General features: G+C 61.6%; 65 protein-coding genes (1 of these 65 cut by a window edge). 21 read left to right on the top strand and 44 right to left on the bottom strand.

What is annotated here, in order from left to right; all coding sequences use genetic code 11:
* Positions 1 to 204 precede the first annotated feature (204 nt).
* The 11 genes from lpdA to sucC all read right to left on the bottom strand — a co-directional run bounded on the left by lpdA (position 205) and on the right by sucC (position 11,013).
* Positions 205 to 1,593 carry a dihydrolipoyl dehydrogenase gene (lpdA, locus tag V8359_RS16430; protein WP_336430166.1) on the bottom strand — a complete coding sequence of 463 codons (1,389 nt, stop codon included), beginning with the start codon at positions 1,591 to 1,593 and terminating at the stop codon, positions 205 to 207.
* Between the two features lie 172 nt (positions 1,594 to 1,765).
* Positions 1,766 to 2,161, bottom strand: a complete 396-nt coding sequence (locus V8359_RS16435) for an MAPEG family protein (protein WP_336430168.1) — start codon at positions 2,159 to 2,161, stop codon at positions 1,766 to 1,768.
* Between the two features lies 1 nt (position 2,162).
* Positions 2,163 to 2,564 carry a hypothetical protein gene (locus tag V8359_RS16440; RefSeq protein WP_336430169.1) on the bottom strand — a complete coding sequence of 134 codons (402 nt, stop codon included), beginning with the start codon at positions 2,562 to 2,564 and terminating at the stop codon, positions 2,163 to 2,165.
* Positions 2,561 to 2,767, bottom strand: coding sequence for a hypothetical protein (locus V8359_RS16445; RefSeq protein ID WP_336430170.1), 207 nt, complete (start codon positions 2,765 to 2,767; stop codon positions 2,561 to 2,563). Before V8359_RS16445 ends, V8359_RS16440 begins: the two co-directional genes overlap by 4 nt.
* Positions 2,764 to 3,024, bottom strand: a complete 261-nt coding sequence (locus V8359_RS16450) for a BrnT family toxin (RefSeq protein WP_336430171.1) — start codon at positions 3,022 to 3,024, stop codon at positions 2,764 to 2,766. The genes V8359_RS16445 and V8359_RS16450 overlap by 4 nt, the downstream gene beginning before the upstream one ends.
* Positions 3,021 to 4,625: a 2-oxoglutarate dehydrogenase complex dihydrolipoyllysine-residue succinyltransferase gene (gene odhB, locus V8359_RS16455; protein ID WP_336430172.1), complete on the bottom strand. Its 1,605-nt coding sequence runs from the start codon at positions 4,623 to 4,625 to the stop codon at positions 3,021 to 3,023. The genes V8359_RS16450 and odhB overlap by 4 nt, the downstream gene beginning before the upstream one ends.
* A 3-nt stretch (positions 4,626 to 4,628) precedes the next feature.
* Positions 4,629 to 7,589 (bottom strand): 2-oxoglutarate dehydrogenase E1 component, encoded by a 2,961-nt coding sequence (locus tag V8359_RS16460; RefSeq protein WP_336430173.1) that lies wholly within the window; start codon positions 7,587 to 7,589, stop codon positions 4,629 to 4,631.
* A gap of 22 nt (positions 7,590 to 7,611) precedes the next feature.
* A complete protein-coding gene (locus tag V8359_RS16465; RefSeq protein ID WP_336430174.1) occupies positions 7,612 to 8,256 on the bottom strand; it encodes a hypothetical protein in 645 nt (214 codons plus the stop codon).
* Positions 8,257 to 8,264: 8 nt separating this feature from the next.
* Complete coding sequence (gene sucD, locus V8359_RS16470) at positions 8,265 to 9,152, bottom strand: succinate--CoA ligase subunit alpha (protein ID WP_336430175.1); 888 nt, start codon at positions 9,150 to 9,152, stop codon at positions 8,265 to 8,267.
* A 73-nt stretch (positions 9,153 to 9,225) separates the two neighbouring features.
* Complete coding sequence (locus V8359_RS16475; RefSeq protein ID WP_336430177.1) at positions 9,226 to 9,738, bottom strand: hypothetical protein; 513 nt, start codon at positions 9,736 to 9,738, stop codon at positions 9,226 to 9,228.
* 81 nt (positions 9,739 to 9,819) lie between these two features.
* Complete coding sequence (gene sucC / locus V8359_RS16480) at positions 9,820 to 11,013, bottom strand: ADP-forming succinate--CoA ligase subunit beta (RefSeq protein ID WP_336430178.1); 1,194 nt, start codon at positions 11,011 to 11,013, stop codon at positions 9,820 to 9,822.
* Between the two features lie 200 nt (positions 11,014 to 11,213).
* Between sucC and V8359_RS16485 the strand changes: the two genes are divergently transcribed.
* Positions 11,214 to 12,236, top strand: coding sequence for a glycosyltransferase family 2 protein (locus V8359_RS16485; protein ID WP_336430180.1), 1,023 nt, complete (start codon positions 11,214 to 11,216; stop codon positions 12,234 to 12,236).
* Positions 12,237 to 12,289: 53 nt separating this feature from the next.
* On the opposite strand, the gene mdh is transcribed toward V8359_RS16485, so the two are convergent.
* Complete coding sequence (gene mdh, locus V8359_RS16490) at positions 12,290 to 13,252, bottom strand: malate dehydrogenase (protein WP_336430181.1); 963 nt, start codon at positions 13,250 to 13,252, stop codon at positions 12,290 to 12,292.
* A gap of 162 nt (positions 13,253 to 13,414) precedes the next feature.
* On the opposite strand from mdh, the gene V8359_RS16495 reads away from it, so the two are divergent.
* Positions 13,415 to 14,164 carry a sulfite exporter TauE/SafE family protein gene (locus V8359_RS16495; protein ID WP_336430182.1) on the top strand — a complete coding sequence of 250 codons (750 nt, stop codon included), beginning with the start codon at positions 13,415 to 13,417 and terminating at the stop codon, positions 14,162 to 14,164.
* A 17-nt stretch (positions 14,165 to 14,181) separates the two neighbouring features.
* Here V8359_RS16495 and V8359_RS16500 read toward each other — a convergent pair whose 3' ends face one another.
* Positions 14,182 to 14,475, bottom strand: a complete 294-nt coding sequence (locus tag V8359_RS16500; RefSeq protein WP_442970397.1) for a hypothetical protein — start codon at positions 14,473 to 14,475, stop codon at positions 14,182 to 14,184.
* 217 nt (positions 14,476 to 14,692) lie between these two features.
* Between V8359_RS16500 and V8359_RS16505 the strand changes: the two genes are divergently transcribed.
* The 11 genes from V8359_RS16505 (at position 14,693) to V8359_RS16555 (ending at position 22,381) form a co-directional block, all read left to right on the top strand.
* Positions 14,693 to 15,553, top strand: a complete 861-nt coding sequence (locus V8359_RS16505) for an HpcH/HpaI aldolase/citrate lyase family protein (RefSeq protein WP_336430184.1) — start codon at positions 14,693 to 14,695, stop codon at positions 15,551 to 15,553.
* A 3-nt stretch (positions 15,554 to 15,556) separates the two neighbouring features.
* A complete protein-coding gene (locus V8359_RS16510; RefSeq protein WP_336430185.1) occupies positions 15,557 to 16,108 on the top strand; it encodes an NnrU family protein in 552 nt (183 codons plus the stop codon).
* A gap of 10 nt (positions 16,109 to 16,118) precedes the next feature.
* On the top strand, positions 16,119 to 16,322 hold the full coding sequence (locus V8359_RS16515) for a DUF1737 domain-containing protein (RefSeq protein ID WP_336430186.1): 204 nt from the start codon (positions 16,119 to 16,121) through the stop codon (positions 16,320 to 16,322).
* 2 nt (positions 16,323 to 16,324) lie between these two features.
* The gene (locus V8359_RS16520) at positions 16,325 to 17,356 is read left to right on the top strand and encodes a MaoC family dehydratase (protein WP_336430187.1); all 1,032 of its coding nucleotides are present in this window, start codon (positions 16,325 to 16,327) and stop codon (positions 17,354 to 17,356) included.
* 261 nt (positions 17,357 to 17,617) lie between these two features.
* Positions 17,618 to 18,001, top strand: a complete 384-nt coding sequence (gene sdhC, locus V8359_RS16525) for a succinate dehydrogenase, cytochrome b556 subunit (RefSeq protein ID WP_336430188.1) — start codon at positions 17,618 to 17,620, stop codon at positions 17,999 to 18,001.
* A 12-nt stretch (positions 18,002 to 18,013) separates the two neighbouring features.
* The gene (sdhD, locus tag V8359_RS16530) at positions 18,014 to 18,385 is read left to right on the top strand and encodes a succinate dehydrogenase, hydrophobic membrane anchor protein (RefSeq protein WP_336430189.1); all 372 of its coding nucleotides are present in this window, start codon (positions 18,014 to 18,016) and stop codon (positions 18,383 to 18,385) included.
* Between the two features lie 18 nt (positions 18,386 to 18,403).
* A complete protein-coding gene (sdhA, locus tag V8359_RS16535) occupies positions 18,404 to 20,206 on the top strand; it encodes a succinate dehydrogenase flavoprotein subunit (protein WP_336430190.1) in 1,803 nt (600 codons plus the stop codon).
* Positions 20,206 to 20,493, top strand: coding sequence for a hypothetical protein (locus V8359_RS16540; RefSeq protein ID WP_336430191.1), 288 nt, complete (start codon positions 20,206 to 20,208; stop codon positions 20,491 to 20,493). The genes sdhA and V8359_RS16540 overlap by 1 nt, the downstream gene beginning before the upstream one ends.
* Entirely contained in the window at positions 20,490 to 20,813 is a 324-nt protein-coding gene (locus V8359_RS16545) for a succinate dehydrogenase (protein WP_336430192.1), read from the top strand. The genes V8359_RS16540 and V8359_RS16545 overlap by 4 nt, the downstream gene beginning before the upstream one ends.
* 15 nt (positions 20,814 to 20,828) lie before the next feature.
* Positions 20,829 to 21,608: a succinate dehydrogenase iron-sulfur subunit gene (locus V8359_RS16550; RefSeq protein ID WP_336430193.1), complete on the top strand. Its 780-nt coding sequence runs from the start codon at positions 20,829 to 20,831 to the stop codon at positions 21,606 to 21,608.
* Between the two features lie 56 nt (positions 21,609 to 21,664).
* Entirely contained in the window at positions 21,665 to 22,381 is a 717-nt protein-coding gene (locus tag V8359_RS16555) for a ZIP family metal transporter (protein ID WP_336430194.1), read from the top strand.
* Positions 22,382 to 22,385: 4 nt separating this feature from the next.
* On the opposite strand, the gene V8359_RS16560 is transcribed toward V8359_RS16555, so the two are convergent.
* On the bottom strand, positions 22,386 to 23,270 hold the full coding sequence (locus V8359_RS16560; protein WP_336430195.1) for a DMT family transporter: 885 nt from the start codon (positions 23,268 to 23,270) through the stop codon (positions 22,386 to 22,388).
* A gap of 236 nt (positions 23,271 to 23,506) precedes the next feature.
* On the opposite strand from V8359_RS16560, the gene V8359_RS16565 reads away from it, so the two are divergent.
* The 3 genes from V8359_RS16565 (at position 23,507) to V8359_RS16575 (ending at position 26,083) form a co-directional block, all read left to right on the top strand.
* Entirely contained in the window at positions 23,507 to 23,701 is a 195-nt protein-coding gene (locus V8359_RS16565; protein WP_336430196.1) for a hypothetical protein, read from the top strand.
* A gap of 227 nt (positions 23,702 to 23,928) precedes the next feature.
* Positions 23,929 to 25,164 (top strand): DEAD/DEAH box helicase, encoded by a 1,236-nt coding sequence (locus tag V8359_RS16570; protein WP_336430197.1) that lies wholly within the window; start codon positions 23,929 to 23,931, stop codon positions 25,162 to 25,164.
* 64 nt (positions 25,165 to 25,228) lie between these two features.
* Positions 25,229 to 26,083, top strand: coding sequence for an urea carboxylase-associated family protein (locus V8359_RS16575; protein WP_336430198.1), 855 nt, complete (start codon positions 25,229 to 25,231; stop codon positions 26,081 to 26,083).
* A 189-nt stretch (positions 26,084 to 26,272) separates the two neighbouring features.
* On the opposite strand, the gene ctaD is transcribed toward V8359_RS16575, so the two are convergent.
* On the bottom strand, positions 26,273 to 27,946 hold the full coding sequence (ctaD, locus tag V8359_RS16580) for a cytochrome c oxidase subunit I (protein ID WP_336430199.1): 1,674 nt from the start codon (positions 27,944 to 27,946) through the stop codon (positions 26,273 to 26,275).
* A 345-nt stretch (positions 27,947 to 28,291) separates the two neighbouring features.
* On the opposite strand from ctaD, the gene V8359_RS16585 reads away from it, so the two are divergent.
* Positions 28,292 to 28,645: a hypothetical protein gene (locus V8359_RS16585; RefSeq protein ID WP_336430200.1), complete on the top strand. Its 354-nt coding sequence runs from the start codon at positions 28,292 to 28,294 to the stop codon at positions 28,643 to 28,645.
* Positions 28,646 to 28,738: 93 nt separating this feature from the next.
* Here the strand turns inward: V8359_RS16585 and V8359_RS16590 are convergent, their stop codons facing one another.
* The 11 genes from V8359_RS16590 to V8359_RS16640 all read right to left on the bottom strand — a co-directional run bounded on the left by V8359_RS16590 (position 28,739) and on the right by V8359_RS16640 (position 38,383).
* Positions 28,739 to 29,203: a c-type cytochrome gene (locus V8359_RS16590; RefSeq protein WP_336430201.1), complete on the bottom strand. Its 465-nt coding sequence runs from the start codon at positions 29,201 to 29,203 to the stop codon at positions 28,739 to 28,741.
* Positions 29,204 to 29,325: 122 nt separating this feature from the next.
* Positions 29,326 to 30,228: a fatty acid desaturase gene (locus tag V8359_RS16595; protein WP_336430202.1), complete on the bottom strand. Its 903-nt coding sequence runs from the start codon at positions 30,226 to 30,228 to the stop codon at positions 29,326 to 29,328.
* Entirely contained in the window at positions 30,225 to 30,854 is a 630-nt protein-coding gene (locus tag V8359_RS16600) for a TetR/AcrR family transcriptional regulator (protein ID WP_336430203.1), read from the bottom strand. The genes V8359_RS16595 and V8359_RS16600 overlap by 4 nt, the downstream gene beginning before the upstream one ends.
* A gap of 120 nt (positions 30,855 to 30,974) precedes the next feature.
* Entirely contained in the window at positions 30,975 to 31,901 is a 927-nt protein-coding gene (locus V8359_RS16605) for an alpha/beta fold hydrolase (protein ID WP_336430204.1), read from the bottom strand.
* Positions 31,898 to 32,818 carry an ornithine cyclodeaminase family protein gene (locus V8359_RS16610; RefSeq protein ID WP_336430205.1) on the bottom strand — a complete coding sequence of 307 codons (921 nt, stop codon included), beginning with the start codon at positions 32,816 to 32,818 and terminating at the stop codon, positions 31,898 to 31,900. The genes V8359_RS16605 and V8359_RS16610 overlap by 4 nt, the downstream gene beginning before the upstream one ends.
* Positions 32,815 to 33,435, bottom strand: coding sequence for an HAD family hydrolase (locus V8359_RS16615; protein ID WP_336430206.1), 621 nt, complete (start codon positions 33,433 to 33,435; stop codon positions 32,815 to 32,817). Before V8359_RS16615 ends, V8359_RS16610 begins: the two co-directional genes overlap by 4 nt.
* Positions 33,432 to 34,397, bottom strand: coding sequence for a DMT family transporter (locus V8359_RS16620; RefSeq protein WP_336430207.1), 966 nt, complete (start codon positions 34,395 to 34,397; stop codon positions 33,432 to 33,434). The genes V8359_RS16615 and V8359_RS16620 overlap by 4 nt, the downstream gene beginning before the upstream one ends.
* Before the next feature lie 180 nt (positions 34,398 to 34,577).
* The gene (locus V8359_RS16625) at positions 34,578 to 35,027 is read right to left on the bottom strand and encodes a YaiI/YqxD family protein (protein WP_336430208.1); all 450 of its coding nucleotides are present in this window, start codon (positions 35,025 to 35,027) and stop codon (positions 34,578 to 34,580) included.
* A gap of 42 nt (positions 35,028 to 35,069) precedes the next feature.
* Positions 35,070 to 36,488 (bottom strand): Si-specific NAD(P)(+) transhydrogenase, encoded by a 1,419-nt coding sequence (gene sthA, locus V8359_RS16630; RefSeq protein WP_336430210.1) that lies wholly within the window; start codon positions 36,486 to 36,488, stop codon positions 35,070 to 35,072.
* Between the two features lie 22 nt (positions 36,489 to 36,510).
* The gene (fghA, locus tag V8359_RS16635; RefSeq protein WP_336430211.1) at positions 36,511 to 37,341 is read right to left on the bottom strand and encodes an S-formylglutathione hydrolase; all 831 of its coding nucleotides are present in this window, start codon (positions 37,339 to 37,341) and stop codon (positions 36,511 to 36,513) included.
* A 109-nt stretch (positions 37,342 to 37,450) separates the two neighbouring features.
* Positions 37,451 to 38,383 carry an AEC family transporter gene (locus tag V8359_RS16640; RefSeq protein WP_336430212.1) on the bottom strand — a complete coding sequence of 311 codons (933 nt, stop codon included), beginning with the start codon at positions 38,381 to 38,383 and terminating at the stop codon, positions 37,451 to 37,453.
* A gap of 259 nt (positions 38,384 to 38,642) precedes the next feature.
* On the opposite strand from V8359_RS16640, the gene V8359_RS16645 reads away from it, so the two are divergent.
* Both V8359_RS16645 and V8359_RS16650 read left to right on the top strand, forming a co-directional pair.
* Positions 38,643 to 39,692: a phage minor head protein gene (locus V8359_RS16645; protein ID WP_336430213.1), complete on the top strand. Its 1,050-nt coding sequence runs from the start codon at positions 38,643 to 38,645 to the stop codon at positions 39,690 to 39,692.
* Positions 39,693 to 39,995 carry a hypothetical protein gene (locus tag V8359_RS16650; protein WP_336430214.1) on the top strand — a complete coding sequence of 101 codons (303 nt, stop codon included), beginning with the start codon at positions 39,693 to 39,695 and terminating at the stop codon, positions 39,993 to 39,995.
* 497 nt (positions 39,996 to 40,492) lie between these two features.
* On the opposite strand, the gene mbfA is transcribed toward V8359_RS16650, so the two are convergent.
* Entirely contained in the window at positions 40,493 to 41,470 is a 978-nt protein-coding gene (mbfA, locus tag V8359_RS16655) for an iron exporter MbfA (protein WP_336430215.1), read from the bottom strand.
* 180 nt (positions 41,471 to 41,650) lie between these two features.
* Here mbfA and V8359_RS16660 point away from each other — a divergent pair, with 180 nt between their 5' ends.
* Positions 41,651 to 41,845: a hypothetical protein gene (locus V8359_RS16660; RefSeq protein ID WP_336430216.1), complete on the top strand. Its 195-nt coding sequence runs from the start codon at positions 41,651 to 41,653 to the stop codon at positions 41,843 to 41,845.
* A 127-nt stretch (positions 41,846 to 41,972) separates the two neighbouring features.
* The gene (locus V8359_RS16665; RefSeq protein WP_336430217.1) at positions 41,973 to 42,596 is read left to right on the top strand and encodes a TetR/AcrR family transcriptional regulator; all 624 of its coding nucleotides are present in this window, start codon (positions 41,973 to 41,975) and stop codon (positions 42,594 to 42,596) included.
* Positions 42,597 to 42,606: 10 nt separating this feature from the next.
* Here the strand turns inward: V8359_RS16665 and V8359_RS16670 are convergent, their stop codons facing one another.
* From V8359_RS16670 to ffh, 17 genes are all read right to left on the bottom strand, one after another.
* Positions 42,607 to 43,791: an amino acid aminotransferase gene (locus V8359_RS16670; RefSeq protein WP_336430218.1), complete on the bottom strand. Its 1,185-nt coding sequence runs from the start codon at positions 43,789 to 43,791 to the stop codon at positions 42,607 to 42,609.
* Positions 43,791 to 44,648, bottom strand: coding sequence for a 3-mercaptopyruvate sulfurtransferase (gene sseA / locus V8359_RS16675; RefSeq protein ID WP_336430219.1), 858 nt, complete (start codon positions 44,646 to 44,648; stop codon positions 43,791 to 43,793). Before sseA ends, V8359_RS16670 begins: the two co-directional genes overlap by 1 nt.
* A gap of 85 nt (positions 44,649 to 44,733) precedes the next feature.
* Positions 44,734 to 45,003 carry a hypothetical protein gene (locus V8359_RS16680; RefSeq protein WP_336430220.1) on the bottom strand — a complete coding sequence of 90 codons (270 nt, stop codon included), beginning with the start codon at positions 45,001 to 45,003 and terminating at the stop codon, positions 44,734 to 44,736.
* 29 nt (positions 45,004 to 45,032) lie between these two features.
* The gene (gene smpB / locus V8359_RS16685) at positions 45,033 to 45,509 is read right to left on the bottom strand and encodes an SsrA-binding protein SmpB (protein WP_336430221.1); all 477 of its coding nucleotides are present in this window, start codon (positions 45,507 to 45,509) and stop codon (positions 45,033 to 45,035) included.
* 128 nt (positions 45,510 to 45,637) lie between these two features.
* Positions 45,638 to 47,032 (bottom strand): hypothetical protein, encoded by a 1,395-nt coding sequence (locus V8359_RS16690; RefSeq protein WP_336430222.1) that lies wholly within the window; start codon positions 47,030 to 47,032, stop codon positions 45,638 to 45,640.
* Positions 47,033 to 47,121: 89 nt separating this feature from the next.
* A complete protein-coding gene (locus V8359_RS16695) occupies positions 47,122 to 47,397 on the bottom strand; it encodes a hypothetical protein (protein ID WP_336430223.1) in 276 nt (91 codons plus the stop codon).
* A 20-nt stretch (positions 47,398 to 47,417) separates the two neighbouring features.
* Positions 47,418 to 47,639, bottom strand: a complete 222-nt coding sequence (gene rpmE / locus V8359_RS16700) for a 50S ribosomal protein L31 (RefSeq protein ID WP_336430224.1) — start codon at positions 47,637 to 47,639, stop codon at positions 47,418 to 47,420.
* On the bottom strand, positions 47,636 to 48,040 hold the full coding sequence (rplS, locus tag V8359_RS16705) for a 50S ribosomal protein L19 (RefSeq protein WP_336430225.1): 405 nt from the start codon (positions 48,038 to 48,040) through the stop codon (positions 47,636 to 47,638). Before rplS ends, rpmE begins: the two co-directional genes overlap by 4 nt.
* A 319-nt stretch (positions 48,041 to 48,359) precedes the next feature.
* The gene (gene trmD, locus V8359_RS16710) at positions 48,360 to 49,217 is read right to left on the bottom strand and encodes a tRNA (guanosine(37)-N1)-methyltransferase TrmD (RefSeq protein ID WP_336430226.1); all 858 of its coding nucleotides are present in this window, start codon (positions 49,215 to 49,217) and stop codon (positions 48,360 to 48,362) included.
* Positions 49,218 to 49,250: 33 nt separating this feature from the next.
* Positions 49,251 to 49,412, bottom strand: a complete 162-nt coding sequence (locus V8359_RS16715; protein WP_336430227.1) for a DUF1328 family protein — start codon at positions 49,410 to 49,412, stop codon at positions 49,251 to 49,253.
* A gap of 101 nt (positions 49,413 to 49,513) precedes the next feature.
* Complete coding sequence (gene rimM / locus V8359_RS16720; RefSeq protein ID WP_336430228.1) at positions 49,514 to 50,023, bottom strand: ribosome maturation factor RimM; 510 nt, start codon at positions 50,021 to 50,023, stop codon at positions 49,514 to 49,516.
* A gap of 144 nt (positions 50,024 to 50,167) precedes the next feature.
* Entirely contained in the window at positions 50,168 to 50,797 is a 630-nt protein-coding gene (gene bluB, locus V8359_RS16725; protein ID WP_336430229.1) for a 5,6-dimethylbenzimidazole synthase, read from the bottom strand.
* 21 nt (positions 50,798 to 50,818) lie between these two features.
* Positions 50,819 to 51,214, bottom strand: coding sequence for a 30S ribosomal protein S16 (gene rpsP, locus V8359_RS16730; protein WP_336430230.1), 396 nt, complete (start codon positions 51,212 to 51,214; stop codon positions 50,819 to 50,821).
* Positions 51,215 to 51,272: 58 nt separating this feature from the next.
* Positions 51,273 to 51,569, bottom strand: a complete 297-nt coding sequence (locus V8359_RS16735; protein ID WP_336430231.1) for a chorismate mutase — start codon at positions 51,567 to 51,569, stop codon at positions 51,273 to 51,275.
* Between the two features lie 30 nt (positions 51,570 to 51,599).
* Positions 51,600 to 52,124, bottom strand: a complete 525-nt coding sequence (locus V8359_RS16740; protein ID WP_336430232.1) for a GNAT family N-acetyltransferase — start codon at positions 52,122 to 52,124, stop codon at positions 51,600 to 51,602.
* The gene (locus V8359_RS16745) at positions 52,121 to 52,660 is read right to left on the bottom strand and encodes a GNAT family N-acetyltransferase (protein ID WP_336430233.1); all 540 of its coding nucleotides are present in this window, start codon (positions 52,658 to 52,660) and stop codon (positions 52,121 to 52,123) included. The genes V8359_RS16740 and V8359_RS16745 overlap by 4 nt, the downstream gene beginning before the upstream one ends.
* An 83-nt stretch (positions 52,661 to 52,743) precedes the next feature.
* Positions 52,744 to 53,785: the 3' portion of a signal recognition particle protein gene (gene ffh / locus V8359_RS16750; protein WP_336430235.1), read on the bottom strand. The gene runs 464 nt beyond the window's last position; 1,042 of the gene's 1,506 nt are visible here — the last part of the coding sequence; the start codon falls outside the window, past its right edge; its stop codon occupies positions 52,744 to 52,746.

Genomic DNA, 53,785 nt, shown 5'->3' on the forward strand with positions numbered 1-53,785 from the left:
GGGCGAGAACATTTACCGACATGTTCAGCGCTCTCGCGGAAATATGCGACCTCTTCTCCCCGGACGAGTGCTGGAATTACTTCAAGGCTGCCAGATATGTCTCAGGTTAAAAGTCGGATGCTTTAAATTGCCCCAAAAATTAAAGCCCCGGCGGCCTGCCGGGGCTTTGCTTGGCTTTGGTTGCGACGCGGATGCGCTGGCAGGTCAGGCGTGAATCGGACCGTCGCCGCAGGCAAGGGCGGCTTCGCGCACCGCTTCGGAGAAGGTGGGGTGCGCGTGGCAGGTGAGCGCGAGGTCTTCGGCGGAGGCGCCGAATTCCATGGCGACACAGACCTCGTGAATGAGATCGCCCGCCGCCGGCCCGATGATGTGACAGCCGAGAATGCGGTCGGTTTCCTTGTCGGCGAGCAGCTTGACGAAGCCATCGCCCGCATGCACGGCCTTGGCGCGGCCATTGCCCATGAAGGAAAACTTGCCGACCTTGTATTCGCGCCCTTCGTCCTTCAGCTCGGCCTCGGTCTTGCCCACTGCCGCCACTTCGGGGTGGGTGTAGATCACGCCGGGAATCACGCCGTAGTTCACGTGGCCATGCTTGCCCGCGATCACCTCGGCGGTGGCCATGCCCTCGTCTTCGGCCTTGTGAGCAAGCATCGGGCCGTCAATCGCATCGCCGATGGCATAGATACCCTTGACGGATGTCTGCCAGTGGTCGTCGGTCTTGATCTGGCCGCGGTCCGTCAGTTCGACACCCAGTTCCGAGAGGCCCAGCCCGTCGGTATAGGGTTTGCGCCCGGTGGCGACGAGCACGACATCGGCGTCGAGCGTATGCTCGCTATCGTCCTTGCGCAGCTTGTAATGAACCTTGGCCTTGGTTTTCATGGCTTCGGTGCCCGAAACCGCGGCACCCATGATGAAGGTCAGGCCCTGTTTCTTGAGCGTGCGCTGAAACGTCTTTTGCACCTCAGGGTCCATGCCGGGGGTGATGTGATCGAGGTATTCCACGACCGTCACTTCGGAGCCGAGACGGGCATAGACCGAGCCCAGTTCAAGCCCGATGACGCCCGCGCCGATCACGACCATTTTCTTGGGCACTTTGCCAAGCTCGAGCGCGCCGGTGGAGGTGACGACGGTTTTCTCGTCGACCTCGACGCCGGGGAGGCTGCTGGGTTCGGAGCCTGATGCGATGATGATATTCTTGGCCTCATGGGTTTCGTCACCGACCTTGACGCGGCCCGCCTCGGGGATGGAGCCCCAGCCCTTGAGCCAGTCGATCTTGTTCTTCTTGAACAGAAATTCGATGCCCTTGGTGTTCTGGCCGATGGTCTCGTCCTTGTAGGAGAGCATTTGTTTCCAATCGACCGAGGGCGATTTGCCCTTGAGGCCCATCTTGGCGAAATTCTCTTCGGCCTCGTGGAGCATGTGGCTTGCGTGGAGGAGCGCCTTGGAGGGGATGCAGCCCACGTTGAGGCAGGTGCCGCCCAGCGTTTCGCGGCCTTCGACCACGGCGGTTTTCAGGCCAAGCTGGGCGCAGCGGATGGCGCAGACATAGCCGCCGGGGCCGGAGCCGATAATGATCACGTCATAGGATGCCATGGGTCAGAGTCCTTTCGTTTTTGCGCGTCGGTACCCGCGTCGGTATTCTGTCGGTATCGCGTCGGTGGGGTTTGGGGGCGTCGCCATTGTGCTTGAACCAATGGCGCATCAATGGCGACCCCCCGTCGCGTGGGGCGCGACTCCCCCGGAGTATTTTGGGAAAGATGAAGCATCAGAGGAGCGCCGCCAAGAGCATGAGCACGGTGGCGAGGAAGCCCGCCGCCCAGATCAGCGAGCGCCACGGGCGCAGGCCGAGGTAATAGGCCGGGATATAGACCACACGGGCGGCGAGGTAGGTATACGCGCAGGCGGCGGTGACGGGGGTGGATTTGTCGCCGAGCGTGACGGCGACGCAGGCGATGGTGAAGAGGATCAGCCCTTCGAAATGGTTGGTGAGGGCACGGCCAAGGCGGGCGGTGCCGTCGGACATCTGTTTCGACGGCTCGCGGTCGCGGGCGGACATGGTGTAGCCGGGGCCAAGTTCGAGATTGGCCGGGACCGCGTAGAGCAGGTATTGGACGACCTGCAGAAGCGCGGCGAGGGTGAGGGCGGTGAGTTCGGGGGTCATATTAGCCGCCAACCGATTTGATAACACCACCAATCAGGCCACCGATTGCATCGCCAATTCGATGGTAGTCAACACGTCCCTCACTAATGTCAGTCACAGCTTTCGAGAGTGGCTCTTTTCTTCCGCCTACTTCAATTTCCGTTCCTAATACAGTCATGCCTAGGGACGTTAAGGAGATGTTTTCGACTGACCCATTGGCGATTCCACCCGAAGTTCTGGCGTACTCCCCAACCCTTATAAGGCCTTCAGCTTCCAGCCATTTCACACACGGATAAAAATGAGTTGCGAATTCCTGATCAAGTTCAAGGTCGTCAAACTGCAATGACCAATGGCTCACGCCGTTCTCCATGGCTTTTTCAAGTATTTTGGCCAGTACCAGATTGGTTCGTTCCAGTGGTGTCATTCCGCACCCGCCAACGTCTCGCGCGCCTCTGAAATCGCGTCGTCCACAGACCGGCCCTCCTCATGCGCCTTCACGATGCGTTCCAGCACCGCGCGCAGGCGGGCGGCTTCGCCGGGGGCGGCGGGGCGGGCGCGGGCGAAGAAATCCGCATCGAGTGGCGGGTTTTCATCAAAGCCTTCTGGCGGCTTGGGACGTATGCTCATGGTAGTTCCCTCCGGTTGGCCTTGCGCAGCGAGATTACGCGGATACGGTCGCCACGCCAAGCGTAGACAAGAACGTGGTATCTGCCGTCGATCTTGCCAAGAGCCTGCATCCGTGTCTCGCCATAGTCATAGCGGGTGTCCTCGGCCTCGATCGCCGTGCGCCAGTCGAACCCGGTGACCGTCTCGAACGGGACGCCGTGTTTGGCCATGTTCTGTGTGGCCTTGGCGGCGTCCCACTCGTAATCCGGATCGCTCACAGATCCATCAACAACCGCCGGGGATCTTCCAGTGCCTCTTTCACCCGCACCAAGAACGTCACCGCGCCTTTGCCGTCGACGATGCGGTGATCGTAGCTCAATGCCAGATACATCATCGGGCGGGCCTTGATCTCGCCGTTGACGACCATGGGGCGGTCTTGAATCTTGTGCATGCCCAAGATGCCCGATTGCGGCGGGTTGAGGATGGGTGAAGACATCAGCGAGCCGTAGACGCCGCCGTTGGAGATGGTAAACGTGCCGCCCTGCATCTCGGCCATGGAGAGCTTGCCGTCGCGGGCGCGGGCGCCTTTTTCGGCGATGGCCTTTTCGATCTCGGCGAAGGACATTGAATCGGCGTCGCGGATCACCGGGACGACAAGGCCGGTGGGAGTGCCGGTGGCGATGCCCATGTGCACGAAGTTCTTGTAGACGATGTCCGTCCCGTCGATCTCGGAATTGACCTCGGGCACCTCCTTAAGCGCATGGCAGCAAGCCTTGGTGAAGAAGGACATGAAGCCCAGTTTCACATCATGCTTCTTCTGGAACTCTTCCTTGTATTGCGACCGGAGCGCCATGACCTCGGTCATGTCCACCTCGTTATAGGTGGTGAGCATCGCCGCGGTGTCCTGACTTTCCTTCAGGCGGCGGGCGATGGTCTGACGCAAGCGGGTCATTTTGACCCGTTCCTCGCGCGCCTCGTCATCGGCCGAGACCGGCTTGCGCGGGGCGCTTGCGGGTTTGTCGGCCTTGGAGGTGGCCGCGCCGCCTTTGCCGGCGCCGGATTTCGCGCGGGCCACATCCTCTTTCATGATGCGGCCATCGCGGCCCGTGCCTTCGACCTGATCGCGGCTGAGCCCGGCTTCGGCCATGGCCTTCTTGGCGGCGGGCGCATCCTCGGTATCTTCGGCGTCCTTGCCCGCGGGCGGGGTGCTGTATTGTCCGCCTTCGGCGGTTTCGTCCATCGGTTCGGGGCGCACCTCGGGTGTCATCGTGCCATCGGCGGAGCCCGAGATCACGGCGATCCTGCCATTGGCCTGAACCGTGTCGCCTTCCTGAGCGAGGATATCGCAAAGCGTGCCAGCGGCGGGTGAGGGCACTTCGACCGAGACCTTGTCGGTTTCAAGCTCACAGAGCATTTCGTCCTGACTGACGTTGTCGCCCACTTTCTTGAACCATGTCGAGACGGTGGCCTCGGACACGGATTCGCCCAGTGTGGGGACCATGACGTCGATATTGCCCTTGTCGCCGTTCGAGCTGCTTGAGGCGGGTTGGGTCTTACCATCGTCGCTCGACGCCTTGGACTTGGTCTCGGGCTCGGGATCAGATTTGGTGTCGGACCCGGCGCTGCCGGCGGCCTTGCCCTCGCCTTCTTCGATCGTGGCGAGAAGGGCATCGACGCCCACGGTCTCGCCCTCGTCTGCGACGATCTCGCCCATGGTTCCGGCGGCGGGGGCAGGCACCTCGACCGTCACCTTGTCGGTTTCGAGCTCGCACAGCATTTCATCTGCGGCAACCTGATCGCCGGGCTTCTTGAACCAAGTGGCGACGGTTGCCTCGGTCACGGATTCGCCAAGTGTGGGGACGCGGACTTCGGTGCTCATGGCTTAATTCCCTTCAATGGTCAGCGCGGCATCAACCAGCGCCTTTTGTTGTTTCTTATGTGTCGCGGCCAGCCCCGTGGCAGGCGAGGCCGCGGCGGGGCGCCCTGCATAGATAGGCCGGGATTGCTTGGCCTTGATGCGGGTCAGCACCCATTCGATGTTGGGTTCGATAAAGGACCAGGCGCCCTGATTTTTCGGCTCTTCCTGGCACCAGACGACATCGGCATTGGTGAAGCGTTCCATCTCCTTGACCATCGACTGGGCCGGGAAAGGATAGAATTGTTCGATGCGCATCAGGTAGACATCATCGATCCCACGCTCGTCACGCTCTTCCAGAAGGTCGAAATAGACCTTGCCCGAACAAAGCACAACGCGCTTGATCTTGTCGTCGGCCACCAGTTCGGTATCGGAATTGCCGTATTGCGCATCATCCCACAACACCCGGTGGAAGGATGAACCGGTGGTGAATTCCTCGGTTTTGGAGACACAGAGGCGATGCCGCAGGAGCGATTTCGGCGTCATCATGATGAGCGGCTTGCGATAGGTGCGGTGCAACTGCCGCCGCAGGATGTGGAAATAGTTGGCGGGCGTCGTGCAGTTCGCGACGATCCAGTTGTCCTGACCGCACATTGTCAGGAACCGTTCCAGCCGGGCCGAACTGTGTTCCGGCCCCTGCCCCTCATAGCCATGCGGCAGCAGGCAGACGAGGCCCGACATGCGCAGCCATTTGCTTTCGCCCGAGGAGATGAACTGATCGAACATGATCTGCGCACCATTGGCGAAGTCGCCGAACTGCGCCTCCCACAAGGTCAGCGCGTTCGGTTCGGCCAGCGTGAAGCCGTACTCGAACCCCAGAACGGCATATTCCGACAGCATCGAGTCGATCACCTCGTAGCCGGCCTGACCTTTGCGGATGTTGTTGAGCGGATAATACCGTTCTTCGGTTTCCTGATTGATCAGGGCCGAATGCCGCTGACTGAAGGTGCCGCGGGCACAGTCCTGTCCCGACAAGCGGACCGGATACCCTTCGGTCTGGAGCGACCCGAAGGCGAGGGCTTCGGCGGTGGCCCAGTCAAAACCTGTGCCGCTTTCGAACATCTTTGCCTTGTTCTCAAGCAGGCGCGAGACAGTCTTGTGCAGAGGGAAATCCTTGGGCGGGGTCGACAGCGCCTCGCCGATTTCGTTGAAGGTCTTTTCTTCGATCGAGGTTTCGCCGCGCTGATAATCCTCATCCTTGCGGTCGAGGTGAGACCACTTACCATCCAGCCAGTCGGCCTTGTTGGGTTTGTAGTCCTTGCCCGCCTCGAATTCGTCAGCGAGGTAGGACTGGAATGACGCCTTCATGTCGTCGATCTCGCCCTCGGGGATGAGACCGTCCTTGACCAGACGTTCGGTATAGAGCGACAGGGTGGTCTTCTGCTGCTTGATCTTCTTGTACATGATGGGGTTCGTGAACATCGGTTCATCCCCCTCGTTATGGCCGAAGCGCCGATAACAGATGATGTCGATCACCACGTCTTTCTTGAACTTCTGGCGGAACTCGGTGGCCACCTTGGCGGCATGCACCACGGCCTCGGGGTCGTCGCCGTTGACGTGGAAAATCGGCGCCTCGACCATCAGGGCGATATCGGTCGGATAGGGCGAGGAGCGCGAGAAATGCGGCGCGGTGGTGAAGCCGATCTGGTTGTTGACCACGATATGCATGGTTCCGCCGGTCTTGTGGCCCTTGAGCCCGCTGAGACCGAAGCATTCGGCCACGACACCCTGACCCGCGAAGGCCGCATCGCCGTGCAGCAGGACAGGCAGCACAGAGGTGCGTTCGGTATCGTGGTTCTGGTCCTGTTTGGCGCGGGCCTTGCCCAGAACGACCGGGTTCACCGCCTCGAGGTGGCTGGGGTTGGCGGTGAGCGACAAGTGCACGGAATTGCCATCGAATTCGCGGTCGGACGAGGCGCCGAGATGGTATTTCACATCGCCCGAACCGTCCACGTCCTCGGGTTTGAAGCTGCCGCCCTGAAATTCGTTGAAGATCGCGCGGTAGGGTTTGCCCATCACGTTGGCCAGAACCGAGAGGCGGCCCCGGTGGGGCATGCCGATGATGATATCCTTGACGCCAAGGCTGCCGCCGCGCTTGATCACCTGTTCCATCGCCGGGATGAGGCTTTCGCCGCCATCAAGGCCGAAGCGCTTGGTGCCCATGTATTTCACGTGCAGGTATTTCTCGAATCCCTCGGCCTCGACCAGCTTGTTCAGGATGGCCTTGCGGCCTTCGCGGGTGAAGCGGATTTCGTTGTCGTAGCCTTCGATCCGTTCCTTGAGCCAGCCCGATTGCTCGGGGTCGGAAATGTGCATGTATTGCAGCGCGAAGGTGCCGCAATACGTGCTGCGCACCGCACCAAGAATTTCGCGGATCGAGGCGACCTGAAGGCCGAGCACGTTGTCGATGAAGATGGGCCGGTCCATGTCGGCCTCGGTGAAGCCATAGGACTTGGGGTCAAGTTCGGGGCGGTAGCTTTGTTCGCGCAGACCCAAGGGATCAAGATCGGCCACGAGATGGCCGCGGATACGGTAGGCGCGGATGAGCATCAGGGCGCGCACGGAATCGAGCACGGCCCGCTTGATCGCCTCATCGGTAACCTCGACACCTTTCTCGGTGGCCTTGGAGGCGATCTTCTTGGCCGCTTGCTTGGCCTCAAGCTCGGGGGGGTATTGCCCGGTCAGGGCGCTGGTGAGATCATCCATCGGCTGCGGCGGCCAATCGGAGCGCGCCCATGAAGGGCCTGCGGCCTCGGCCTTCACCTCGACCTCGGAATCGTCCATCTGGGCGAAGAAATCGCGCCACGCTTCATCTACGGCGTTGGGGTCGTTGGCGTAACGCGCGTAAAGCTGTTCGAGATATTCCGCGTTGTGCCCCTGCATGAAGCTGGAGGCGTGGAATTGGTCGTTGGGGGATTGGTCGGTCATGGGGACCTCTAGGGTTGCGCCGTCACTCTTCGGTGGTGAAGGCGTGGTTGATCTCTAATCCGTAGTGGCCCACCAGGCCGAGTTCGTCTGCATCGGGCAGGTCGGATCGCCAGAGTTGAACGGCGAAAAGGTATGTCGGGTCCGGCAGGTCAAGATGGAGGCTGTAGTTGCGGACGGGTCCTGCGAGCGTTTCCGCACCCTCCGCCGCAAGAAGCGAATCGGCGCCGTCCATCTCTTCCGCCATGACGAGGCAGAAGACCGAAAGCGCATCGGCCTGATCCACCGTACCCATCAGCAGGGCCGCGCCGTCGCGTTCAAAGCGATTTTTCGTCAGCGCCAAGAACGGCTCGTCCACGATGATTTCACGCAAAAAATCGCGGTTGAGCACCCGATCTTCCGGGCTTGCGCCATCGAAGCCGCGCTGCACGGCCAGCGTATCGACGACCAGCGCCTGATACTGCGGGTTGTCGTCCTCCACCGGCTGCCAACCCGCGGAGAGGATGTCTGCCTCCAGCGCCTCCGCCGTTGTCGGCGACACGAGACAGGGCGCCGCGATATCCGGCAGGTCGGATACCGCCACCTCCGCCGACACCGGTCCGGCAAAACACATAGCGGCTGCGAGGCCCGCAGCAGTGGCCCGCAATTGTGTCACATCCGCCTTCTGCAATACCGAATTCATCCCTTGTCGATCGCCTCAAGCACGGCCTCACCCAATCCCGCAGGGCTGTCGGCCACGACGATGCCCGCGCTGCGCATGGCGTCGATCTTGTCGTCGGCGCCGCCCTTGCCGCCTGCCACGATGGCACCGGCATGGCCCATGCGGCGGCCCGGAGGGGCGGTGCGGCCGGCGATGAAGCCCGCCGTGGGTTTCCAGCGGCCTTTTTTCTTTTCATCGGCGAGGAACTGTGCGGCGTCTTCTTCGGCCGAGCCGCCGATCTCGCCGATCATGATGATCGATTCCGTCTCGTCATCGGCGAGGAACCATTCCAGCACGTCGATATGCTCGGTTCCCTTGATCGGATCGCCGCCGATGCCAACGCAGGTGGATTGGCCGAGGCCCACATCGGTGGTCTGCTTCACCGCCTCATAGGTCAGCGTGCCGGAGCGCGAGACCACGCCGCAGGAGCCGCGCTTGTGGATGTGGCCGGGCATGATGCCGATCTTGCAGGCGTCGGGTGTGATGACACCGGGGCAGTTGGGCCCGATGAGCGTGGATTTGGAGCCTTCGAGCGCGCGTTGCACGCGCATCATGTCAAGCACCGGGATACCTTCGGTGATGCAGACGATCAGGGGCATTTCCGCGTCGATCGCCTCGAGGATCGAGTCGGCGGCGAAGGGCGGCGGCACATAGATGACGCTCGCGTTTGCCTGCGTTTCATGCATCGCCTCGTGGACACTGTCAAAGACGGGCAGGTCGAGATGGGTCTGACCGCCCTTGCCGGGAGTGACGCCGCCAACCATTTGGGTGCCATAGGCGATAGCCTGTTCCGAGTGGAACGTGCCCTGCGAGCCGGTGAGGCCCTGACAGATCACCTTGGTGTGCTTGTCTACGAGTACGGCCATGTTTCGTGGCTCCTTGCGTTATTTTCGTACATTGTGGGCAAACTGCCCGTGCTGATTGTATGAGGCGACCGGGTCACCCTTTGGACGCTTCGTTCAAAACGCGGATCGCGCTGGTGGGGGTGTCGCCGCAGATGGGATCCTGCCCGCCGCTAGAGATTTCGATCACCCGGCCCGAGGGCGAGGTGAAGGTCGTGCAGCCTGCCGCGCTTGTGCTTTGGGTCCAGAGCGGCTCGCTCATTTCGGCAAAGGTCCGGCGCACGAGATCGGCGGCTTCGGTCTGGGGCACGCCCATATCTGCGATTTCACAGAAGGTGCCGTTTTGGGCCACCAGCGCGCTGCTGTCTTTGTATGCGTATTCGGTCAGGCCGCCATAGCTCCCGGCGTTTTGCCATTCCATATGTTCAAAGGCGTTGGCCGTCTGCTCTGGCGTGGAGGGGCTCTCGAACCCGCCAAGACACGCCGCGAGCCCGCCCTGCATCCGCCAGATACCGTCGGAGTCGCGCAGTTGCATCGTTAATTCCTCAAGCACCTGCGCATAGGCGACGGCGGGGGAGAGGGTCAGGAGGAAGATGGCGATGTGTTTCATGTGGTCAATCCGTGGGGTGGGCAGATTGCCCACGATGGGCGGGGAAAGGTGGGCAGATTGCCCACCCTACGCGGTTACTCATCACCCCTTCACCGCCTTCACGATCTTCTGGGCGCCGTCCTTGAGATCGTCCGCCGCGATGACGTCGACGTCGCTCTCGTTGATGATCTTCTTGCCCTCTTCGACATTCGTGCCTTCGAGCCGAACGACGAGGGGGACCGACAGGCCCACATCCTTGACCGCCGCGACCACGCCCTCGGCGATGACGTCACAGCGCATGATGCCGCCGAAGATGTTGACGAGGATGCCTTTGACCTGCGGATCGGACGTGATGATCTTGAACGCCTCGGTCACCTTTTCCTTGGTGGCCCCGCCGCCCACGTCGAGGAAGTTGGCAGGCTCGGCCCCATAAAGCTTGATGATGTCCATTGTCGCCATGGCGAGGCCCGCGCCATTGACCATACAGCCGATTTCACCGTCGAGCGCGATATAGTTGAGGTCATACTTGCTGGCCTCAAGCTCTTTGGGGTCTTCTTCGGTGGTGTCGCGCAGCTCGGCAATGTCGGAATGGCGGTAGATGGCGTTGGAATCGAACCCCATCTTGGCATCAAGGCATTTGAGGTCGCCCGCATCGGTGATGATCAGCGGGTTGATCTCGAGCATCTCCATGTCCTTTTCCAAGAACATCTTGTAGAGCGTGCCCATCAGCGCGACGCATTGCTTGACCTGTTTGCCGGTCAGGCCGAGGTTGAAGGCGATGCGGCGGCCATGGAAGGGCTGATAGCCCGTGGCCGGATCGACGCTGAATGACAGGATCTTGTCGGGGGTATTCTCGGCCACCTCTTCGATGTCCATGCCGCCCTCGGTCGAGGCGACGAAGCTTATCCGGCTTGTCTGACGGTCCACCAGAAGGGCGAGGTAGAACTCGCTCTCGATGCCTGATCCATCCTCGATATAGATGCGGTTGACCTGTTTGCCCGCCGGGCCGGTCTGTTTCGTCACGAGGGTGCGGCCCAGCATGCGCTTGGTTTCTTCTGCCGCTTCCTCGACGGATTTGGCAAGGCGGACGCCACCCTCTTCGCCGGCGCCACTTTCCTTGAAGGTGCCCTTGCCGCGACCGCCCGCGTGGATCTGTGCCTTGACCACCCACAGCGGCCCGTCCATTTCGCCTGCGGCTGTCTTGGCTTCTTCGGCGCGAAGGACGACGCGCCCATCCGAAACCGGTGCGCCATAGGAGCGAAGCAATGCCTTCGCCTGATACTCGTGGATGTTCATGAACTTATCCCATGTTGGTCCAATTGCTTTGGTATACTGAGCAGGTTATTCGGGATTTAAAGCGGATTCTGGGTGTATAGGGGAATTTGCGCCAATTTTTGCAATTTTGTGATCACATGGCAAATTCCTGTGATCACAAGGGCGCGGACCGTTGACTCGAATAGAATCGACGCCCTTGGCCAAAGCTGAAAGGACTGGGCATGCAGGCACAAAACCCAAGCTGGGGTGTCGTTCTTACGGTGGATGAGCCTGAGCAGCTCGTGCTGGCGAACGTGGCGTGGCATCTTTCGACCGGAGCGCGGCATGTGCATGTCTATCTGGATCGTCCGGGTGATCCGGCTGCTGGGGCGCTGGCGGGGCATGACCGTGTCCGGGTGATCCAATGCGATACGGAGTGGTGGCAGGCGCAGGGGCCCAAGGGCGTAAGACCCGTCTCACAGATGCGGCGGCAGGCGATCAATGCCAATCATGCGCGTGACCGCGCGGATACCGACTGGCTTCTGCATCTCGATGCGGACGAGTTTCTCTGGCAGCACCGTCCGCTCGTCAATGAGCTGAGGCATCTGGCGCCCTTCGACTGTGAAGTGAACGTGCCCGTGGTCGAGCGGTTCTATCGCGAAGCCGCACCTGTCAGATCGCTTTTTCAGGGCGGATTCCGGCGCTCGACACGCGGCCTTACGGATTTCGATGCTGCGTATTTCGGACCGTTGCTGCCTTATCTCAACAAAGGGCTGCCGGGGCATTCTCAGGGCAAATCCATCGTCCCGACCGAGGGTGACTTCGAGTTGGGAATTCACTGGTCGTTTCGCGGCGGCAAGCGAGGGCCCGATCATCGCGCGCGGCAATTTCGGTCACAGGCGGCGACGCTATTGCATTTCAACGGCCTGACGCCGCTGCATTTCGTGGTGAAAGTGGTCCGGTATGGCCTCCATGAGCCACGCTGGCTTGAAAAGATCGTGTCCGAGCATCGGCGCGCACAGGTGTCCGCGCTATTGCAGGATTGCGGCACGCTTGAAGAGATGCTGAGGTTTCACGACCGGCTCAAGATGCTTGATCCCGAGGCCGAACGCCGCCTGTCCGATCTTGGACTGATCGTTGATCCAGCTCTTGATCCGGCGGGCGGGATCGCCCCGCAGGCGGACAATGCGGATCTCAGCGCGGACAGCTTTGACGCGGCGTTGAGGGCGCGGCATCCGGAGGTGTTCGAGGTGCTCAGGACATAAAAATGGGCGCCCCGAATGAGGCGCCCAAAAGTCACTATCCACGATAAACAGTCTCAGGTGAGAGAGCCGTCGATCTCCTTGCAGGCCTCGACCAGTTCTTTGACCGCATCGACGGATTTGGTGAACATCGCCTGTTCGTCGTCATTCATCTGAATGTCGATGACGCGTTCGATGCCACCTTCGCCGATGACGGTGGGCACGCCCACATACATGCCCTCAAGCCCCAACGCGCCATCCACATAGGCGGCGCAGGGCAGAACGCGTTTCTGATCCTTGAGGAAGGCTTCGGCCATTTCGATGGCCGAGGTGGCGGGGGCGTAGAAGGCCGAACCGGTCTTGAGCAGGCCGACAATTTCGGCGCCGCCATCGCGGGTGCGCTGAATGATGGCGTCAAGCTTGTCCTGCGTGGTCCAGCCCATCTCGACCAGATCGGGGAGGGGGATGCCACCCACGGTCGAATACCGCGCGAGCGGGACCATCGTGTCGCCGTGGCCGCCCAGAACGAAGGCCGATACATCACGCATCGACACGTCGAATTCGAGGCTGAGGAAGTGGCGGAAGCGGGCGCTGTCGAGAACGCCGGCCATGCCGCAGACCATGTTATGCGGCAGGCCCGAGAATTCGCGAAGCGCCCAGACCATCGCATCAAGCGGGTTGGTGATGCAGATCACGAAGGCGCCCGGCGCATTGTCCCGGATGCCTTCGCCCACGGATTTCATGACCTTGAGGTTGATGCCCAGAAGGTCGTCGCGGCTCATCCCCGGCTTGCGCGGGACGCCGGCGGTGACGATGCAGACATCCGCGCCGGCAATATCGGCATAGTCCTGCGTGCCCTTGAGCTTTGCATCGAACCCCTCGGCCGGGCCGGATTCGGCGATGTCGAGTGCCTTGCCTTCGGGGGTGCCTTCGGCGATGTCAAAGAGGATGACGTCGCCCAGTTCCTTGAGGGCCGCAAGATGGGCGAGCGTGCCGCCGATCTGTCCTGCCCCGATGAGAGCGATCTTGGGTCTGGCCATTGGATGATCTCCGGATCAGTTGAAATGTCGGATACGGGCCTAGCCCTTTGCGACCGTCCACGCAAGGGTGCCGCAGTGCGGCGTGACCGCGCGACGTGGCTGTATCGGCCCCGAGAAACAAGCTAAACCTGTGGTTCAGGCGCTATTTCAGGGGGCAATTGCATGGCTGGCTTCGGGTGGGAGGTGATTGTGATCGGTGCCTTCGCGGCGCTTTTTGCTGGCATCTCCAAGGGTGGCTTCGGATCAGGGGCGGCCTTTTTGGGGGCGGCGATTCTGGCGCTTTTCGTGCCCCCCGGACAGGCGTTGGGCATCATGCTGCCGTTGCTTCTTGTGATCGACGCGGCAACCTTGCGACCCTATTGGCGGCAATGGGACAGCGCGGGCGCCAAGCGGCTTCTGCTGGGGGCGTTGCCGGGTGTGCTGCTTGGTGCCGGGTTGTATCAGGTGGCCGATGCAGATGTGTTCCGGCTTATCATTGGACTTGTCTGTGTGCTGTTCGTGGCTTGGCGGGTGTGGCCGGGACAGGCCGTGGCGCGGTCTGAGTCGATGCCGGGCTGGGCCGGGGCCGTGCTTGGAGCTCTGGCGGGGTTCACGAGCTATGTGAGCCATGCGGGCGGTCCTGCCGTGGCGGTCTATCTTTTGTCCAAGGGCATCGGCAAGACGCGGTTTCAGGCCACGACCGTGCTGGTCTTTGGGGTGCTGAACGTGGTGAAAGCCGGCCTTTACGGGGCGCAGGGGTTATTCACCCCCGCGACCCTGTGGCTTGACCTGTGGCTTGTGCCGTTTGCTTTGGCCGGGGCGTGGCTGGGCGTCGTGCTGCACAGGCGCGTGGCCGAGAGTTGGTTCTTCGGGATCACCTATGTCGTGCTGGTGCTGACGGGTCTGCGCCTGATCCAAGTGGCGCTCACCTGAAATGTGGACGGGATGCCTCAGGCATCCTGACCCGGTATCGGCAGCGCTTCGGCCAATTGCTCGAATGCCTGACCGCTGGCCACGAGGCAGGTGACGCCCCGGACATTGGTGACGGTGATGGTCCATGTGCCCGAGGTCGCAGATGCGAAAACCTCGATCACCGCGTTGTTGGCGCCAAGGCCCATGGATTGCCGGGATTCGCCATATGCCGAGGCAAGACGCTCGACCACCACGTCGCGCGGTGCGCAATTTCGGCCTTGTGCCGAAAGCGGCCCGGACAGGATGGCCAGAGCGGCCGCGCCTATCATCATCCTATTCATGAATTCACCCTTTCCTTCTGGTTGGGTCCCTGCCGCATGTTGCGCACCAGAGTGCCGAACCGGGTCTGAAAACGCGGTTAACGCCGCGCGCATTTTGGAAAACACGCGGCGCACGCTGCAACGCGGCGTAAAAGCACTTGAAGTTTTTGGGCGAAAAGTGGCATCCCTGCGCAAGAAAATTATCCAAGCCAACGCGCGAGGTGCCGCCATGGACATGACGAACCGCCCCTACAGATCCGTTCTCTATATCCCCGGATCGAAGGAACGTGCGCTTGAAAAGGCGCGGAGCCTGCCGACCGACGCGATCATTTTCGACCTCGAGGATGCGGTGGCGCCAGATGCCAAGGCGCAGGCGCGTGAAACGCTTGCCAATGCGTTGCGCGAGGGGGGCTATGGCAAGCGCGCCAAGATCGTCCGCATCAACGCGCTGACAACCGAATGGGGGCTCGACGATGTGCGGGTCTTGCGCGACGCGGGCGCGGACGCGATCCTTTTGCCCAAGGTCAATTCGGCCCCCGATGTGGACAGCCTTGCCGATCTGCTTCCGGCGGACATGCCGATCTGGGTCATGATGGAAACACCGGTCAGCGTTTTCAACGCGCGCGAGATTGCGGCCCATGGCCGGGTGGCGGGGCTCGTGACCGGCACGAACGATCTGACCAAGGATCTCGGAAGCCGCTCTCGCGCCGACCGCCTGCCGTTGATGACCGCGCTTCAGACCATTGTGATGGCGGCGCGGGCCGCGCGGATCGTGGCAATTGACGGGGTCTATAACCGGTTCCGCGATGGGGACGGGCTCAAGGCGGAATGCGAACAGGGGCGCGATCTGGGGTTTGACGGCAAGACACTGATCCATCCCGCGCAGATCGACGGCGCAAACGTGGCCTTCGCACCCACAAGTTCGGAGATCGACCTCGCGGAACGGCAGATCGCGGCCTATGAGGAAAGCATGGCCTCGGGGCAGGGAATTGCCGTGGTGGATGGACAGATCGTTGAGAACCTGCATGTCTTTGCCGCAAAGCGTGTGCTGGCCAAGGCACATGCGGTGTCAGAGATGGGAGAGGGTTAAGCCATGGGTATGCTGATTGTCGTGCTGGGGCTGGTGCTTTGGGCACTGGCGCATTTCTTCAAGCGGATCGCGCCCGCGCGCCGCGCGGCTATGGGTCAGGCCGGTCGCGGCATCGTGGCGGCCGGGGTTGTCGGCGGCCTTGTCCTGATGATCGTTGGGTATCGCATGGCCGACTTTGTGCCGGTCTGGACGCCGCCCGCGTGGACCGTGCATATCAATAATGTGATGATGCTTGGCGCCGTATTCCTTTTCGGGATGAGCCAGACCACCGGGCGGCTTCGCGGCAAGATGCGGCATCCACAGCTTGCGGCGGTCAAGGTCTGGGCGGTGGCGCATCTTCTTGTGAATGGTGATCTGGCGTCGATCGTTCTATTTGGCGGGCTTCTGATCTGGGCCGTGGCCGAGGTTGTCGTGATCAACCGGTCCGAGCCTTGGGACCGGCCCGAGCCCGGCGACCCGGCGCGCGATCCGCTGCTCTTGATGATCACTCTGGCGATGTTCATCGTGATCTCGGGTATACATGCGTGGCTGGGTGTCTGGCCGTTTCCGGGATGAGGAGGACAGGATGAAACTCTATCGGTTTCTGAGCGAGGACGACACATCGGCCTTTTGTCACAAGGTGACGGAGGCGCTCAACAAGGGGTGGGAGCTTCATGGCGGGCCGACCTATGCCTTTGATGCGGCCAACGGGGTGATGCGCGCCGGGCAGGCCGTGGTCAAGGATGCGCCGGGCACCTACACGCCCGACACGAAACTGGGAGAGCAGTGATCATGGCAAAGACCAACGCGGGGCGCTTCTTTGAGGATTACACTGTGGGCGAGACGATTCGCCATGCCGTGCCACGCACGGTTGGCGCGGGCGAACGGGCGCTATACCACGCGCTCTATCCGGCGCGGCATGCGCTTTATTCCTCGGATGCGTTCGCGCAGGCCTGTGGTTTGCCGCAAAGTCCGCTTGATGACATCGCGGCGTTTCACGTGGTCTTTGGCAAGACTGTGCCGGATATCTCGCTCAATGCACTGGCCAATCTGGGGTATGCCGAAGGGCGATGGCGCCGCCCGGTCTATGCGGGTGACACGATCAATTCGACCTCCGAGGTGATCGGGGTCAAGCAAAATTCGAACGGAAAATCCGGCGTCGTCTGGGTGCGCACGAAGGGGCACAATCAGCATGGCGAGGTGGTGATCGACTATGTGCGCTGGGCAATGGTGCGCAAACGCGACACGGAAGCCCCCGCGCCCGAGACGGTCATCCCTGATCTCAAGTCAGCGCTTGATGTGGGCGATCTTGTTGTGCCCGATGGCCTCACGTTTTCGGAGTATGATTTCGATCTTGCCGGAGAGCCGCATCGCTGGGGCGATTACGAGGTTGGCGAAACCATCGACCATGTGGATGGCGTGACAGTCGAGGAGGCCGAACACATGATGGCCACCCGCCTGTGGCAGAACACGGCCAAGGTGCATTTCGACGTGCGATCGCGCCCCGACGGACAGCGGCTTATCTATGGGGGGCACGTGATTTCGATGGCCCGCGCGCTGAGTTTCAACGGGCTGGCCAATGCGCAGATGGTCGTGGGGCTTAATGGTGGGGCGCACGCCAACCCGTGTTTCGCCGGCGATACGATTCGGGCGTGGTCCGAGGTTCTGGACAAGGCCGAGACCGGAACACCGGGCGTGGGCGCGCTACGTCTCAGGCTGGTGGCGACCAAGGGTGGCGCGCCATTCAGCCTTAGGGCAGATGATGGCAAATACCTTCCCGATGTGCTGCTCGATCTCGACTATTGGGCGCTGATTCCGGTCTGATCCGCGGTGGACGCGGTGCGAGGGCAGGCGCGGCTCTTGGCGACGGTCCGCGCAGATGCTCATGACATGAGTGGTTTAAGGCCCATTTTTGTGATCACTGAATTTTCAGCGTGATCACAAATTAACCAAATGCGGCCTTTTGCGCTCGGGTTGCTTGGTTTTTTCCTGTGCTTTGCTGACAGGCGCGTTAAAACGGAGTGAAGGGTGCCGCCAAAGGGTCAGGCCTGCGGCGCCAGACCAGAACTGGAAGGACGCGACACCATGGCAGATGTGAACAGGGGCGACCGCCCGCTTTCACCCCACCTGACGATCTACCGCCCGCAAATCACCTCGATCAGCTCGATCCTCACACGGATCACCGGCAATGCCCTGCTTTTGGGCGCGCTTCTCATGGTTTGGTGGTTTCTGGCGGCGGCGGCAGGACCGGATTATTTCGCCACCGTGGACGGGATCGTGACAAGCTGGGTGGGTGACCTGATCATGTTCGGCTCGCTCTGGGCGATTTGGTATCACACGCTTGCCGGTGTGCGGCACCTGATCTGGGATACCGGCGCGATGCTCGAGATCAAACGCGCCGAGATGCTGGGCTGGATCTGTGTGGGCGGTTCGGTCGTTCTCACGGTTCTGACCGTGATCGTTATCTGAGGGAGCAGGATCATGCGTTATCTGACGGATCGCAAGCGCGCCGAAGGGTTGGGATCGGCCAACTCGGGCGTGCATCACTTCTGGGCGATGAAACTGACGAGTGTCGGGCTGCTGGTTCTCATTCCGGTCTTCATCTTCATGTTCGGCTCCATGCTGGGCCGCCCTCATGCCGAGGTCGTGGCCTATTTTGCCCGACCCTTTCCTGCGCTGGTGGCCGCGCTCACGATCATCGTGGGGTTCAAGCATTTTCGCGACGGCGTGCAAGTTCTTCTGGAAGACTATGTGCATGGCACGGCGCGCACGGTGTGGATCATCCTGCTGACTTGCGTGAGCTATGGCGCAATGGCCGCGGGCCTTTTCGCCATTGCCAAGATCGCCCTTTAAAGACCGGAGTAATAACGAATGGCTGCTTACGAATACGAGACGCATGATTATGACGTCGTGGTCGTCGGAGCCGGCGGAGCCGGTTTGCGCGCCACGCTGGGCATGGCCGAACAGGGCCTTCGCACCGCCTGTGTGACCAAGGTTTTCCCAACGCGGTCGCACACCGTGGCCGCTCAGGGCGGGATCGCTGCATCGCTTAGCAACATGGGGCCCGACCATTGGCAATGGCATATGTACGACACCGTGAAGGGGTCGGACTGGCTGGGTGATACGGATGCTATGGAATACCTCGCCCGCGAGGCGCCGAAGGCGGTTTACGAGCTTGAGCATTACGGCGTTCCCTTCAGCCGCACCGAAGAGGGCAAGATTTATCAGCGCCCATTTGGCGGGCACACAACTGAATTCGGTGAAGGCCCCGCCGTGCAGCGGACCTGTGCCGCCGCAGACCGCACCGGCCACGCGATCCTGCACACGCTTTATGGCCAAAGCCTCAAGCACAATGCCGAGTTTTACATCGAGTATTTCGCAATTGACCTGATCATGACCGATGGGGCTTGCACCGGCGTCGTCTGCTGGAAGCTTGACGATGGCACGATGCATGTCTTCAACGCCAAGATGGTGGTGCTGGCCACCGGTGGCTATGGGCGCGCGTATTTCTCGGCCACGAGTGCGCATACTTGCACCGGTGATGGCGGTGGAATGGTGGCGCGCGCCGGTCTGCCACTTCAGGACATGGAGTTCGTGCAGTTCCACCCGACGGGTATCTATGGGTCGGGCTGCCTGATCACCGAGGGCGCACGCGGTGAGGGTGGATATCTGACCAATTCGGAAGGCGAGCGGTTCATGGAGCGGTACGCCCCGCAATACAAGGATCTTGCTCCGCGCGATTATGTGAGCCGGTCGATGACCATGGAAATCCGCGAAGGGCGCGGCGTGGGCGAGAATGGCGATCACATCCACCTGAATCTGAGCCATCTTCCCGCCGAGGCGCTGAACCTGCGTCTGCCGGGAATTTCGGAAAGCGCCAAGATCTTTGCGGGGGTCGATGTCACCAAGGAGCCGATCCCGGTTCTGCCAACCGTGCATTACAATATGGGCGGCATTCCGACCAATTACTGGGGCGAGGTGGTGAGCCCGACCCAGAAAGACCCGCATGCGATCGTTCCGGGGCTGATGGCGGTGGGCGAGGCAGGGTGCGCCAGCGTGCATGGCGCGAACCGGCTCGGCTCGAACTCGCTCATTGACCTTGTGGTCTTTGGCCGCGCGGCGGCGATCCGGGCGGGCAAGGTTGTCGATCCCGAAAGCGCGGTGCCCGGAACCAATTCCGAGCAGGTCGACAAGGCGTTCGACCGGTTCGATGGTCTGCGCCATGCCGACGGGGGCACGCCAACCGCCGAACTGCGGCTCGAGATGCAGAAGACCATGCAGGAGGACGCGGCGGTCTTCCGCACGTCGAAGACGCTGAAGGCGGGTGTCGACAAGATGACCGAGATTGCCGGAAAGCTTGGCGATATCAAGGTGACGGATCGCAGTCTCGTGTGGAACAGCGATCTGATGGAAACGCTTGAGCTGACCAACCTGATGCCCAACGCGCTGGCCACCATCCATGGCGCCGAGGCGCGCAAGGAAAGCCGCGGCGCGCACGCCCATGAGGACCATTCAACGCGAGACGACGAGAATTGGCGCGTTCACACGATTGCCCGCGTCGATGGCACGGATGTGGACCTGAGCTATCGCCCGATCATCGAGGCGCCGCTCACCAAGGAGAAGCAGGGCGGCATCAACCTCAAGAAGATCGCCCCCAAGGAACGGACCTTTTGATGCGGTATACGCGCGCCATATGGCCCGCATGTGCGTTACTGCCGCTGGCGGCCTGCGACGGGGCGCTGACCGCGCCCGCCGCCACAACGCCCCAGGCGCCGCCCGCGTTTGGTGGCCCGCCCGAGCGGTTAGGGGCCTGCGTGATCAAGGCCGGGATTCGCGGCGATTACGAGACAGAAACCTTCTTTGACGAAGGCAGGCCCATCGTGACCGTCATCTCTGGGGCCAGCGTCTCGGATGATCAGGCGGATGCGGCCAATGCCTGTCTTGCGGCGGGCTCGGCATGAGGTGCGGTGCGGCCCTCATGATCGTGACGCTGGGCCTTGGGGCCTGTGCGCCGGTAAACGATGCCGCAGACCGGGTCGCGCGCGACCGCGCCAAGACCGTGATCAACAGCGTCGTGGCGCAACGCTTTCCGGGGGTGAACGCAGCACCGGTCACGGATTGCATCATCGACGCGGCCAGCGCGTCCGAAATTCTCAACATCGCCAGCGCATCGGTCACTGGTGTCACCCAATCGACGGTCGAGGAGGTTCTGGCAATTGCCCGCCGCCCCGAGTCGGTGAATTGCATCGCCGAGAACAGCATTACCCTGCTGGCCGGCTGAGACGGAGGACTAGGAATGGTTCAGCTTACCCTACCCAAGAACTCGCGTATCACACGCGGCAAGACGTGGCCCAAGCCCGAAGGCGCCAGCAACGTGCGCAAGTTCCAGATTTATCGCTGGAGCCCGGATGAGGGCAAGAATCCGTGTGTCGATACCTATTTTCTCGATATGGATAGCTGTGGTCCGATGATCCTCGACGCGCTGATCAAGATCAAGAATGAGATTGATCCGACGCTCACGTTCCGCCGGTCCTGTCGTGAAGGCATCTGTGGCTCCTGCGCGATGAACATCGACGGGATCAATACTCTCGCCTGTATCTACGGGCTGGACGAGGTCAAGGGCGACGTCAAAATCTATCCGCTGCCGCACATGCCGGTGGTCAAGGATCTGATCCCCGACCTGACCCTGTTCTATGCCCAACATGCAAGCATCATGCCTTGGCTTGAGACGACGACGAACCGGCCCGCGAAAGAGTGGAAACAGTCGATCGACGACCGCGAAAAGCTTGACGGTCTTTATGAATGCGTGATGTGCGCGTGCTGCTCGACGGCCTGTCCATCCTATTGGTGGAACGGCGACAAATATCTCGGGCCGGCGGCATTGCTTCATGCATACCGCTGGATCATCGATTCCCGCGATGAGGCCACGGGCGAGCGGCTCGATGATCTGGAAGACCCGTTCAAGCTCTATCGGTGCCACACGATCATGAACTGCACCAAGACCTGCCCCAAGAACCTCAATCCGGCCAAGGCGATTGCGGAGATCAAGAAACTGATGGCTGAACGCGCGCTCTAAGTCCGGTCTCGTCCGGGCTTGGACCCGGGCGACCCCGTTCTGAAAAAGGAGCGAACATGCCGGAGCACTTTCTTCAGGCGTTGTTGCTGGCGTCGCTGGCTGGAGTTTCGATCCCGGCCGGGGCGTCCATGGCCATGGTCGAGCGGTGCCTGCCGAACTGGCATGAAGATGAGCTTCGCCATGCGGTCATAGCCTTCGGTGCTGGCGCGCTCTTCTCGGCGGTGGCGCTTGTGCTGATCCCCGAAGGAAGCGAGCGCGCGCCCAAATGGCTTGCCTTGCTGAGCTTTGCCGCTGGCGGCTGGCTTCTGATGTGGATCGACAGGGTGTTGTCGCGCAAGGGCGGCAAGGCTGCGCAGTTCACCGCGATGATGCTTGATTATTTACCCGAGGCGATGGCCCTGGGGGCGATGCTGGCCGATCAGGCGGCCACTGCGACGCTTCTTGCCCTGATGATCATGCTTCAGAACATCCCCGAGGGGTTCAATGCGTTCCGCGAGATGCAGCAGACCGGCAAGACGACCTCGTGGCATCTTCTGGCGCTCTTTGCCCTCATGGTGCCGCTTGGCCCTCTGGCCGCGACGGGGGGCCTTGTTTTTCTGGTGGATCAGCCTGCAACGCTGGGCGCGATCATGATGTTTTCAGCCGGAGGCATCGTTTACCTCATGTTTCAGGATGTCGCGCCACAGGTCCGGCTCGAGCGGCATTGGGCGCCACCGTTAGGCGGGGTCGCGGGGTTTCTTATGGGCCTTGCCGGGCATATCCTGCTGCTCTGAGGGCTCAATCGCGGGTAAAGAGGATGAAACCGACGCCGGCGATGACCAGCGCACCGCCCATCAACGTCTGTGGACCCGGCACTTCGCCAAGGAAAACCATGCCACCCACAACCGCAAAGAGCGGCAAAAGCAGCAGGAAGGGAGCCACCTGACTGACTGGATTGCGGCGCAGGAGCGTGTTCCAGAGACCATATCCAAACGCGGTCATGATCAGCCCAAGGTAAAGAACGGCGGACCATACGATCCAACCCGCCCCTTTTATCGCGGCGATCTGACCGCTTTCCACCAGCAACGAGCCGAGGAAAAGCTGAGGTGTGGCCATGACCGCGATCCATGCGGTGACGGTCAGGCCGTCAATCCCTTCGAGCCGTCGGATCATGGCCTGACCCACGGCCCAGAAAAACGCGCCGCCAACCACCATCAGCACCGAGGTCCAGGCGCTGGCGATCTGGGGCGCGCCGGAAATATACCATACGCCGACAAAGGCGAGCGCGATGCCTGCCCATTTGCGCCACCCCGGTGCCTCGCCCAGAAAGAGCGCGCCGATGATCACCAGAAACGGCACTTCAAGCTGAACGATCAGTGCGGCTGCCCCGGCATCCAGTTCCTTGAGGCCGGTGAAGGTCAGCCCATATTGAAACCCGGCGGCGACGAACGCGATGCAGAACAACGAGAGCAACTGTCCGCGTGGCATGCGGACAAACCAGATCAGCGCCAGCGCCGTGACCGAAAACCGAAAGGCCATCAAAAGGATAGGTGGGAAATGCGCGATTGCCGCCTTGGCAAACACAAAGCCCATACCCCAGACCAGCGCAACCATGACGCCAAGCGAGATATCAAGCGGCGTCAACCCGAGGGGCGCGGGGGGTGAGGGGGCAATACGGCTCATGAGGGCGGACTGTAGTGGCGATTGAGGGATGCCGTCCAGTCAGGAAATCGCGAGGTTTCAAATCTTCCGCGACGCGCCGTTTGGCAATGACCAAGCCCAACCACATGCCGGGCGGCGTGGCGCGAAAAGCCGCGCAAGCGCCTGCACATTCGCATGGGCCTGTGATACCGGTTGAGACTACCCGGCGTGCCTAGCATGGCCGAGAGTCCTTAGCGTTGTGTTAACCGGAGGCGCGTATGATCATTGTTGCGGGACTTGTTCTGGCCTTTGTCCTGATGTTGATCTTTTCGCGGCCGGATATGCGCCTTTGCCGATGGCGCAAGAACCGTGATGCCGGACAGTGGCGCTGTGCCTATTGCGGCGCGGTTTGGGAGGGGCTTGAGCAGCCGAACCGCTGTCTTCGGCGCAAAAGCGACGGGACGGAAAAGTGATTTCGCGTTGACTTGACCGGCATAAGGGGCCATGTGCCCCTCAAGGCCATCGTCCCCCGCCGCGTGAGCGGGGCCGCCAGCAGAAATTGCAAAGGGCGCAGACGAAGGCATGTTTCACCGGGGTCCATATCACGCAGGATGCCAATGGAACGGGCGCGGCCCTTTCCATACCTGACGTACGTGCCCCTTGGGGCCATGGAACCGGCGTTGCCGGAAAAGGAAAAATTGTGAGTGATTTCAAAATGCTCGGTCTGTCCGAGCGACTGGTGACCCGTTTGACGGAAAACGGCATCACAGACCCTACGCCGATTCAGAACCGGGCGATCCCCGTTGCACTGGAAGGGCGCGACCTGATGGGCCTTGCCCAGACCGGAACGGGCAAGACCGCCGCTTTTGGTTTGCCATTGGCGCAGATCATGCTGACCGAACAGGTCAAGCCGGGGCCGCGCGGCGTGCGTGGCCTTGTTCTGGCGCCGACCCGTGAGCTGGCCAACCAGATTTTCGAGAACCTTCTGATGTATCTGGGCAAAAGCCATCTGCGCCTTAATATCGTGGTGGGCGGTAAATCCATCGGAGCCCAGATCAAGCGGCTTGAGCGTGGCACGGATATCCTTGTGGCGACGCCGGGGCGGCTTATCGACCTGATGGAGCGGCGCGCGCTCGACCTTGGGAACACCCGGTTCCTCGTGCTGGATGAGGCGGACCAGATGCTCGACCTCGGGTTCATCCACGCCCTGCGCAAGATCGCGGCGGTGTTGCCTGCGGAGCGGCAGACCATGCTGTTCTCGGCGACGATGCCCAAGCAGATGAACGAGATCGCGCAGACCTATCTGACCTCGCCCGTGCGCGTGCAAGTGTCGCCGCCGGGCAAGGCTGCGGACAAGATCACGCAATCCGTTCACTTCATCGCACAGTCGGAAAAGTCCGGCCTTCTCAAGGAATTGCTGGGCGAGCACCGGGAGGAGCTGGCGCTTGTCTTTTCGCGGACCAAGCATGGCGCGGAGAAACTCAAGCGCAACCTGGAAAGCGCGGGTTTCGCGGCGGAATCGATCCATGGCAACAAAAGCCAAGGTCAGCGCGACCGCGCATTGAAGGCGTTCAAGGAGCGTGAGGCGCGGGTGCTTGTGGCGACGGATGTGGCAGCGCGCGGGATCGACATCCCGGATGTGCGCCATGTCTATAATTTCGATCTGCCGAACGTGCCCGACAGCTATGTTCACCGTATCGGACGCACCGCGCGGGCCGGTGCCGAAGGGCGCGCCGTGGCCTTCTGTTCGCCCGACGAGGCGGGGCTTCTGAAGGACATTCAGAAAATCCTGAAGATGGATGTGCCCGTTGCCAGTGGCCGTCCATGGGAGGGTGTGCAACCTTCTGCGAACAAAGGAAAACCAGCCAATTCACCGGGTAAGGGCCGCAGGCGCAGACCTGCCCGGGGCCGGGGCCACGAGCGCAAGGCCGGCTAAGGCTTTACAACCGGGCGGGGACTGGACAGTGTGGCGGCGCATCACCTGAGAGGAGCGCCGCCCGATGACCCGAGAGCCATCCGATGCTGCCCGTCGCCGTGCCGCCGTGCCGGTGATCTGCTATCCGAATGAAACGCTGCCGGATGTGCCGCTTGACCTTTATCGCCGCGCGCGCGCGAGTGCGCGCAAGGTGAGCGAGGCCGTGGCGGCCCCGCGTGACGCCTGTGCGTTTCAGGTCAAGGCGGGCCAGTTCTTTCGCATCACGAGCGTTGAGGGGCCGCAGGTCGGCGATCTGAACCTGTGGAGTGCGGAGACCCTCAGTGAGAGGTTTTATTCAGGAAAAACAAGGGCTTTGCATGGAACCCACCTGACGACAGGTGAACGCATGTGGTCATACTTTCCGTATCTGCGGCCGATGGCCACGATCATCGAAGATACGCTGAACTGGTATGGGATGGATGAATTCGGGGGCTCGGTGCATGATGTGATCGGGACGCGGTGTGATCCTTATACGGGGACTCTGCTTTCTGGGTCACAGTATCATCATTGCTGTCACTCGAACCTGACCCGTGCGCTCGTTGAGGCGACAGGGCTTGAGCCGGAGGTCGCTGAGGCGGCTGTGCATGACGTTCTGAACGTGTTCATGTGCACCGGTTTCACCCGCGATACCGGTCAGTATTTCATGAAAGCCAGCCCGGTGCGCCCCGGTGATTATATTGAATTCATTGCAGAAATTGATCTTCTTGGCGCGCTGAGTGCGTGCCCCGGCGGTGACTGTTCGGCCGAGCATTCGAGCGACACGGCGGCGTGCTATCCGCTGCTGGTGGAGGTGTTCGACCCCGAGGAGGGCGCCTTGGACGGATGGCAGCCACCCGCGCCCAACGCATACGACCGAAGCCACGGACTTCCCAAAGGTTAACGCGCCGCCCGGCACGTCGGTATTACGTCGGTAGTCACGTATGTATCGCGTCGGTGCCGGGCGAGTCGTGGCAACTGTGAAGCGGGCGCGCGCAGTCTCGCTTTACGCGGTTAGCTCAGGACATGGCATGACGAAAAAAGGCCCCGGTTTTGAGCCGGGGCCTTTTCGATCTTTGGGAACAGTCGCGCGTCAGTGCGCGTGTTGCTTGTCCCAGTCCTCGCGCTTGGGGAGTTGCTCGAACGTGTGTTCGGGCGGAGGCGAGGGCAGGGTCCATTCCAGCGTATCGGCGTATTCGTTCCACGGGTTCGCCTGTGTCACGCGCGCACCGCGCAGAAGCGAGTAGGCGATGATGCCGAAGAAGAACACGAAGCTGGCGAAGGACAGGAACGCCCCCATCGACGACCACCAGTTCCACGGCGCGAACGCCTCGGGGTAGTCGATATAGCGGCGCGGCATGCCCTGACGGCCAAGGAAGTGCTGCGGGAAGAAGGTGATGTTCGCACCGATGAACATTGTCCAAAAGTGCAGCTTGCCCGCCCATTCAGGATACATCTTGCCGGTCATCTTGGGGAAGTAGAAGTAGACCCCCGCGAAGATGGCAAAGACGGCGCCGAGCGACATCACGTAGTGGAAGTGCGCCACGACATAATAGGTGTCGTGATAGGCACGGTCGACGCCCGCCTGACTGAGAACGATGCCGGTGACGCCGCCCACGGTGAAGAGGAAGAGGAAGCCGAAGGCCCAGAGCATCGGTGTCTTGAACTCGATCGAGCCGCCCCACATGGTCGCGATCCACGAGAAGATCTTGACCCCTGTCGGCACCGCGATGACCATCGTGGCCAGCATGAAGTAGCTTTGCTGGGTCAGGGACATGCCCACCGTATACATGTGGTGCGCCCAGACGACGAAGCCCAACGCGCCGATCGCGATCAGCGCCCAGACCATCGGCAGATAGCCGAAGATCGGCTTGCGCGAGAAGGTCGCGATCACGTGGCTGATGATGCCGAAGCCCGGAAGGATGATGATATACACCTCGGGGTGACCGAAGAACCACAGGATGTGCTGATACAGGATCGGGTCACCGCCGCCCGCCGGGTCAAAGAAGGTTGTCCCGAAGTTACGGTCGGTCAGCAACATCGTGATGGCCCCCGCGAGCACCGGCAAGCTGAGCAGGATCAGCCATGCGGTCACGAAGATCGACCACGAGAAGAGCGGCACCTTGAAGAGCGTCATGCCCGGAGCGCGCATGTTGAGGAAGGTGGTGATCATGTTGATCGCGCCGAGGATCGAGGACGCGCCCGAGACGTGGACCGCGAAGATGGCGAGGTCCATGGACATGCCCGCCTCGGAGGTGGAGAGCGGCGCATAGAGCACCCAGCCCACGCCCGAACCAAGCTGACCGTTGCCACCGGGCGACAGGAGCGAGGCGACACCAAGCGAGGTGCCCGCAACATAGAGCCAGAAGCTAAGGTTGTTCATCCGCGGGAACGCCATGTCCGGCGCACCGATCTGAAGCGGCATGAAGTAGTTGCCGAAACCCCCGAAAAGCGCGGGAATCACCACGAAGAACATCATCAGCACACCGTGATAGGTGATCATGACGTTCCAGAGGTGCCCGTTTGGCGTACAGGCCGCAGAGCTGTCAGCGATGAAACGCGCCCCTTCGAGGCACATATACTGAACACCCGGCTCCATGAGTTCGAGCCGCATGTAAACGGTGAAGGCGACCGAGATCAGGCCCACGAAGGCCGACACGATCAGGTAAAGGATACCGATATCCTTGTGATTTGTTGACATGAACCAGCGGGTGAAGAACCCGCGGTCGTCGTGATGGTCGTGGCCGTGAATGGCTGCGTCTGCCATTTGATGCCTCCTGCTGACATTTGTGGCGGGTGAGCGACATGCACCCATGATCACTGGATGTTTTAGAGTGCAGTGAGGTGCGGGGCAATGTTCGAAATTGACGCACATCAAATAAATTGGCGCATCCGGCAAGAAGATCGCTCGTGCTCGTGGGCCAGAGCGCGATTCGGGAACGGGGTATGTAAGTGCATATGAATTTCGCGAAGTATGGAATTTTGGAAAAAATTTCCCGAAGCGTGGTTTTTTTGGAACCGGGCTGCGGTCTGTCCGTTGTGGGAACATAGGTTTTTACCAACGAGGGCCGTGCGTCAAAAGGCGTGCGGACCTGTCCAAAGGAGGAAAGTAATGAAAAATATGATGCTCAAGACTGTTTCGGTGTTCGGTCTGACCGCCGCAATGGCGATGCCTGCCGCCGCAATGACCTGTGGAGAATTTGACGCCCTGAGCGCGGATGAAAAGATGGCCGCGATGTATGATATGGGTGGTCGCGAAGCCGCGCGGCAAGCAAGTAGGGGGAACGATCCCGACATGGGTGGCGATGATCAGGTGATCGTTGAGAATAATGATGATACCGAAGGCGGTCGTGAGGGTGCCCGCGAAAGAATGAAGGGTGCCGACGTTATGGTGAAAATCCGCGAAATGTGCGAAGGCAATCCCGACATGGACATGGATGACGTCATGAGCAGCAAGGAAAGATGACATCATGAACAGCAAGGAAATGCGCGGTTAATCCGAGCATTCCAGTTCAAAGAAACGGCCGCGATTTCGCGGCCGTTTTTTTGTGGCGCTGGCTCAGGAGGCGTCATCCGCTGTGGTGCCGTCGCCGTCCATCCCGGCGTCGTCATCGGACGCTCCGAAAGTGGCGAGATAGGCTGCGACATCTTCGCTACCTTTTCTGAGGCGCAGGCTCATCTTGCTTCTGGCGCCCTTGTCGTCGAGATAGTCCTGAAGATAGGCGCGCGGATCCTGTACATATTCGGCCAACTCTTCTTTGGTCCAGACCAGTCCCGCTTCGCCGGCTTCGACAAGGCTGTCGCCATAGCGGAACCCCTCGACTGTGCCGGCAGTGCGTCCGATGATACCATAGAGGTTGGGCCCGGTACGGCCGCCGCGGACGATGGTGTCGTCACCATCCTCGATCATGTGACAGCTTTTGCATTTGCGGAAGGTTTTCTCGCCTTTCTCTGCATCGCCTTCGGCATACGCGGGCAAGGCCAAAGCAAGGCTGGCGAGGGCGGGCGCGATGAGATGTTTCATGGGCTTCCTTTCTGAGGTCGTGACATCGGACGTTTCCAACTGGGACTATAGGCTGGTGACGCGGAAAGTGTAGCGGGGCCCACCCCGGTAAAGTGTCGCAGGCATTTATCAGCCGGGACACCTTAGCGCGCCTCGCGCTGCAGATCGTCGAGATAGGACCGGGTGAAACTGGTGTATCCGGGCGCGGTTGTCACAAGGTGGTCGGCCATCAGGGTGTTGAGCCGGGGCAGCCCATGGAAGGGCACATTGGGCAGAGTGTGGTGTTCGATATGGTAGGGCATGTTCCACGCGAGGAAGCGGATGACATGATTGGTATAGGTGGTCCGGGTGTTTTCCAGCATGTTCGCGACGAAGGCACAGCGGCCATGTTCGGCCAGAAGGTATAGCCGCAGAAAGGGCTGCCCCAGAAGCGCGGGCAGGAGCCAGACCCAGACCAAGAGCGGCGTGGCCAGCAGGCTGAGTGCGACGAGCGCGTAGAGCGCCAGCATGATGCGTGCCTCGCGGCGGAGGCGCGGCAGGGCGCGGCGCGGCACATAGGCGCCCGGATCGTGGCCCTGAGCGTTGTGTAGCGTTTGCCGCGCCATCGCCCACCAGACAGGCAGCCCCGAGACGTGGATCACATAGGCACGCCAAGTGTCGGGCTTGCCCCCGGCAAGGAGTTCGGGATCACGCGCGGGATCGTTGGTGTGGCGATGGTGGGCAAGGTGAAAGTAGCGGAACCATTCGAAGGGTTGCAGGATCAGAAATCCGGCGGCCCGTCCCGCCCATTCATTGAGCCATGGGGTGCGAAAGGGTGTCTTATGGGTGCATTCGTGCTGTAAAGTGAAGAGAAAGCATATCGCGATGCCCTGTGCGACAAGCGCCGCTTGCCAGAGCCACCAGCCTTGGGCGATCCATACCGCGAAGCCCGCGATGAGGCCCATATGCCCGGCAAGATGCCAAAGCCCCGCCCGGTCATTGAGCTGACCAAGCTCGGCCAGTTTGCCGGCGGGGAGCGTGGAAATGAGGGCTTTGTGATCGGTCATGTCGCATGCCGTTCGAGCATCGCGAGGTAATCAGTGACATACGCCTCTGCGGCATCGCGATCGGGCGGGCGGCCGATAAAGCACCGAAAATAGGGATCGAGATAGCCAAGCCGCTCGGGCCCCGGATCACAGATGCCAAGCGCATAATAGCTGACCTGCGTGAGATAGATCACCCGGGCGCGGATATACGCCTCGGGCTGTGCGAAGCCGTGCCGGATAAGGAAATCCGAGATGGCGGCCATGCGCGCATCGTCTTCGGCGCTGACCGCGCGGGCGACATGGGGCGCGTGGCGGGCCCAGTCGCGCACCGCCTGATCGAGCGCCGGATCAAAGCGGGTATGATCGACCCAGATCGAGAAGAGCGCGAGCAGCCCGTCGTCAAGGTCGCGCGCCCCGGACAACGCATCGAGCATGACGCCGGTATTGCGCGCGCGCCACTGCGCGATCATCGCCCCAAGAAGGTCATCGCGATTCTCGAAATGCCAATAGAAGCTGCCGCGGGTGATGCCCAGCATGCGGGACAGCGCGGTGATCTGCACCGTTTCGATGCCACCGGATTTCAGCAGGCCGATCGCGGTCTCAAGCCAGTCATCGCGGGTTTTGCGCAGGGCGCGGGGGGCGGTCAAGGGGGTGATCTCCAGACGGGTTCGGTGAAAACATGCAAGGGTGTATGTTTTCTGTCAAGACCGGTTTCAGGCTCGGACCTTCTGTCCGGTTCCGAATATCTGGTGACGTGATCGTAGCCTTCAGGGCTGTGATGTGAGGTGGTCGAGTGCGGCCAGAACCTCGGACGTATGCGTATAGGCGAGCGCGTGGCCCGCCCCCGGAACGATAATGTTACGCGCCGAAGGGTTGAGCGAGGTGAGCTTGTCCGCGCCCGCGACCGGGATGATGTCATCCTCCTCGGCCCAGATCGCGAGCACGGGGATACCGGCGTCGGCGATGGTTTGATGCTCTTCGTCAAGATCGTGATCAAGTGTGTGGTAGAGCGAGGACCAGACCGCCGGGATGAAGCCGCGATAGCGCAGTTCATTGAGTTGCAGATCGACAATGCCGGGGATCGAGCTTGTTTCGAGGTCGCGCTCGGCGCGGGTGGCGGCGCGATAGGAGCGGGCATAGGTCAGGTGCATCAGCCATTGGCCCAACCGTTTGTGGTTGGTGACAAGCCGCGCGACCGGCCCGAGGTCGTGACCCAGCCCCGCCGGTGCCAGAAGCACCGTTTCATCGACATGGTTCGGGTCTCGCGCGGTGTATGCTGTGGCGATCGCGCCGCCCATCGAATACCCCAGAAGCGTCACCGGCCCGTCCGTCTTGAGCGCCGTGAGCAGGTGGGTGAGGTGATCGCAGAAGAATTCCAGATCCTGCGCGCCGCGTGGCCGGTCAGAATAGCCGCGGCCATAATGGTCATAGGTCAGGACACGATACCCGCGCCCTGCCAGATGTGCGGCGATGGGGCCGAAGACGAAGCTTGGTGTTGTGAGGCCGTGAATGCAGACGATGACCGGCCCGCCCTCGGGGCCGTGCCATTGATAATGGGTCTTGCCGCGGGGCAGGTCCGCAAAGGTGCCGGGGGCCGTGGCGCGTGCGCGATCGTCCATACGCGCGCGCAGCCAATCGCGCAGAAGCGGGGCATAGAGAAGCAATACCGCCGCTGCCAGCAGCCACCATATCATTTGCCGCTGTCCCGCCACGCATCGAGGATATAGCGCGAGGTCATCAGGTCGAGATGTGCGCCGCCGCCGTTCTTGAACAGCGTGATTTCGTCATCGCTCTGTCGCGTGAATTTCCCGGGTTCGTAATAGTCGGCGATAAGGTCGTCGCGGGCGATGGTGCCAGCTTCGAGCGGGATCTTGATTTCACCGATATGGCCGGCGGTGGTGTCGTAGCTGTCGACGAATATCCGCACGCGATTGAGCGCCTCGTCATCCGCTTCGCGCATGTCCGGGCGGTAGGCGCCGATCAGGTCGATATGCTGACCCGGGCGGAACCATGCGCCTTTGAGAAGCGGTTCGGTGGACATGGTGGCCGAGGTGACGATGTCGGCGGCGCGCACCGCCTGTTCGAGGTCATCGGCCACATTCAGGCCCGGGCAATCCGCCGCCATGGCTTCGGCGTTGGCGCGGGTGCGGTTCCAAACGGTGAACCGGGCGTTCGGGAAGGCGGCGGAATAGGCTGCGAAAAGGTTGCGGCCCACGGTGCCCGCCCCGACGATGAGGATATTTTCGCTGTCGGGTCGCGCCAGACGGGTGGCGGCATAAAGGCTGTCACCCGCCGTCTTCCACTTGGTCACGAGGTGAAAGTCGATGAGCGCCTCAAGCGTGCCGTCGCTATTGGAATAGAGGCAGACCGCGCCGTTGATCATCGGCTTGTCGGCCTTGGGGTTGCCGGGAAAGATCGTGGCGGATTTCACCGCAAGGCCCATCCCGTCGATCCAAGCCGCCCGCGACAGAAGCGTGTCGGGATCGCGATAGAGAAACGTATCTCCGATCTCGGCCTTGGGGAGGGTGTGCCCCGCCTTGAATGCGCGGGTCAGTGCCATCCAGTCGAGATTGGCCTCGCCCTCGGCGAAAGGGATATGGGTGAAACTCATGTGATCTGCTCCTTGCTCAGTAGCTCATGTCTTGTCAGGCAATCGGCGAGGCCCTGCGGCGTTTCAAAGAGATGCGTGTGCCATCCCCGTGTCTGTGCAGTGGCGATGTTGTCGGCGCGATCATCGGTGAACAGGAGTGTTTCCGGCGGGAACCCGCAATCGGCCTCGACGGCGGCATAGATCGCGGGGTCGGGTTTGGCCATGCCCATCGCGCCCGAGATATAGCGCCGGTCGAAGGCGCGCAGGAAAGGGAACTGCGCCTCCGAAAGGGGAAAGTTCTGGGCGCCGAAATTCGACAGGGCGAAGACCGGCACCCCCGCAGATTTCAGCGCATGCAGGAGCCGCACCGAGCCGTCGATCGCAGGCTGGGCGATGTCGGTCCAGTTGTCGCGCAACGCGCGTGTCTCGGCGCTCCAGCCGGGGTTTTCGTGGGCCGCGTCTTCGAGTGTGTCGCCAAAATGCGCGCCAGCGTCGATCCGGTTCATCACGCTGTGAATGTCGACCTCACGGAAGAAGGCGGCGCTGTGGTCGGTGCCGAACCGCGCTTCGTAATATGCCTCGGGGTGCCAGCGGATCAGCACGTTGCCGATGTCGAAGATGACGGCGCGCACGGTCATTTGTAGACCCTCGTGCGTGGATCGGCCCGCCTCTGCCCGCGGGATTCGGCCCAGATGAGGAAGAGTCCCGAGCCCACGATCAGCACGATTCCAACCCAGGCCGAAGGGCCGGGAAAGGTGCCGAAGATGGTGATGCCCCAGATGATGGCCATGGGCATCGAGACATATTCGAACGGTGCGGCGAAGGCGGCCTCGGCAATGCGATACGCTTGGCTTATGAGCAGACCGCCCAGAACGCCCGAGGTGCCCAGCATGATGAAAATGAGAATATCGTCCGGGTCGACGGGCCGCCACGCGCGCAGGAGGAATTGCAGCGACGGGTGCGGCGAGGTGGCGAACCGCCCGTCGCCCGCGACGGCCCAGACCGCGACCGAGACCACCATGAACGAGACGAGGATATAAAAGGTCATGGTTGCCGCGCTTTCGGTGCTGCCGATGCGGCGCGCGATGATGTGCATCGTGCCATAAAGGACCGCGGAGATCATGGGAAAGAGCGCCGCGACCTGAAAGGCCGAGGTGCCAGGGCGCACGATGATCAGCACACCGACGAAGCCCACCGCGATGGCGGTCCAGCGGCGCGGCCCCACGCTTTCGCCCAGAAAAACGACCGACATGAGCGTGATGACGAGGGGCGAGACGAAGAAGATCGCCACGGCATCGGCAATGGGCAGCACCGCGAGACCGAGGAAGAGAAACGAGTTGGCGAAGACCACGCAGAGCCCGCGCGCGATATGCCAACGCAGGCGGCGTGTCCGCATGAGCGCGAGCCCGCCCGCGAAGGGCATGATGAGCGCGAACAGCGTCGCCGCCCCGACGAGCGAGCGCAGGAAGACCACCTGATGCAGGGCGTAATCGTCCGACAGGAACTTGATCCCCATGTCGTTGAGCGAGAAGCACAGCGCCGCCACGCTTACGCAAAGCGCGCCGAGTATATTGGAGCGAGGAAGGGCAGTCAGGGTCACGGGGCGATTCCGGTCTTGGGGATTGGCCGCAAGGAAAGGGGAGGGGCGCGCGATTGTAAAGGGCCGCGCGGTCCGGATTTGCCGGCGGGACCGCGTGGCGGGCATCTTTGGGTCTTTGTCGCCGCAAAGATACAAGGCGCGGGCGCAAAGGAACACCCGACCGCGCCCGGACCGCTGAGGTCAATCGCGGGCGGCTTGCCGGAGTGCGCGTTCAAGCGCGTCGAGAAAACGCGAGCGATCGGCCTTGGAAAACGCGCGCCCGCCGCCTTGGCGAAATGGATCGGCGGCGCGCAGATCGCTCATCAGGTCGCGGGTTGCCAGTGCGTTGCCGATATTGGCCGGGGTGAACGGGTCTCCGTCATGCTTGAGCACGCGCGCGCCCGCGTCGACGCATTTGGCGGCAAGGGGAATATCGCCGGTGATCACCACATCGCCCGCGCCGGCGCGCTCGGCGATCCACATGTCGGCCACATCCGGCCCGTCGGGCACGATCACCGTTTCGACCAGCGGATTGGGAGAGGGGCGCAGGCCACCGTTGGAGACGATGAACATGCGCACGCCGTGCCGGGTGCCGACGCGCTCGACCTCGGATTTCACGGGACAGGCATCGGCATCGACATAGATCGGCATGGCGTGAACTTTCAGAGGGCCTTCGGCATGCGACCGCCCGTGTCAGGGTTTCGGGTGGCTTTTGTATTCCTTGGGAATGGGCATGCGGTTGAAGGCGTCAAGACCGGCGATCTTGTAGGCTTCGGCGAGGGTGGGGTAGTTGAACGTGTTCTGCACGAAGTAATCCACCGTGCCCTTGAGGTTCAGAACCGCCTGCGCGATGTGAATGAGTTCGGTTGCGCCCTCGCCCACGATCTGCACGCCCAGCACGCGCCGTGTCTTGAGCGAGAAGAGCATTTTCAGCATGCCGTGTTCCAGACCCATGATGTGCCCGCGCGAGGTTTCGCGGAAGCGCGCGACACCGACCTCGTAAGGAATGCCGCGCTCCTGCATTTCCTCTTCGGACATGCCGCAGGTCGAAATCTCGGGGACCGAATAGATGCCGTAGGGAAACCATGGCGATTCCGGCAAGGTGGGGGTGTCGAGCGCGTGGCAGGCCGCAACGCGCCCTTGCTGAATGGCGGTGGAGGCAAGCGAGGGATGGCCGATCACGTCGCCGGTCGCATAGATGTGCTTCACCGATGTCTGATAAGTCTTGCGGTCCACATCGAGGCGGCCGCGGTGATCGGTTTCAAGACCGGCCTTGTCGAGATCGAGGCGCGATGTCGCGCCCATGCGCCCGGCGGCAAAGAGCAGCATTTCGGACCGCACATGGCGGCCGTTGCCCATCGTCACCTCGACATGCTCGCCCGCGTCCTCGATCTTTTCGATGGGAGAGCCGAGGCGCAGATCGACGCCGTTTTCGCGGATTTGATGGGTGAATTCCTGAATGATCGTATGGTCGATGAAATCAAGGAAGCTGTCGCGCGGTTCGATCATGGTCACCCGCACATCAAGCGCCGAGAACATCGTGGCGTATTCCACCCCGATCACGCCCGCGCCCACCACGGTCAGGCTGCGCGGTATCTGCCCGAGTTCGAGAAACTCGTCACTGTCGAGCACCGTCTTGCCGTTGAAGGGCACGTAATCGGGGCGATATGTGCTGGTGCCGGTCGCGATGAGGAAACGGTCGGCGGTGAGCGTGGTGGTATCGCCCGCCTCGGTTGCGACCTCGATCTCGTTCGGGCCGATGAACCGCGCCATACCCATCAGCGTGTCGACATGGTTGCGGTTGAACTGATGTTCGAGCACATCGACCTCGTAATCGAGGGTCTTGTGCAGGCGGGCCTTGAGATCCTGTGCTTCGATATCGTCTTTCACGCGGTAGGAGCGGCCATAGAAGCTTCGTTCGCGCCAGCCCGAAAGGTTGAGAACGGTTTCGCGCAGGGTTTTCGAGGGGATCGTGCCGGTATGCACCGACACGCCGCCCAGCCGGTCCTTGCGGTCAACCACGAGCACGCGGCGCTTGAGCTTGCCGGCCTGAATGGCGGCGGAGCGCCCCGAGGGGCCGGAACCGATGATGATCAGATCGTAATGCGACATGTGGCGCGTGCCTTTCGGAGGGTTACGCGTAGAGCGCCTCGGCATGGAAGCTGACGTGATCTTCCATGAAGGACGAGACGAAGAAATAGCTGTGGTCATATCCCGGTTGCAGGCGCAGCGTGGCCTGTTGCCTGCGCTCGGTCACGGCGGCGGCGAAGGCCTCGGGCTTGAGCAGGTCAAAGAACTGATCCTTGGTGCCGGTGTCGGTCAGGATCGGCCCGTCAAAACCCGCCTCGCGCATGAGATGGGTGGCATCATGGCCGGACCACGTGTTTTCGTCGTTGCCCAGATAGGCGGAAAGCTGTTTGCGGCCCCAGTCGCTCTGGCTCGGGTGGCAGATGGGGGAAAAGGCCGAGACCGAGCGGTAGCGCCCCGGAAGCCCCATCGCCAGCGTCAGTGCCCCGTGTCCGCCCATGGAATGTCCGCTGATCGCCTGCCGGTCGAGATCAATGGCGAAGTTTTCGTCCAGCAGGGCGGGCAGTTCCTCGGCCACGTAATCCCACATGCGGAAATGCGGGGACCACGGGCTTTGGGTGGCGTTGACGTAGAAGCCCGCGCCCTTGCCAAGGTCGAAAGCATCGTCATCGGCCACGTCGTCACCACGCGGCGAGGTGTCGGGGAAGACGAGAGCGATGCCATGTTCAGCGGCCCAGCCCTGAGCGCCGGCCTTGGTCATGGCGTTTTCGTGGGTGCAAGTCAGCCCGGAAAGATACCACAGCACCGGCACCGGCCCGTCCTGCGCCTCGACCGGAAGAAAGAGACCGAAGGTCATATCACAGGAGGTGGCATCGGATTTATGCGTGTAGACGCCCTGCACTCCGCCGAAGCAGGCATTTTCGGATTTGATTTCCATGGCGTTTCTCCCTGTGGGTTTGCGTGGCATGGCATGATCTTGGCCAAGGCTTAGCCCATTTGCGGCCCGTCCCGAAAGCCCGAAAGCGGTGTTTGGTGCGCGCGCGGCGTCAGCTCAGCACCGAGACCCAGCCGATCACCAGCGATACGGTCACAACTGCCAGCGTGGTCGAGATCAGGATCGACGCCGAAACCCGCTGTGGCGCGATGCCGTAATGCTGGGCGAGGATGTAGACATTTCCGGCCACCGGAAGCGCCGCGGCCGCGATCATCACCGCCGCCGGGTAAGGGGCAACGGGAAAGAGAAAGAGCGCCGCAACCGCCACGGCGGCCGGGTGCAGCACGAGCTTGCAGAACGCCAGATATCCCGCGATGACCGGTCTTTCGGCGGATTTCGATGCGAGCGACGCGCCGATGGCGAAAAGCGCGCCGGGCGTGGCCGCGCCGCCAAGCAGCGAGAGAAAGCTGTTCATCACCTGCGGCAACGGCAGGGCTGTGCCGGACCACGCGAGCCCCAGAATGATCGACACGATCATCGGGTTCTTGAGCAGCCCGAGGCCAACGGTTCCAAGGATACGCACATTCATCCGCCCGTCGCGTGATCCGGTGACAAGGATCACGATGAGCGAGCCGAAAACGATGAGATCAACCGCCAGCACCAGCATGACCGAGGCGATGGCGGCCTCGCCCATCAGAAGCGAGAGCATCGGAATGCCGAGAAAGCCGACATTCCCGATCACGGCGCATTGTGCCTCGATTGCCGCCACCTCGACCGATTGACGGCGCAGCAGGGCGATGCCGGTGGCGATCAGGTAGACGAAGGCGGTGGCCCAGAGATAGGCCATCACGAAAAACGGGTCGAACACCTCTGCGATTGAGAGATTGGCCGAAAACCGGAAAAGCATTGCCGACAACGCGAAGTAGAACACGAACTTCGTCAGCCACGCGGTGGCCTCTTCGGTGAAAAACCCGGTTCGACCGGCGCCGTAGCCAAGGCCGATGACCAGAAAGAACGGAATGGTTTGAAGGAACACGGCCAGCATGGACGCTTCGTAGCATGCTGGAGGCCGGGGTCAATTGCGCTGCGGACCCGGCGCGCCGGCCCAGTGCTGTGCATTTCGTGGTGCATATGAGCCTTTCAGAGGCTCGGAGCGCAATGTCTGCTCTGAGGCCAGAATGACCGATGCTGCGCAATGCTTGAATGTCTGGTTCTGACGCGAATGGAGTATGTTGCGAACGGTGGCCTGATCTTTTCTTTATCAATTGTAAATAGAACCTGTCTCGCACGCACTCAGATGTTCTATGCAACACAGTTTCAGCGATTTCCTCCGGCATGGTAGCGATAGCCAGTACAGAATAGCGCAGCGACATGGTCATCTGGTTGGCTACCGCTTGGGATTATCGCTCAAATCCACTTTCCCAAACTATTCCGCTTTGCAGGCCGATTTCAGCGAACGCCTCGATCAGGTGACTTCCGAAAACATTCGGATGCTCCTGAACGCGCTGACGCCGCCTGACACAGTGCCAATTGTTTTAGCATCCGATTTGCGAGATGTGTCAGACGCCAAAGAGGAAGCGCTCAACGCATGGGACGCTCGGCTTGAGAGCATATACAGCGAATATCAAAATCATCCGCAACGGCTTAGGCCGCTTCGAACGGCCATGGAAGAACGCCTTTTGCGCGCCTTTGCAGGACTGATCAATCAGCTCCGGCAGGAAGACCTTGGCATTGAGTGGTATATTTGGCGCTCGCAGGACGACGCCAAGGTGCGCGATAGCCATGCAGAATATGACGATCAGGTGTTTCGTTGGGATGATCCCCCGGCGGGCGGGCATCCTGGCGAAGCGCATAACTGTAGGTGCTATGCGGAACCGATTGCGCCAGCACCTCAAATCAACGTAATTCTAGCCGGCTCTGATGGCGGCGTTCCTCCACAAGACCTTTCAGTCCATGAGGCAGGCGGGGGCCACACCATTGCCCTGCATGTCGGAAAGAGCGAAGCCTTCCTAATCGGATCGGTTAGCACTCCACGCGGGAGAACGCTTTTCGCAACCCAGTATCGGTGGCGACACGGAACTTTTCCGTCTCTTGGAGCGGCGCAGAAACTTACAAATTCCAATCTTGCTCAAAATTCTGATATCGTGAAGGCGGTAGCGCGTGGGGAAATTGCAGATGCTTTTGTAACGAGCACTTTCAGTTCCATTACAGGAATAGAGGCCTACCGGATCGCAAAAAGGGCTTCATCGCCGGTCCATTTACGCCGGACATTTGGTGTAGGGACATATATTCGGCACGCCTCAGAGATGCCAGACGGCTTCATTATTGTTACCTCTTATCCAAGGATGGACTAAATGAAACCACCTCAGGCGTTTTATGACTTCACTCTACAGTTTCATCAGGATCTTGATCTTGTTCACCCTGGTTGGGCGGACACTCCAAACGGGCGAAATGATATCTATGAGAGTTTCGCCATGCGTTACGGCGATCAAGCCGTGCGGGAATTAGTCACGTACTGCGAGAAACTCTTAGCTGACAATGAGACTGATCTCGGTTCACTTTGGTTCAAAGAATCCAAGGCTGACTGGGTTATTCCAGATGAGGGCGTTCGTTTCCTCTTTCGAGACTTTTTGGGCTGGGCGGCTTCACTATCTTAGGCCGCTTTTCAACGAAGAAACTCTCATAGCCGACTTTGGAGCAAATGCAGCGAATGTTCATTTCGTCCGCAGGGCCGATATTCGGGTTGGCGGCTTTCGACGTGTCTTCGGGTGCAGCTTTTGGGCTATAGCGCCGTCCCCGCCATGGGTTCAGCCCGAGGATGCACGGCGAAACGCACCGGGTTGGGGATGCAGAGATTTCGGTTTTGCGTGGTATCTGTGCTATCATTGTGCCCGGCAGTGACGGGTGCGTCCGGCGCTGTGGTCGGTGTTTTCGATTTCGTAAGTCTGTGCCCGCCGTTTCGGGGTTGGGCCGCCGCGTGCCCGGAGCGCGCCTGCGGCATTCATGGAAAGGAAAGCGAAATGACAAAATTACATGCAACTCTTGGCAGGATTTGCCTGATGCTTGTGCTTCTTTTCGGCCTGGCCGCCTGTGCCACACAGGGAGAACCCCTACCCGGTAGCGAATTCATTGGCGGTGACTGAGGTCTGTCCGGCTATCCGCTACCGATGAGCACACCTGCTGCGAACACCAGCGCGCCGCCCAGAACCACCTGAAAGGCGGCACGGAAGAATGGTGTCTCCATATAGCGGTTCTGAATCCACGCGATGGCCCAAAGCTCGACAAAAACCACGAGGATCGCGACGGTGGTGGCGGTCCAGAAATCCGGGATGAGATACGGGAGCGCGTGACCAAGCCCGCCCACCGTGGTCATGACGCCAGACGCCAAGCCGCGTTTCACCGGGCTGCCCCGGCCCGAAAGCTCACCATCGTCCGAGGCGGCCTCGGTAAAGCCCATGGAGATGCCCGCACCCACCGACGCCGCGAGTCCGACCAGAAAGGTGGTCCAAGTGTCTTGGGTGGCGAAGGCGGTGGCGAAGATCGGTGCGAGGGTCGAGACCGATCCGTCCATCAGCCCCGCAAGGCCCGGCTGAACCCAGGTCAGCAGGAATTTGCGGTGCGCTGTGCGGTCTTCTGCGTCGCGTGCATCGCCTGAAAGGTGCTCTTCGGTCAGGGCGTCGGCGCTATCCTGATGGCCCGCTTCGGCGGCGGCGAGATCACCCAGAAGCTTGCGCGTTGCAGCATCCGAGCTTCGCGCGGCGGCCTTGAGATAGAAGGCTTCGGCGTCGCGCTCCATCGTGGCGGCCTCGTCGCGGATACGGTCGAGCCCGAGGTTCTCGGTCAGCCAGACAGGGCGCCGCGCATAAAAGCCGGCCACGTGTTCGCGCCGGATGAGCGGGATCACCTCTCCGAAGCGTTTGGTATGCAGGTCAATAAGGGCGCGGCGGTGCGCGTCTTCCTCGGAAGCCATGCCGTCGAACACTTTGGCCGTGTCGGGAAATTCCTGCCTGAGCCGTTCGGCATAGGTGCGGTAGATGCGCGCGTCGTCCTCTTCGGAGGAGATGGCGAGGGCCAGGACCTCTTGTTCAGAGAGGTCAGAGAAATGGCGGCGTTGGATCAATCCGGGAATCATGGTGGGCCTGTCGGGTCATAATTAGAATGGTTCTAAACTAGCGGCTGGCCTGAGCAATGCAAGCAACGAAAGGTGGCCATGTGACAAAGTGAACCACCCAGTTCATTTCGTGCTTGCAATCTAAACCGCATGGTTTAGATGTTATTTCTGAACTGAGCGGTTTAGAAAAGGAAGCCGGACATGAAAAAATCTACCAACAAAACCCCGCACGTGATTGCGTTTGGCGCCTTGGTGCTGAGCCTTTCGCTCAGCGCGTTTACCGCCCCGACTGCGGCCATGACGCCGGATATGAGTGGTTTGACCCCTGTGCTGACATTCCCGGACCCCGCATCGCCCCAACCCGTGACGCGCGACGCAACCGAGGTCGGGAACTGAGCCCCGTTCGCTTGCGTTTCGTGGTGAAGGGCGTGCGGCTCCTCCCGCGCGCCCTTCACGCGGGATGTGCTTGCCCGATACCAACGGGGATGCGTAAGGTGTGTCCTGCCGCAGGTGGAGGGATTAGATGACGGCGATGAGTGCCGAGATCAAGAAGGGGCGCAAGTTCGACCAAGTGCTTGAAGGTGCGCGGCTGGTGTTCATGCGTGACGGCTTTGAGGGGGCGAGTGTCGACGACATCGCGCGCGAAGCAGGTGTGTCCAAGGCCACGCTTTATGCCTATTTCCCCGACAAGCGGCTTCTTTTTTCGGAAGTGGCGCGCGGCGAATGCAATCGGCAGGCCGATGAGGCGCTGGGCCATATGGACGTGACCGCCCCGATCGAGGGCACCTTGCGCGAGGCCGCGGATTGTCTCGTGCGGTTTTTCGTGTCCGAGTTCGGACAGCAGATGTTCCGCACCTGTGTGGCCGAATCCTATCGGTTTCCCGAACTGGGTCAGCGGTTCTACGAATCGGGTCCGGCGATGCTTCGCGAGAAGCTGGGCCGTATCCTTGAGGCGTATGTCGCGCGCGGAGACCTCAAGATCGAAGATATGGACCTTGCCGCGAGCCAGTTCGGCGAGTTGTGCAAGGCCGATCTTTTCGTGCGGCGCCTTTGTGGGCTCGACTGTGCCTGCGCCGAAGCCGAGATCGAGCGCGTGGTCACTGGCGTGGTCGAGATGTTTCTCGCACGTTATGGCACGACGGGGTGACGCGCCGGGGTCAGACTCCCGCGTCGATCATCGCCCGCGCCAGAACAGGCACCGTATCGGTGTTCAATCCGGCGATGTTGATACGGCTGTCTCCGACCATATAGATGCCATGATCCTCACGCATGCGCGCGACCTGTTCGGGGGATGCACCAAGCCGCGAAAACATGCCGCGATGGCCAGCCAGAAAATCGAAGCGATCCGAATTTGAAAGTGTGCGCAACTCGCTGGCAAGTTGCTGTCGCAAGGACAGCATACCGGCGCGCATGTTGGCCAGTTCGGCCTGCCAGTCGGCGCGCAGGGTCTCGTCCTCGAGGATCATCGTGACGAGCCGCGCGCCATGATCTGGCGGGAAGGAATAGGTTTGACGATTGAGATAGGCAAGATTGCCCTGTGCTAGGTCGCAGGAGGAGGCATCGTTGGAGACCGCCATCAACAGGCCCGTCCGTTCGCGGTAAATCCCGAAATTCTTTGAGCAGGAGGCCGCGATCAGGGTTTCCGGGCACGATGACGCAACGAGGCGCGTGGCCGCCGCGTCATCATCCAGCCCGTCGCCAAAGCCCTGATAGGCGATGTCGATTATGGGGAGCGCCCCCTTGGTGGTGATGATATCGATCACGGCCTGCCAATCGGTCAGCGCAAGATTGGCGCCGGTGGGATTGTGGCAGCAACCGTGCAGGAGAACCGCATCGCCCGCGCGCAGATCGCCCATATCCTCAAGCAGGCCGGCGACATCGACCTCGCAGGTGGTGCTGTCGAAATAGCGATATGTGACGGTTGGCATCCCGAGATAGTCAAGAATGCTCAGGTGGTTGGGCCATGTCGGTCCGGGCACGAACACGCGCGCATCGGGGTTGGCCATCCGCACGAGATCAAAGGCGAGCCGCACGGCCCCTGTGCCGCCGGGCGTTGCCGCCGCCGCGATCCGGTTCTGCGCAACCACGTCGCCAAGCACGAGGTCGGCCATCGCGCGGGTGAAGGCCGGATCGCCGGCAAGCGCCACATAGGATTTCGTTTCTTGTGTCTCAAGCAGGATCGTCTCGGCGGATTTGACCGCCCGCATGATGGGCGTGTGCCCATGTGCATTGCGATAGACGCCAACGCCAAGGTCAATCTTGTCGTCGCGCGGATCGGCGCGGAACTGTGCCATAAGGGCGAGAATCTTGTCTTCGGCCTGAGACGGGAGATCGTTGAGCATCAGGTGTCTCCTGTGGCGACGGGCACCGTTGGGAAAGCGCCCCATTCGGCCCATGATCCGTCATAAAGAGCATGGTCAGTCTTGCCGATGCGTTCCAGCGCGAGGTTGATCACCGCCGCGGTCACACCCGAACCGCAAGTGGTGATCACCGGTTTGTCCAGATCGGCGCCAGCCGCATCAAAGACGGCGCGCAGGGCATCGGGGTCTTTCATCGTGCCATCATCATTCAGCAACTGGGTAAAGGGCACCGAGCGCGCGCCGGGAATGTGCCCCGAGCGCAACCCGTCGCGGGGTTCGGGCGCCTCGCCCCGGAAACGGGCCGTCGACCGGGCGTCGAGAATGGTGTGATTGCCCAGCTTGGACGCCTGTGCGACCTGTGTCACATCGCGCACCATCCCGGCATTCTTGCGCACTGTCATGTGCCTGTCCCGGATGATCGGCGGGGAGGTTTCAACGGGGCGGCCTTCGGCCAGCCATTTCGGCATGCCGCCGTCGAGCACCGCAACGCTCTGATGCCCCATCAGCCGGAAGAGCCACCAGACCCGCGCCGCCGAGAAAAGCCCTGCGCCATCGTAAACCACGATCTTGTGCCCGTCGCCGACGCCGAGCGCACGCACGCGCGACATGAACTTTTCGACCGGCGGCACCATGTGCGGCAAATCCGAACGATGGTCGGAAATCTCGTCGATATCAAAGAAGCGCGCGCCGGGGATATGTCCGGCGGCAAACTCTGCACGCGGGTCGCGGTTGTCGGAGGGGAGATACCAACTCGCGTCGAGAACACGAATGTCCGGGTCCTTTGCATGCGCCGCGAGCCATGCGGTCGAGACAAGCGTGGTGGGATCGTCTTGGGCCATGGTGGGTGCCTCGGGTTTGGGACGGGCAATCGCTACACCCGCGCGGGGCGGGGATCAAGACCGCTGGGCGCCAGAAGGGCGGATGTCAGCCCCGTCTGATGCGGGCCAACCAACCCGATAGTAACACCAGCGCACCACCACACACAAAGCCCGCCCCGAATTGGGTCAGGATCGTGCCCAGATCGACATTGCCGTTTGCCGTGCCACCCAGTCCGAGCAGGATCAGGGCGAAAAAACCCCCGCCGCCACCGGCCAGACCCAGCACCGTGTTGACGAGCCGCCCCGGACCTGTGCGCAACCCTCCCGCGACGACGCCGCCCACGGCGCCGGAAATCAGACAGAGCATCAGATACATGAAATCTCTCTCCTGTTTGGCGGCGTGGTTTATCCGAAATCCTTGAGAAGGCGCTGTTTCTGGCGGTTCCAGTCGCGCTTGGCCTCGGTCGCGCGCTTGTCGACGTTCTTTTTGCCCTTGGCGATGCCGATCTTGATTTTCGCCAGTCCCCGGTGATTGAAATACAGCACCAGCGGCACGAGGGTCATACCCTTGCGCTGTGTTTCGTTCCAGAGCCGGGCCAGTTCCCGCTTGGATGCCAGTAGCTTGCGGCGGCGTTTCTCGTCATGGCCGAAGGTCTTGGCCTGTTCATAAGGCGCGATGTAGGAGTTGATGAGCCAAAGTTCGCCATCCTCCACCGCCGCGTAGCTTTCGGCGATGTTGGCGGAGTTTTCGCGCAGGGATTTCACTTCGGACCCTTCGAGAATGATGCCACACTCGAGGTCATCCTCGATGGCGTAATCATAGCGCGCGCGCCGATTCTCGGCGATCACCTTGTAATTCGGGTTATCCTTGGGTTGGGCCATTCAGCGCAGATAATCCCGCAGCCGCGCGCTGTCCAGTGGGTAACGCGTTTCGCGAAACACAGTGAAATGGCCGGGCCTCACACTGGCTTCACCTTTCCCCGATGTGTCGGATCAAAGACGGAAACGGGTCAGGTCACCTCTTGGGGCACAGCCGGGGACGTGCGCCACTCGGGCGGAAGTTTCGCAAAGCGGCGCGTATATTTCGCCTTTGGGCCTTCGATGTCGACGCAGAGGCGCAGCGCGGCGGCGGCGCAGGCCGGATTATGGCCTTTGAAATGCCGAAAGACGCTGAGCCAATAGATCGGACTTCGGTCGCGGGCGGCCCGCGCCTTGGTATGCAGATCGTCGAACCCCGCGTCGGGATCGGTGAGCGCGGTCAGAAAATCGCCAAGGCAGCCCGTCTCCTGAAGGAAGCGCAGGATTTGATGCGAGGCGCCCGGAAAGCGGATCAGCCGGAACGTGTCGTCGGGCTGCATGAGGGCTATGTGATGCCGGTCCTTGTCGAGGCTGTCGTAGAACACGAACTTGGCAGCAGGTGGCGACATGTGATCGCGCAGATCGTGGTGGAAGCGGCCGATGCGTTCGCGAGAGACGCGCCAACGCCGCTCGAACGGGACGGTCGCGGGATCGAGGGTGAACTGTGGTGCGATGGCGACCACACGCTCGGCCCTGATAAGATCGGACAGAAGAAGCGCGCCATAGCCGCCCATGCTGGCGCCATAGGTCGTGACGCGCGCACCATCGGGCAGAGCCTCGCGAAGGGCGGCGCCCATCGCGAAAACCTCGTCGTCCTGAAACCAGTTGGACAGCCGCGAGCGGATAAAGATCGTCTGGACACCACGCTTTTCAAACGCGGTCTGGCCGAAGGCGGGAATCTCGAACCCGTTGATGCCCTCGCCCGTCAAATGGGGAAAGACGACGATCCAATGGGTATCCTCTGCGTCGGCGGGACGGGACATCCATGCCTGATACATGTCCCCCTTCCAGAGCCAGCGCACCTCGCGGGTGGCGGCCCAGGGGCTGTCTTTCGCGGCGCCGGGCAAGGCCCTCGCCAGTGCCATGCCGAAGTCGGCTAACGTTGGGGAGGTCTTGCGCGGTGGCGAGGCGCGCACATAGTTCTTGAGGCCGGGGTTCTGTGTGTAGCTGCTCCTGGCCTCGGTTGCGCGGGTGTGTACGGGCATCGCGCAGACCGGAAGGTCGGGCGCACCGATGGCCAGTCTCAGACGTTCAATGAGGAAAGCGAAAAGCGCGCGCTGGGCATCGCCCGCCGGTTCGCCCTGCGGTGCGGCGAGCCAGAGCAGACCGGTAAGCCTGTGGTCGCCGGTTTGCAGGATGTTCAGCAGATGCCGCACGGATTTGGCGAAGAGCCGTCTTTCATGCGCGGGATCCCAGTTCTTCTTGAGTTGCGCGCCGGGCTTGCCCAGTGCGACGATATCGACGGGCGGATCACCTTTGGCCCGCGCGTTTTCCACACCGATGGCTATCTCGCGCTCGGGCCCCGGTGGGAGGTCGGATAGCGGCATGTCCCCCTCGGCGTGGATTACACGGACATCACCCTTCGGCACATGCGTGGCTTGATCACCTGCCTCCTGTGGCCATTCGCCAGCTATGATCACCAGATCGCGCATAACACCCAATATTTGAACAGTTTGGTCGGTTCGAGTTTGGCGCAAAGCTCAACACCCTGCTCGCTTTTCATAATGGCGTCGATGCGCGCACGGTGAACCTGCTCTTTTTTAGTGAGCAAAATAAGCCGGAAGGGTCCATCGGTGAAGGGTTTTCCGAAGGGCCAGACGCGGTCGCGCAGGGTCCGAGTCTTATCGGCCACAGTCAGTTGGTCCGTTTCAAAGAAGAAACGCCGCCCCGGACCGGAGCGGCGTTTGATCACTACGCGATGTCTTTGGCGGCTTAGAAGCCGAGACCTTCGTATTTTTTCTTGAACTTCGACACGCGGCCGCCGGTGTCCATCAGGCGCGAGGAGCCGCCGGTCCATGCGGGGTGCACGGTGGGATCGATGTCGAGCGAGAGCGTGTCGCCCTCGGCGCCCCAGGTCGAGCGCATCTTGAAGATCGTGCCGTCCGTCATCTTGACGTCGATCATGTGGTAATCGGGATGGATATCTTTTTTCATGTCGCGGATCCTTGCACGGGCTTCTTGCCGTCATCCTTGGGCTTGTAGGTCGCATCCTCGGCGATACGGGCCGATTTGCCACGGCGCGAGCGCAGGTAATAAAGCTTGGCCCGGCGAACACGACCACGGCGGATTACGGTGATGTCTTCGATGTTGGTCGAGTAGAGCGGGAACACACGCTCGACGCCTTCGCCGAAGGAAATCTTGCGCACGGTGAACGCCCCGGCGATGCCCGAGCCGTTCTTGCGGCTGATGCAGACGCCTTCGAAGTTCTGCACGCGCGACCGCGTGCCTTCTGTCACCTTGTAGCCGACGCGCACGGTGTCGCCGGCTTTGAAATCGGGAATTTTCTTCCCGAGCGAAGCGATCTGTTCCGCCTCGAGTTCTGCGATCAGGTCCATCTGATCTTCTCCTAATATGCTTGCGGTTTCATCCGCAAAGGTGTGTCGCGTCCTCAGAGCTCTTGGTCTTCTTCCGGGTCCGCGTTTATCGCGCCCGCCAGAGATCAGGCCGTCATTTTACTTGATGCTGTTTTCCGTTTTGGCCGGTGCCGAAGAAAGCGGGCGGCGCGACACGGATCACAGGTCCGGCCGACTCGGACGAGTCCCGGACGCGCGGTGTATAGGGGCAAACGGAGGGCGGATCAAGAGCGAGCAGCGCGTGTTTGCACGCCCAAAGGATAGGCGCGAGACCGGTGCGAAGATCAGGCAGGGCTTGGCGTCATGATCTATCGCGCTTCTGGCTCGTCTTGCGCTTTTCGAAGGTTTCCCACAGATCCGGGCGCCGCTCGCGGGTGATCTGTTCGGCCATTTCACGCCGCCACTGCGCGACACGGCCATGGTCCCCCGAGGTGAGCACATCCGGGATGGTCAGGCCGCGCCACTCGGCGGGGCGGGTGTATTGCGGATGCTCCAGAAGCCCCTCGGAGAAGCTTTCCTCCTCGGTCGAGGCGGCATTGCCCAGAACGCCGGGGCGCAGACGCACGATGGCGTCGATCATCGCCTGCGCGGCGCTTTCGCCACCGGTCAGGACAAAATCCCCGAGAGACACTTCCTGAATGCGATAGTGGTCGATCACGCGCTGGTCGAGCCCTTCGAACCGGCCGCAGATCATCGTGACGCCGGGGCGCGCGGCAAGATCTTGGGCCATCGCCTGTGAGAACGGCGCGCCACGCGGGCTTAGGTAGAGAAGTGGCCAGTCGGGGGGTGTTCCGGCCATGGCATCATCAATGGCGCGGCCCATCACGTCAGGACGCAGCACCATGCCCGCGCCCCCCCCGGCAGGCGTGTCATCGACATTGCGGTGCCTGCCCTCGCCATAGTCGCGCAAATCAGTGGTCTCAAGTGTCCACAGCCCATCCTTGAGAGCGCGACCGGTGAGGCTATGCCCGAGGATGCCCGGAAACGCTTCGGGCAGGAGCGTGATGACACGCGCCGCCCACGCCCCGGCAAGGCGGGGAGTGGGGGTCATCAACTCGCGCGGCCTGAGGGATACGGAAACGGATTTCCGACCGGCCGCGCGGTTGGGTGGGGTATCGGAAGACGCCATGCCCGCGTCATAGGCCATGTCTGCGGGCATGCAAACTCAAAAACTGATTGCGGGAAAATCCCGTCAGGCGAGTGATACAACGCCGAGCACGACCAGAAGGAAGAGCACAAGCGCGATCACGATGAGAATCTTCGCGCCAGAGAGCGCAACCCCCGACAAACGGCCAAAGCCCAGCATCGCGGCGATCGCCGCGATGGCGAGAAGTATGAGAATCCACTCTAACATTAGATATTCCTCGTTCACTGTCGTTGTCACGGAGGCCGCTGAGGCTCTCGTGTTTCATAACACTGTGAACGGGTATCTGGTTCCCGGCGCCGCCGTTACGGTCAGTCAAAGAGGCCAGCGGGCGGATCTGCCACGATGCGGCCCGCGCGAAGGTCGACCGTTGGCACCGCCGCGCGGGTGAAGGGCAGCAGCACCGTCGATGACTGTCCCGGCGTCTGGACTTCAAGGATGTCCGATGCGCCGTGGTTGAGCACCGCCTTGACGTGGCCCAGAAGCGTGCCGCCGGTGTCACTAACCTCGAGGCCAATAAGGTCCGCGTGGTAATATTCGTCATCGGGCAGGGAGGGCAGGCGGTCGCGCGCGACGAAAAGCTGTGTCCCGCGCAGGGCGTCGGCCTCTTCCTTGGTGCGGATGTCCGACAGGCGCGCGGTCAGTGCGTTGCTGGTCTGACCGGTGAGGGTCACGCGAAAAGAGCGCGCGCCGTCCTCGGTGGTGAGAGGGCCGTATGTGGCGATATCCTCGGGTGTGGAGGTGAAGCTCTTGAGCCGGACCTCGCCGCGCACGCCGAAGGCGCCCGCGATGGCACCGATACAGATGAGATCGCCGGTCATGGCCGCACCCCCCGGCACAGTCCGCCGCGGACGGCCCCGCCAGCGCCGACACAGGACACTGACATCTGGAATCGTTCGGTCATTACCCCTGCAAAGAACGCCAGCATGGAGAAAATGGCAAGCCGGATCAGTTTGAACATCGTCTCAGCGGTCCTCGATTGGCAGGGTGGCGCAGCGGTCTTCCCATCCGGCGATCTCAAGCTCGGGTGTTTCGCTTTCATCTTCGGGCCAGCCGACGCAGAGATAGGCCACGAGACGCCACCCCTCGGGCGCGGAGAGGTCGCGCGACAGCCGGTCGGGATCGAGGATCGACACCCATCCCACGCCCAGCCCATGCGCCCGCGCGGTCAGCCAGAATTGCGTGATCGCGCCCACGACGGAATAGCGCCGCATCTCGGGCATGGTGCCCGCACCGAGACCTTTGCCCTTATCGGTGGTCTCATCGCAGAAGATGGCGAGTTGTACAGGCGCGTCCTGCATGCCCGATAGCTTGAGCCCGGCATAAAGCGCCGCCTGCTCGCCCTCGTATCCGGCAAGGGCGCGGTCGTTGGCGGTGCGAAAATTATCAAGCGCCGCGTCGCGCGCCGCAGGTGAGGAGACGCGCAGGATGCGCCATGGCTCGCTCAAGCCCACCGAGGGGGCGGTGAGGAAGCTTTCGAAACATGCGCGCAGGCACGCGTCATCCACCGGATCGGTGCGGAAGCGGCGCACATCACGCCGCCACCGCATAAGTTGGGCCAGCCCGGTCTGAAATTCCGGTGAAAAGCGCGGCATGCCGGCGCCGACCCGTCCGGGTTACTCTTCGGTGGCCGCTTCCGGCTCTGCGGCAGGGGCGTTTGCGGCCTCGAGCGCAGCAGCGGCTTTCTCGGCTTTTTCCTCGGCGCGCTCCTTGGCTTTCTTACCCGGCTCGCCCTTCTTGAGGTTGGCGCGGTCTTTCTTTTCGACGGTGCCCGCCGCTTCGAGGAAGCGCGAAATGCGGTCGCTGGGCTGTGCGCCCTGATCGAGCCAGTACTGGATACGCTCCATGTTCATCTTGACGCGCTCTTCGCTGTCTTTGGGCAGGAGCGGGTTGTAGGTGCCAAGTTTCTCGATGAAGCGGCCATCGCGCGGCATGCGCGAGTCTGCTGCGACGATCGAGTAGTGGGGGCGTTTCTTGCTGCCGCCACGGGCGAGACGGATTTTCATGGCCATTTGGTGTTCTCCTTTGAATGGTCCTTGGGCGGCGGGGTTAACCCCGCCCTACGTTCGATTACGATTGCTGTTTGCGGTGATGCTGGATCACTTCACCGATGATGAAGTTGAGGAAGTTCTTGGCGAATTCGGGGTCGAGATTGGCTTCGCGTGCGAGACGCTCAAGCCGCTCGATCTGCTGGCTTTCGCGCAGCGGATCGGAGGGGGGCAGGTCGTGCTGTGCCTTGAGCACGCCCACGGCCTGGGTGTGCTTGAACCGCTCGGCCAGTGTGTAGACGAGCACGGCATCGAGGCGGTCGATACTCTCGCGGTGGCCCTTGAGCAGGTCGGCGGCGCGTTTGGAAAGATCAGTCATGGCGCGTGCCCTTTGGTGTGGAAATCCGGATCATGTGACACCCTCTTTCGGGTGGCGCCAGACCTGACAGGGCTGACCCAGAAGCATGGCGTCGCGCTCATGCGTGCAGTTCAGCCGACGGGCGAGACGCAGCGAGCGTTCGTTCTTATCGGAAACGTAGGAAATGACACCGTCCAGATCCATGTGCCGCGCGGCATGGGTGCGCGCCGCGATGCAGGCCTGATAGGCGAGGCCGCGGCCTTCGAACGCGTCATAGATGTGCCAGCCCAGTTCGGGTTCGTCCCACCCATCATTGTAGATCATGCCGACACGACCCGCGACCGCGCCGGTGTGGCGATGCTCGATCATCCACATGCCATACCCACGCAAAATCCAGTGACCGATCCCTGCCATGAAGGCGCGCCAGCAGTCCCAGCGCGTCATCGGGCCGCCGACAAACTGCGATCGTTCGGAGGCGCCGAAAGCTGCGATCGCCTCGAAATCCTGTTCGCAATAGCCACGCAGGATCAGATCTTCGGTTTCGAGACGGGGGATGGTCACGGGCACGGTGGTCATGGTCGCGCATCCCGCAGATCGGCTGGTCCAGGATGGCGATAGAGCATCTCTTCGCCCATCTGGACGTTGTCGTAGCGGCGTTCGAACCATGCGCCCAACCGCTCGGCCAGCGCCACCGAACGGGTGTTGCCCGGAACGATGTTCGAGGTGAGCGTGGTGAAGCCAAGCTCTTCATAGGCCCAGCGGCGGGCGCGGCTGGCGCCTTCATGGGCGATGCCGCGCCCTTCGAACGCTTCATAGACGACCCAGCCGATTTCCGGCTCGGGCCAGCCTTCGGGGTTCCAGATGCCGGTGATGCCACAGGGCGCACCGGTGGCTTTCCACTCCATGGTGAAATAGCCGTAGCCGTGCAGCACCCAATGACCCAGATTGCTGGCGAACCAGCGCCATGCCTGTGGACGGTCCTTTTCGACGCCAAAGCCCGCCGCGCGAACAGGATCGAGCGCGAAGGTGCAATAGGCGTCGAAATCCCGCGCCTGCGGAATCCGCAGAACAAGGTTCTCGGTTTCGAGTTGGATATCGGGAAGCGAGGTCACGCGCGCACCGCCCCCGCCATCGCGGCGGGATGAGAGGGCAGGAGCCTCCGGCGGGGATATTTAAAGCAAGAAGAAAGCATGGATCATTTCTTTTTGCCAAAGCCCGAGAGACCGGGGGGCAGGCCGCCGCCTCCGAGACCGGGAAGGCCGCCGCCGGGCATGCCCTTGCCCATCTGTTTCGCGGCCTGTTCCATGGCCTTGGGGTCCATGCCCTGCATGTCTTCGGCTGTGGGGCCGCCCTTGCCGAACATGCCACCCATGGCCTGTTTGAGCATACCGCCTTTGCCCATTTTGCCCATCTTCTTCATCATGTCGCCCATCTGGCGCTGCATCTTCAGAAGCTTGTTGAGTTCGCTCACCTCGAGGCCCGCGCCGCGCGCGATGCGCTTCTTGCGGCTGGCCTGTAGAAGTTTGGGGTTGGCGCGCTCTTTCTTGGTCATTGACTGAATCAGAGCGATCTGGCGCGCGACGATCTTGTCATCGAAGCCCGCGTCCTGCACCTGCTTGGCCATCTTGCCCATGCCGGGCATCATGCCCATCACGCCTTCCATGCCGCCCATCTTCTGCATCTGTTCGAGCTGCATCTTGAGGTCGTTCATGTTGAACTGACCCTTCTGGAAGCGCTTCATCATACGCTCGGCCTGTTCGGCCTCGATGGTTTGCTGCGCTTTTTCGACAAGGCTGACGATGTCGCCCATGCCAAGGATGCGGCCGGCGATGCGCTCGGGCTCGAAGGTCTCGATGGCGTCCATCTTTTCGCCCAAGCCCACGAAGCGAATGGGCTTGCCGGTGACGGCACGCATCGAAAGCGCGGCACCGCCGCGCCCGTCGCCATCCATCCGGGTGAGCACGACGCCCGAAACGCCGATCTTGTCGTCGAATTCGGTGGCGACGTTCACCGCGTCCTGTCCGGTCAGGCCATCGACCACCAGCAGCGTTTCGCGGGGGTTCGCCACGTCGCGCACGGCGGCGGCCTGTGCGATCAGCTCGTGATCGATATGCAGCCGGCCGGCGGTGTCGAGCATGTAGACGTCATAGCCGCCCAAGGACGCTTGTGTCTTGGCGCGTTTGGCGATGGCGACGGGGTCTTCGCCCTTGACGATGGGCAGGGTGTCGACGCCGATC

The organism is Roseovarius sp. E0-M6, assembly GCF_037083845.1.
GTDB lineage: Bacteria > Pseudomonadota > Alphaproteobacteria > Rhodobacterales > Rhodobacteraceae > Roseovarius.

Excerpts from the sequence above, each read along its gene's own strand:
- trmD (WP_336430226.1), bottom strand. The coding sequence starts at position 49,217 with ATGCCCGCAGACATGGCCTATGACGCGGGCATGGCGTCTTCCGATACC.
- V8359_RS16645 (WP_336430213.1), top strand. The coding sequence starts at position 38,643 with ATGCAACACAGTTTCAGCGATTTCCTCCGGCATGGTAGCGATAGCCAG.
- sdhC (WP_336430188.1), top strand. The coding sequence starts at position 17,618 with ATGGCAGATGTGAACAGGGGCGACCGCCCGCTTTCACCCCACCTGACG.
- rplS (WP_336430225.1), bottom strand. The coding sequence starts at position 48,040 with ATGGACCTGATCGCAGAACTCGAGGCGGAACAGATCGCTTCGCTCGGG.
- V8359_RS16540 (WP_336430191.1), top strand. The coding sequence starts at position 20,206 with ATGCGGTATACGCGCGCCATATGGCCCGCATGTGCGTTACTGCCGCTG.
- V8359_RS16485 (WP_336430180.1), top strand. The coding sequence starts at position 11,214 with ATGCAGGCACAAAACCCAAGCTGGGGTGTCGTTCTTACGGTGGATGAG.
- V8359_RS16715 (WP_336430227.1), bottom strand. The coding sequence starts at position 49,412 with ATGTTAGAGTGGATTCTCATACTTCTCGCCATCGCGGCGATCGCCGCG.
- sdhD (WP_336430189.1), top strand. The coding sequence starts at position 18,014 with ATGCGTTATCTGACGGATCGCAAGCGCGCCGAAGGGTTGGGATCGGCC.
- rpmE (WP_336430224.1), bottom strand. The coding sequence starts at position 47,639 with ATGAAAAAAGATATCCATCCCGATTACCACATGATCGACGTCAAGATG.
- sdhA (WP_336430190.1), top strand. The coding sequence starts at position 18,404 with ATGGCTGCTTACGAATACGAGACGCATGATTATGACGTCGTGGTCGTC.
- V8359_RS16650 (WP_336430214.1), top strand. The coding sequence starts at position 39,693 with ATGAAACCACCTCAGGCGTTTTATGACTTCACTCTACAGTTTCATCAG.
- lpdA (WP_336430166.1), bottom strand. The coding sequence starts at position 1,593 with ATGGCATCCTATGACGTGATCATTATCGGCTCCGGCCCCGGCGGCTAT.
- V8359_RS16610 (WP_336430205.1), bottom strand. The coding sequence starts at position 32,818 with ATGAGTTTCACCCATATCCCTTTCGCCGAGGGCGAGGCCAATCTCGAC.
- odhB (WP_336430172.1), bottom strand. The coding sequence starts at position 4,625 with ATGAGCACCGAAGTCCGCGTCCCCACACTTGGCGAATCCGTGACCGAG.
- V8359_RS16740 (WP_336430232.1), bottom strand. The coding sequence starts at position 52,124 with ATGACCACCGTGCCCGTGACCATCCCCCGTCTCGAAACCGAAGATCTG.
- V8359_RS16555 (WP_336430194.1), top strand. The coding sequence starts at position 21,665 with ATGCCGGAGCACTTTCTTCAGGCGTTGTTGCTGGCGTCGCTGGCTGGA.
- V8359_RS16520 (WP_336430187.1), top strand. The coding sequence starts at position 16,325 with ATGGCAAAGACCAACGCGGGGCGCTTCTTTGAGGATTACACTGTGGGC.
- mbfA (WP_336430215.1), bottom strand. The coding sequence starts at position 41,470 with ATGATTCCCGGATTGATCCAACGCCGCCATTTCTCTGACCTCTCTGAA.
- smpB (WP_336430221.1), bottom strand. The coding sequence starts at position 45,509 with ATGGCCCAACCCAAGGATAACCCGAATTACAAGGTGATCGCCGAGAAT.
- ctaD (WP_336430199.1), bottom strand. The coding sequence starts at position 27,946 with ATGGCAGACGCAGCCATTCACGGCCACGACCATCACGACGACCGCGGG.
- V8359_RS16590 (WP_336430201.1), bottom strand. The coding sequence starts at position 29,203 with ATGAAACATCTCATCGCGCCCGCCCTCGCCAGCCTTGCTTTGGCCTTG.
- V8359_RS16585 (WP_336430200.1), top strand. The coding sequence starts at position 28,292 with ATGAAAAATATGATGCTCAAGACTGTTTCGGTGTTCGGTCTGACCGCC.
- V8359_RS16690 (WP_336430222.1), bottom strand. The coding sequence starts at position 47,032 with ATGCCGCTATCCGACCTCCCACCGGGGCCCGAGCGCGAGATAGCCATC.
- V8359_RS16560 (WP_336430195.1), bottom strand. The coding sequence starts at position 23,270 with ATGAGCCGTATTGCCCCCTCACCCCCCGCGCCCCTCGGGTTGACGCCG.
- sthA (WP_336430210.1), bottom strand. The coding sequence starts at position 36,488 with ATGTCGCATTACGATCTGATCATCATCGGTTCCGGCCCCTCGGGGCGC.
- V8359_RS16565 (WP_336430196.1), top strand. The coding sequence starts at position 23,507 with ATGATCATTGTTGCGGGACTTGTTCTGGCCTTTGTCCTGATGTTGATC.
- V8359_RS16495 (WP_336430182.1), top strand. The coding sequence starts at position 13,415 with ATGGCTGGCTTCGGGTGGGAGGTGATTGTGATCGGTGCCTTCGCGGCG.
- sucC (WP_336430178.1), bottom strand. The coding sequence starts at position 11,013 with ATGAACATCCACGAGTATCAGGCGAAGGCATTGCTTCGCTCCTATGGC.
- mdh (WP_336430181.1), bottom strand. The coding sequence starts at position 13,252 with ATGGCCAGACCCAAGATCGCTCTCATCGGGGCAGGACAGATCGGCGGC.
- V8359_RS16680 (WP_336430220.1), bottom strand. The coding sequence starts at position 45,003 with ATGTATCTGATGCTCTGTCTGATTTCCGGCGCCGTGGGCGGCGTCGTC.
- V8359_RS16595 (WP_336430202.1), bottom strand. The coding sequence starts at position 30,228 with ATGACCGATCACAAAGCCCTCATTTCCACGCTCCCCGCCGGCAAACTG.
- fghA (WP_336430211.1), bottom strand. The coding sequence starts at position 37,341 with ATGGAAATCAAATCCGAAAATGCCTGCTTCGGCGGAGTGCAGGGCGTC.
- V8359_RS16615 (WP_336430206.1), bottom strand. The coding sequence starts at position 33,435 with ATGACCGTGCGCGCCGTCATCTTCGACATCGGCAACGTGCTGATCCGC.
- V8359_RS16440 (WP_336430169.1), bottom strand. The coding sequence starts at position 2,564 with ATGACACCACTGGAACGAACCAATCTGGTACTGGCCAAAATACTTGAA.
- V8359_RS16460 (WP_336430173.1), bottom strand. The coding sequence starts at position 7,589 with ATGACCGACCAATCCCCCAACGACCAATTCCACGCCTCCAGCTTCATG.
- V8359_RS16640 (WP_336430212.1), bottom strand. The coding sequence starts at position 38,383 with ATGCTGGCCGTGTTCCTTCAAACCATTCCGTTCTTTCTGGTCATCGGC.
- V8359_RS16445 (WP_336430170.1), bottom strand. The coding sequence starts at position 2,767 with ATGAGCATACGTCCCAAGCCGCCAGAAGGCTTTGATGAAAACCCGCCA.
- sucD (WP_336430175.1), bottom strand. The coding sequence starts at position 9,152 with ATGGCCGTACTCGTAGACAAGCACACCAAGGTGATCTGTCAGGGCCTC.
- V8359_RS16510 (WP_336430185.1), top strand. The coding sequence starts at position 15,557 with ATGGGTATGCTGATTGTCGTGCTGGGGCTGGTGCTTTGGGCACTGGCG.
- V8359_RS16605 (WP_336430204.1), bottom strand. The coding sequence starts at position 31,901 with ATGATATGGTGGCTGCTGGCAGCGGCGGTATTGCTTCTCTATGCCCCG.
- rpsP (WP_336430230.1), bottom strand. The coding sequence starts at position 51,214 with ATGGCCATGAAAATCCGTCTCGCCCGTGGCGGCAGCAAGAAACGCCCC.
- V8359_RS16735 (WP_336430231.1), bottom strand. The coding sequence starts at position 51,569 with ATGACTGATCTTTCCAAACGCGCCGCCGACCTGCTCAAGGGCCACCGC.
- V8359_RS16545 (WP_336430192.1), top strand. The coding sequence starts at position 20,490 with ATGAGGTGCGGTGCGGCCCTCATGATCGTGACGCTGGGCCTTGGGGCC.
- V8359_RS16475 (WP_336430177.1), bottom strand. The coding sequence starts at position 9,738 with ATGAAACACATCGCCATCTTCCTCCTGACCCTCTCCCCCGCCGTCGCC.
- V8359_RS16505 (WP_336430184.1), top strand. The coding sequence starts at position 14,693 with ATGGACATGACGAACCGCCCCTACAGATCCGTTCTCTATATCCCCGGA.
- sseA (WP_336430219.1), bottom strand. The coding sequence starts at position 44,648 with ATGGCCCAAGACGATCCCACCACGCTTGTCTCGACCGCATGGCTCGCG.
- V8359_RS16670 (WP_336430218.1), bottom strand. The coding sequence starts at position 43,791 with ATGCTCAACGATCTCCCGTCTCAGGCCGAAGACAAGATTCTCGCCCTT.
- V8359_RS16515 (WP_336430186.1), top strand. The coding sequence starts at position 16,119 with ATGAAACTCTATCGGTTTCTGAGCGAGGACGACACATCGGCCTTTTGT.
- V8359_RS16550 (WP_336430193.1), top strand. The coding sequence starts at position 20,829 with ATGGTTCAGCTTACCCTACCCAAGAACTCGCGTATCACACGCGGCAAG.
- V8359_RS16660 (WP_336430216.1), top strand. The coding sequence starts at position 41,651 with ATGAAAAAATCTACCAACAAAACCCCGCACGTGATTGCGTTTGGCGCC.
- bluB (WP_336430229.1), bottom strand. The coding sequence starts at position 50,797 with ATGCCGCGCTTTTCACCGGAATTTCAGACCGGGCTGGCCCAACTTATG.
- V8359_RS16435 (WP_336430168.1), bottom strand. The coding sequence starts at position 2,161 with ATGACCCCCGAACTCACCGCCCTCACCCTCGCCGCGCTTCTGCAGGTC.
- V8359_RS16575 (WP_336430198.1), top strand. The coding sequence starts at position 25,229 with ATGACCCGAGAGCCATCCGATGCTGCCCGTCGCCGTGCCGCCGTGCCG.
- V8359_RS16625 (WP_336430208.1), bottom strand. The coding sequence starts at position 35,027 with ATGCCGATCTATGTCGATGCCGATGCCTGTCCCGTGAAATCCGAGGTC.
- V8359_RS16665 (WP_336430217.1), top strand. The coding sequence starts at position 41,973 with ATGACGGCGATGAGTGCCGAGATCAAGAAGGGGCGCAAGTTCGACCAA.
- V8359_RS16500 (WP_442970397.1), bottom strand. The coding sequence starts at position 14,475 with ATGATGATAGGCGCGGCCGCTCTGGCCATCCTGTCCGGGCCGCTTTCG.
- rimM (WP_336430228.1), bottom strand. The coding sequence starts at position 50,023 with ATGACCGGCGATCTCATCTGTATCGGTGCCATCGCGGGCGCCTTCGGC.